Origin of the sequence: Solidesulfovibrio alcoholivorans DSM 5433, from assembly GCF_000702665.1 — a bacterium.
Lineage (GTDB): Bacteria > Desulfobacterota > Desulfovibrionia > Desulfovibrionales > Desulfovibrionaceae > Solidesulfovibrio > Solidesulfovibrio alcoholivorans.
The window spans coordinates 1-57,293 of record NZ_JNJA01000018.1; the positions used below are offsets into that span (position 1 = coordinate 1).

46 protein-coding genes and 4 tRNA genes (1 of these 50 running past the window's edge) are annotated in these 57,293 nt (G+C 66.8%); 19 read left to right on the forward strand and 31 right to left on the reverse strand.

Features of this window, described 5'->3' with window-relative positions:
• From Q368_RS24975 to Q368_RS0119785, 5 genes are all read right to left on the reverse strand, one after another.
• A partial coding sequence (locus tag Q368_RS24975) for a GTP-binding protein (RefSeq protein ID WP_029460773.1) occupies positions 1–345 on the reverse strand: 345 nt, incomplete at its 3' end.
• 52 nt (positions 346–397) lie between these two features.
• Positions 398–473 (reverse strand) — tRNA-Thr (locus Q368_RS0119770).
• Positions 474–502: 29 nt separating this feature from the next.
• Positions 503–579: transfer RNA gene (locus tag Q368_RS0119775), tRNA-Gly, on the reverse strand.
• A gap of 58 nt (positions 580–637) precedes the next feature.
• Positions 638–723 (reverse strand) — tRNA-Tyr (locus Q368_RS0119780).
• 4 nt (positions 724–727) lie between these two features.
• A tRNA-Thr gene (locus tag Q368_RS0119785) sits at positions 728–803 on the reverse strand.
• 247 nt (positions 804–1,050) lie between these two features.
• Here Q368_RS0119785 and ftsH point away from each other — a divergent pair.
• Both ftsH and Q368_RS0119795 read left to right on the forward strand, forming a co-directional pair.
• Positions 1,051–2,883, forward strand: coding sequence for an ATP-dependent zinc metalloprotease FtsH (gene ftsH, locus Q368_RS0119790; protein WP_029460774.1), 1,833 nt, complete (start codon positions 1,051–1,053; stop codon positions 2,881–2,883).
• A 55-nt stretch (positions 2,884–2,938) separates the two neighbouring features.
• Positions 2,939–4,120, forward strand: coding sequence for a TolB family protein (locus Q368_RS0119795; protein WP_029460775.1), 1,182 nt, complete (start codon positions 2,939–2,941; stop codon positions 4,118–4,120).
• Positions 4,121–4,126: 6 nt separating this feature from the next.
• Here Q368_RS0119795 and prmC read toward each other — a convergent pair whose 3' ends face one another.
• The 4 genes from prmC to rpmE all read right to left on the reverse strand — a co-directional run bounded on the left by prmC (position 4,127) and on the right by rpmE (position 7,655).
• On the reverse strand, positions 4,127–5,008 hold the full coding sequence (gene prmC, locus Q368_RS0119800) for a peptide chain release factor N(5)-glutamine methyltransferase (protein WP_156955794.1): 882 nt from the start codon (positions 5,006–5,008) through the stop codon (positions 4,127–4,129).
• A 151-nt stretch (positions 5,009–5,159) separates the two neighbouring features.
• A complete protein-coding gene (gene prfA / locus Q368_RS0119805; protein WP_029460777.1) occupies positions 5,160–6,233 on the reverse strand; it encodes a peptide chain release factor 1 in 1,074 nt (357 codons plus the stop codon).
• A 188-nt stretch (positions 6,234–6,421) separates the two neighbouring features.
• Positions 6,422–7,378, reverse strand: coding sequence for a DUF1385 domain-containing protein (locus tag Q368_RS0119810; RefSeq protein WP_029460778.1), 957 nt, complete (start codon positions 7,376–7,378; stop codon positions 6,422–6,424).
• Positions 7,379–7,439: 61 nt separating this feature from the next.
• Positions 7,440–7,655, reverse strand: a complete 216-nt coding sequence (gene rpmE, locus Q368_RS0119815) for a 50S ribosomal protein L31 (protein WP_029460779.1) — start codon at positions 7,653–7,655, stop codon at positions 7,440–7,442.
• 189 nt (positions 7,656–7,844) lie between these two features.
• Between rpmE and thiC the strand changes: the two genes are divergently transcribed.
• Complete coding sequence (thiC, locus tag Q368_RS0119820) at positions 7,845–9,155, forward strand: phosphomethylpyrimidine synthase ThiC (RefSeq protein WP_029460780.1); 1,311 nt, start codon at positions 7,845–7,847, stop codon at positions 9,153–9,155.
• A 29-nt stretch (positions 9,156–9,184) separates the two neighbouring features.
• Positions 9,185–9,931 (forward strand): 2,3-diphosphoglycerate-dependent phosphoglycerate mutase, encoded by a 747-nt coding sequence (gene gpmA, locus Q368_RS0119825; RefSeq protein WP_029460781.1) that lies wholly within the window; start codon positions 9,185–9,187, stop codon positions 9,929–9,931.
• Positions 9,932–10,043: 112 nt separating this feature from the next.
• Here gpmA and Q368_RS0119830 read toward each other — a convergent pair whose 3' ends face one another.
• Complete coding sequence (locus Q368_RS0119830; RefSeq protein ID WP_052360302.1) at positions 10,044–11,093, reverse strand: helix-turn-helix domain-containing protein; 1,050 nt, start codon at positions 11,091–11,093, stop codon at positions 10,044–10,046.
• A 137-nt stretch (positions 11,094–11,230) separates the two neighbouring features.
• Positions 11,231–11,623 carry a cupin domain-containing protein gene (locus Q368_RS0119835; RefSeq protein WP_029460783.1) on the reverse strand — a complete coding sequence of 131 codons (393 nt, stop codon included), beginning with the start codon at positions 11,621–11,623 and terminating at the stop codon, positions 11,231–11,233.
• Positions 11,624–11,779: 156 nt separating this feature from the next.
• On the opposite strand from Q368_RS0119835, the gene Q368_RS0119840 reads away from it, so the two are divergent.
• Entirely contained in the window at positions 11,780–12,235 is a 456-nt protein-coding gene (locus tag Q368_RS0119840) for a CBS domain-containing protein (protein WP_029460784.1), read from the forward strand.
• 11 nt (positions 12,236–12,246) lie between these two features.
• On the forward strand, positions 12,247–12,420 hold the full coding sequence (locus tag Q368_RS26705) for a hypothetical protein (protein WP_169740611.1): 174 nt from the start codon (positions 12,247–12,249) through the stop codon (positions 12,418–12,420).
• 135 nt (positions 12,421–12,555) lie between these two features.
• On the opposite strand, the gene Q368_RS0119850 is transcribed toward Q368_RS26705, so the two are convergent.
• The 4 genes from Q368_RS0119850 to Q368_RS0119865 all read right to left on the reverse strand — a co-directional run bounded on the left by Q368_RS0119850 (position 12,556) and on the right by Q368_RS0119865 (position 15,989).
• Positions 12,556–13,284, reverse strand: a complete 729-nt coding sequence (locus tag Q368_RS0119850) for a hypothetical protein (protein ID WP_029460785.1) — start codon at positions 13,282–13,284, stop codon at positions 12,556–12,558.
• An 89-nt stretch (positions 13,285–13,373) separates the two neighbouring features.
• Complete coding sequence (locus tag Q368_RS0119855) at positions 13,374–13,697, reverse strand: hypothetical protein (protein ID WP_029460786.1); 324 nt, start codon at positions 13,695–13,697, stop codon at positions 13,374–13,376.
• Positions 13,681–14,631: a metallophosphoesterase family protein gene (locus Q368_RS0119860; RefSeq protein WP_029460787.1), complete on the reverse strand. Its 951-nt coding sequence runs from the start codon at positions 14,629–14,631 to the stop codon at positions 13,681–13,683. The genes Q368_RS0119855 and Q368_RS0119860 overlap by 17 nt, the downstream gene beginning before the upstream one ends.
• The gene (locus Q368_RS0119865; RefSeq protein ID WP_245611415.1) at positions 14,628–15,989 is read right to left on the reverse strand and encodes an AAA family ATPase; all 1,362 of its coding nucleotides are present in this window, start codon (positions 15,987–15,989) and stop codon (positions 14,628–14,630) included. Before Q368_RS0119865 ends, Q368_RS0119860 begins: the two co-directional genes overlap by 4 nt.
• Before the next feature lie 112 nt (positions 15,990–16,101).
• Here Q368_RS0119865 and Q368_RS0119870 point away from each other — a divergent pair, with 112 nt between their 5' ends.
• Complete coding sequence (locus Q368_RS0119870; RefSeq protein ID WP_052360303.1) at positions 16,102–17,280, forward strand: sensor histidine kinase; 1,179 nt, start codon at positions 16,102–16,104, stop codon at positions 17,278–17,280.
• A gap of 40 nt (positions 17,281–17,320) precedes the next feature.
• Here the strand turns inward: Q368_RS0119870 and treS are convergent, their stop codons facing one another.
• The 4 genes from treS to Q368_RS0119890 all read right to left on the reverse strand — a co-directional run bounded on the left by treS (position 17,321) and on the right by Q368_RS0119890 (position 22,804).
• Entirely contained in the window at positions 17,321–20,629 is a 3,309-nt protein-coding gene (gene treS, locus Q368_RS0119875) for a maltose alpha-D-glucosyltransferase (protein ID WP_029460790.1), read from the reverse strand.
• A gap of 56 nt (positions 20,630–20,685) precedes the next feature.
• Positions 20,686–21,420 carry an amidophosphoribosyltransferase gene (locus Q368_RS0119880; protein ID WP_029460791.1) on the reverse strand — a complete coding sequence of 245 codons (735 nt, stop codon included), beginning with the start codon at positions 21,418–21,420 and terminating at the stop codon, positions 20,686–20,688.
• A 152-nt stretch (positions 21,421–21,572) separates the two neighbouring features.
• Positions 21,573–22,181 (reverse strand): NAD(P)H-dependent oxidoreductase, encoded by a 609-nt coding sequence (locus Q368_RS0119885; RefSeq protein WP_029460792.1) that lies wholly within the window; start codon positions 22,179–22,181, stop codon positions 21,573–21,575.
• Complete coding sequence (locus Q368_RS0119890; protein ID WP_029460793.1) at positions 22,178–22,804, reverse strand: MBL fold metallo-hydrolase; 627 nt, start codon at positions 22,802–22,804, stop codon at positions 22,178–22,180. The genes Q368_RS0119885 and Q368_RS0119890 overlap by 4 nt, the downstream gene beginning before the upstream one ends.
• 193 nt (positions 22,805–22,997) lie before the next feature.
• On the opposite strand from Q368_RS0119890, the gene Q368_RS0119895 reads away from it, so the two are divergent.
• The 3 genes from Q368_RS0119895 to Q368_RS0119905 all read left to right on the forward strand — a co-directional run bounded on the left by Q368_RS0119895 (position 22,998) and on the right by Q368_RS0119905 (position 27,703).
• Positions 22,998–25,430, forward strand: a complete 2,433-nt coding sequence (locus Q368_RS0119895; RefSeq protein ID WP_052360305.1) for a tetratricopeptide repeat-containing diguanylate cyclase — start codon at positions 22,998–23,000, stop codon at positions 25,428–25,430.
• Positions 25,431–25,566: 136 nt separating this feature from the next.
• Positions 25,567–26,580, forward strand: coding sequence for an acyltransferase family protein (locus tag Q368_RS0119900; protein ID WP_029460795.1), 1,014 nt, complete (start codon positions 25,567–25,569; stop codon positions 26,578–26,580).
• Positions 26,581–26,623: 43 nt separating this feature from the next.
• Positions 26,624–27,703, forward strand: a complete 1,080-nt coding sequence (locus Q368_RS0119905; protein ID WP_029460796.1) for an SGNH/GDSL hydrolase family protein — start codon at positions 26,624–26,626, stop codon at positions 27,701–27,703.
• Between the two features lie 105 nt (positions 27,704–27,808).
• Here the strand turns inward: Q368_RS0119905 and Q368_RS0119910 are convergent, their stop codons facing one another.
• Complete coding sequence (locus tag Q368_RS0119910) at positions 27,809–28,168, reverse strand: hypothetical protein (protein WP_029460797.1); 360 nt, start codon at positions 28,166–28,168, stop codon at positions 27,809–27,811.
• Positions 28,169–28,437: 269 nt separating this feature from the next.
• Here Q368_RS0119910 and Q368_RS0119915 point away from each other — a divergent pair, with 269 nt between their 5' ends.
• Both Q368_RS0119915 and Q368_RS24980 read left to right on the forward strand, forming a co-directional pair.
• Complete coding sequence (locus Q368_RS0119915; RefSeq protein ID WP_029460798.1) at positions 28,438–28,656, forward strand: hypothetical protein; 219 nt, start codon at positions 28,438–28,440, stop codon at positions 28,654–28,656.
• A 279-nt stretch (positions 28,657–28,935) separates the two neighbouring features.
• A complete protein-coding gene (locus Q368_RS24980) occupies positions 28,936–30,978 on the forward strand; it encodes a diguanylate cyclase (protein WP_029460799.1) in 2,043 nt (680 codons plus the stop codon).
• Between the two features lie 176 nt (positions 30,979–31,154).
• Here the strand turns inward: Q368_RS24980 and Q368_RS0119925 are convergent, their stop codons facing one another.
• Positions 31,155–31,952 carry a DUF169 domain-containing protein gene (locus tag Q368_RS0119925; protein ID WP_029460800.1) on the reverse strand — a complete coding sequence of 266 codons (798 nt, stop codon included), beginning with the start codon at positions 31,950–31,952 and terminating at the stop codon, positions 31,155–31,157.
• A 318-nt stretch (positions 31,953–32,270) separates the two neighbouring features.
• A complete protein-coding gene (locus Q368_RS0119930; RefSeq protein ID WP_029460801.1) occupies positions 32,271–32,921 on the reverse strand; it encodes a SagB/ThcOx family dehydrogenase in 651 nt (216 codons plus the stop codon).
• Positions 32,922–33,082: 161 nt separating this feature from the next.
• Here Q368_RS0119930 and Q368_RS0119935 point away from each other — a divergent pair, with 161 nt between their 5' ends.
• Both Q368_RS0119935 and Q368_RS24145 read left to right on the forward strand, forming a co-directional pair.
• A complete protein-coding gene (locus tag Q368_RS0119935; protein WP_052360308.1) occupies positions 33,083–35,614 on the forward strand; it encodes a PAS domain S-box protein in 2,532 nt (843 codons plus the stop codon).
• Between the two features lie 132 nt (positions 35,615–35,746).
• Positions 35,747–36,205 (forward strand): hypothetical protein, encoded by a 459-nt coding sequence (locus tag Q368_RS24145; protein WP_052360309.1) that lies wholly within the window; start codon positions 35,747–35,749, stop codon positions 36,203–36,205.
• 139 nt (positions 36,206–36,344) lie between these two features.
• On the opposite strand, the gene Q368_RS0119945 is transcribed toward Q368_RS24145, so the two are convergent.
• A complete protein-coding gene (locus Q368_RS0119945) occupies positions 36,345–39,455 on the reverse strand; it encodes an efflux RND transporter permease subunit (protein ID WP_029460804.1) in 3,111 nt (1,036 codons plus the stop codon).
• 9 nt (positions 39,456–39,464) lie between these two features.
• Entirely contained in the window at positions 39,465–40,670 is a 1,206-nt protein-coding gene (locus Q368_RS0119950; protein ID WP_029460805.1) for an efflux RND transporter periplasmic adaptor subunit, read from the reverse strand.
• A gap of 377 nt (positions 40,671–41,047) precedes the next feature.
• Between Q368_RS0119950 and Q368_RS0119955 the strand changes: the two genes are divergently transcribed.
• The 4 genes from Q368_RS0119955 to Q368_RS0119970 all read left to right on the forward strand — a co-directional run bounded on the left by Q368_RS0119955 (position 41,048) and on the right by Q368_RS0119970 (position 46,111).
• Positions 41,048–43,108, forward strand: coding sequence for a methyl-accepting chemotaxis protein (locus Q368_RS0119955; protein WP_052360310.1), 2,061 nt, complete (start codon positions 41,048–41,050; stop codon positions 43,106–43,108).
• Between the two features lie 106 nt (positions 43,109–43,214).
• The gene (locus Q368_RS0119960; protein WP_029460807.1) at positions 43,215–43,889 is read left to right on the forward strand and encodes a DUF47 domain-containing protein; all 675 of its coding nucleotides are present in this window, start codon (positions 43,215–43,217) and stop codon (positions 43,887–43,889) included.
• A gap of 76 nt (positions 43,890–43,965) precedes the next feature.
• On the forward strand, positions 43,966–44,421 hold the full coding sequence (locus tag Q368_RS0119965; RefSeq protein ID WP_029460808.1) for a Fur family transcriptional regulator: 456 nt from the start codon (positions 43,966–43,968) through the stop codon (positions 44,419–44,421).
• A gap of 181 nt (positions 44,422–44,602) precedes the next feature.
• Positions 44,603–46,111, forward strand: a complete 1,509-nt coding sequence (locus tag Q368_RS0119970; RefSeq protein WP_029460809.1) for a catalase — start codon at positions 44,603–44,605, stop codon at positions 46,109–46,111.
• 273 nt (positions 46,112–46,384) lie between these two features.
• Here the strand turns inward: Q368_RS0119970 and Q368_RS0119975 are convergent, their stop codons facing one another.
• The 7 genes from Q368_RS0119975 to Q368_RS0120005 all read right to left on the reverse strand — a co-directional run bounded on the left by Q368_RS0119975 (position 46,385) and on the right by Q368_RS0120005 (position 56,817).
• Positions 46,385–47,962 carry an amino acid permease gene (locus tag Q368_RS0119975; protein WP_029460810.1) on the reverse strand — a complete coding sequence of 526 codons (1,578 nt, stop codon included), beginning with the start codon at positions 47,960–47,962 and terminating at the stop codon, positions 46,385–46,387.
• A 369-nt stretch (positions 47,963–48,331) separates the two neighbouring features.
• Entirely contained in the window at positions 48,332–49,444 is a 1,113-nt protein-coding gene (gene ald, locus Q368_RS0119980) for an alanine dehydrogenase (RefSeq protein WP_029460811.1), read from the reverse strand.
• A gap of 345 nt (positions 49,445–49,789) precedes the next feature.
• Positions 49,790–51,358, reverse strand: a complete 1,569-nt coding sequence (locus tag Q368_RS0119985) for a sigma 54-interacting transcriptional regulator (RefSeq protein WP_029460812.1) — start codon at positions 51,356–51,358, stop codon at positions 49,790–49,792.
• 43 nt (positions 51,359–51,401) lie between these two features.
• Positions 51,402–52,409, reverse strand: a complete 1,008-nt coding sequence (locus tag Q368_RS0119990) for an inorganic phosphate transporter (RefSeq protein WP_029460813.1) — start codon at positions 52,407–52,409, stop codon at positions 51,402–51,404.
• Entirely contained in the window at positions 52,402–53,037 is a 636-nt protein-coding gene (locus tag Q368_RS0119995; protein ID WP_029460814.1) for a DUF47 domain-containing protein, read from the reverse strand. The genes Q368_RS0119990 and Q368_RS0119995 overlap by 8 nt, the downstream gene beginning before the upstream one ends.
• Positions 53,038–53,114: 77 nt before the next feature.
• Positions 53,115–54,806: a histidine kinase dimerization/phospho-acceptor domain-containing protein gene (locus tag Q368_RS0120000; RefSeq protein ID WP_029460815.1), complete on the reverse strand. Its 1,692-nt coding sequence runs from the start codon at positions 54,804–54,806 to the stop codon at positions 53,115–53,117.
• Between the two features lie 118 nt (positions 54,807–54,924).
• Entirely contained in the window at positions 54,925–56,817 is a 1,893-nt protein-coding gene (locus Q368_RS0120005; protein WP_029460816.1) for an esterase/lipase family protein, read from the reverse strand.
• 113 nt (positions 56,818–56,930) lie between these two features.
• On the opposite strand from Q368_RS0120005, the gene Q368_RS0120010 reads away from it, so the two are divergent.
• Positions 56,931–57,293 carry the 5' portion of a hypothetical protein gene (locus tag Q368_RS0120010; protein ID WP_029460817.1) on the forward strand. 54 nt of this gene lie beyond the right edge of the window, so only the first 363 of its 417 coding nucleotides appear in the window; its start codon is at positions 56,931–56,933; its stop codon lies beyond the right edge, outside the window.

Here is a 57,293-nt window from a genome sequence, read left to right on the forward strand (position 1 = left end):
CTGGGGCATGGGGCCGTCGGTGGCGGCGACGACGAGAATGCCGCCGTCCATCTGGGCCGCGCCGGTGATCATGTTCTTGATGTAGTCGGCGTGGCCGGGGCAGTCGACGTGGGCGTAGTGACGCTTGTCGGTCTGGTACTCGACGTGGGCCGTGGCGATGGTGATGCCGCGCTCTTTTTCTTCCGGAGCCTTGTCGATCTGGTCGAAGGGAATGTATTCGCCAAAGCCCTTCATGCTGGCCAGACGCGTGATGGCCGCGGTCAGCGTGGTCTTGCCGTGGTCGATGTGACCGATGGTACCGATGTTTACGTGCGGCTTGCTCCGCTCGAATTTCGCCTTGCCCATGTCGTCCCCCTGCTCAAGCGGTTTGACTTCTGGATTTGAGATGATTTTGATATGGAGCCCACGACCGGATTCGAACCGGTGACCTCTTCCTTACCAAGGAAGTGCTCTACCGACTGAGCTACGTGGGCCTATAATCATGCGTAGGACACGGGAGGCATGGAGCGGGAAACGAGACTCGAACTCGCAACCCTCAGCTTGGAAGGCTGATGCTCTAGCCAATTGAGCTATTCCCGCGTATGTCACACGTAGTTCATGCGACAGGGCTTCCTGTCTCCTACAGCATTCGCGCTTATGGTGGAGGGGGGTGGATTTGAACCACCGAAGGCATACGCCGACAGATTTACAGTCTGTTCCCTTTGGCCACTCGGGAACCCCTCCGCTTTGGAGCTGGCGATGGGAATCGAACCCGCAACCTGCTGATTACAAATCAGCTGCTCTGCCAGTTGAGCTACGCCAGCGCAAGAGGCAATGCGTTAGCCCAACTGCGGGTGCGTGTCAATCCCTTTCTCCTCGCTCCCGGCCACGTCCGTTTCACCCGGACGCGAAGAGGGGTATTTACGCACTTCCCCTCCCCTTGGCAACTCCTTTTTTCATTTCCCGTGTTTTTTCTTTCCCCGGCCGGGCGTTGTCATCGCGCCCGAAACGTCGTATCTTTTTGCAATCGGGTCCTTACCCTCAACTAACCGCGAGAACCCTTTGAAAAAAATGGAAAAGCACCACAGATTCTCTCTCTGGTACGTGCTCATCGCCATCTGGGGCGTGCTGCTGCTCAACAACTTCATCGTCACCACCTACGGCCCCAAAAACCTGCCCTACTCCGAATTCCTCCAGAAACTGCAAGCCGGCGACGTGGAGGAAGTGTCCATTACCGGTGACGTCATCGCCGGCACCATGAAGGACAAGGCGGACGGCGAAGCCAAGACGACGGAGTTCGTCACCCGGCGCGTGGACCAGGATCTGTCCACCGAACTCTCCAAGTACAACGTGCACTTCCGGGCCCAGCCCGAGTCCACGTTCCTGCGCGACATCCTCTCCTGGGTCATCCCCATCCTGCTCTTTTTCGGCATCTGGTACTTCCTTATGCAACGCCTCAATCCCGGCCAGGGCGTCATGGCCTTCGGCAAGAACAAGGCCCGGGTCTACGCCGAAAAGGACCTGGAGACGCGCTTTTCCGACGTCGCCGGCTGCGACGAGGCCAAGGCGGAGCTGGTCGAAATCATCGACTACCTGAAGACCCCGGAGCGTTTCCAGCGCCTGGGCGGGCAGATGCCCAAGGGCGTGCTGCTGATCGGCCCGCCGGGCACGGGCAAGACGCTTCTCGCCCGCGCCGTGGCCGGCGAGGCCGGGGTGCCGTTTTTCTCCATCTCCGGCTCGGAATTCGTGGAAATGTTCGTGGGCGTGGGCGCGGCCCGGGTGCGTGAGCTTTTCATCCAGGCCAAGGAAAAGGCCCCGTGCATCATCTTCATCGACGAGCTCGACGCCATCGGCAAATCCCGCGCCGGCAACGTCATCGGCGGCCATGACGAGCGCGAGCAGACGCTCAACCAGCTGCTTGTCGAGATGGACGGCTTCGACCCGCGCGTGGGAGTCATCATCATGGCCGCGACCAACCGGCCCGAGACCCTCGACCCGGCGCTTTTGCGCGCCGGGCGCTTCGACCGGCAGGTGCTCGTGGACAAACCCGACGTGGCCGGCCGCGAGGCCATCCTGCGCGTGCACGCGGCCAAGGTCGTGCTGTCCAAGGACGCGGACCTCGCGGTCATCGCCCGCAAGACTCCGGGATTCTCCGGAGCGGACCTGGCCAACGCCATCAACGAAGCGGCGCTTCTCGCCGCGCGCAAGGACAAGGACGCCGTGGAGATGGCCGACCTGGAGGAGGCCGTGGACCGCATCATGGGCGGCCTGGAAAAGAAAAACCGCGTCATCAACCCCAAGGAAAAGCGGATCGTGGCCTACCACGAATCAGGCCACGCCGTGGTCGCGAGCTTCACCCAGGGCGCGGACGCGGTGCACAAGATCTCCATCGTGCCGCGCGGCATCGGGGCGCTCGGCTGGACGCAGCAACTGCCGACCGAAGACCGCTACCTCATGACGCAGACGGAGCTGCTCGGCAAGATCGACGTGCTGCTCGGCGGTCGCGGGGCCGAGCGGCTGATCTTCGGCGACATCTCGACCGGCGCGCACAACGACCTGCAACGCGCCTCGGACATCGCCCGGGCCATGGTGGCGGAATACGGCATGGGCCGGACGCTCGGGCCGGCCACCTACCCGCGCCAGAACCGGCCGGTCTTCCTCGGCACGGAGCAAGGCGGCCTGGCCGGCCGGGAATACTCCGAAGCCACGGCGGCCAAGCTGGACCTCGAGGTCAAGGAAATCCTGGAGGCCTCCCAGGAACGGGTCGGCGCGCTGCTCGGACAAAAGCGGGAACTGCTCGAAAACATCGCCAAGGCGCTCCTGGACAAGGAAACCCTGGACGAGGCGGCCTTCACGGCCCTGCTCGACGCTGCCAAGGCCCCGTCCGCGCCGCCAGCCGCGTAAGTCCGCCGGGGGCGGTCCGGCCGCCCCCGGCTCCGCGCCCGTGGGAGGAGACGCCATGCCCCGATCGTTTCGCGCCGCCGCCCTGCTCGCCGTCATGGCCATGCTCCTGCCGGTCCTGGCCCAGGGCCAGGTCCTGACCAAGGACGGCGATCCGGTCGTGGCCGTGACCGATCCGGCCCAGGCCGTGCCGGCGGGCAAGACGCGGGCCAAGGCTCCGGCGCTCAAAACCGGACAACAGGTGCTCGTGCTCGAGGAAAAAGACGGCATGGTCCTGGTGGCCGCGGATGCCCCGGGACCGGGGGCGGGCCTGTTCGACGCGTATCGCTATCGCCTGCCCCTGGCCGCCGTCACCCCGCTGCCCGGCAAGACCCACCGCGACCGCCCGGCCTGGCTGCCGGCCCCGGGGACGGTCGCATCCGCCCGGCGCGACGTGGTCGCCTACGAACAGGGCGACGCGATTTTTGTCCGCTCGGGGGAAGGCCCGCCCAGGCGCATCGCCAAGGGCACGCAGCCGGCACTGTCGCCGGACGGCGCGCGCTTGGCCTACACCCCGGAAAAGGGCGCGGGCCTCGTGCTCGTCTCCCTTTACGGCGGGGACAAGCCGCAGCGGCTGGGGGGCGGGAAGGAACCGGTGCGGCAGAAGGCGTTTTGCCCGGACGGATCGAAGCTCGCCTGGCTTGTGGACAGGCATGTCGAAATACTTGACCTCGCCCGGCCGGGGGCCACGCCGACGACGGCGGGAAGCGGCCTCGAACCGGGAGCGGCCTTGCAGGGCTTCACCAAGGCGTGCGACGCGTTGGTGCTCCACAACGGTGATGCGGTGCAATGGCTGGGGCTAAACGGCACGCTGTTGCGCAGCGTCCCGGCCGGTTCGTTCACGAACGGCGAGGAAGGGTCCAGTTCGGACCAGTACGTCCCGAGCCCGGCCGACGCGAACCTGCTCCTCGTCGCCGGCACGACGCGCGGCACGGACGCCTACCACCGCTGGGCCAACGACACGTCCGGCGCGCTCTACCTGTACGATGCGGCATCGGGCACCAACTACCGCCTCACGCCCCGGAACCTCGCGGCTGTCACGCCTGCGTGGAGCCCCGACGGGAAACGCGTCTCTTTTTCCGCCCTGCCCGACGCACCGCCAAACGGGCCGCACCACCTCTACCGGATCAACGCCGACGGCACGGGCCTGACCGACCTCGGGCCGGGGTTCGCCCCGAGCGTGGGCACGCGGCCGCAATAATCCTGGTCAGGCGGGTTTTCGCCCCTCGACCACCCGGTCGAGGCCGGCGAGGTCGCGGCGCACGGCGACGTCCGCAAATCCCGCTTCGGCCAGGAGCGCCGCGGCTTCGGGACCCTGCTTCCAGCCGATCTCGACGAGAAGCACCCCTCCCGGGGCCAGCCGCGCCATGGCCGCGCGGGCGACCACGGGCACGGCCTCGAGGCCGGTTTCGCCGGGCACGAGCGCGCCTTGCGGCTCGAAATCGCGCACTTCCCTCGAGCACTCGCGGTATTCGGCGGCCGTCACGTAGGGCGGATTGGACACGACCAGGGCGTAGCCCCCGGCCGTCTCGGGCAAATCCGCGAAATCGGCTTCCAGAAATTCCAACCGTGCGGCCACGCCGTGCGTTACGGCGTTTTCCCGGGCAACGGCCAGCGCGCCGGGGCTTTTGTCCAGGGCCAGGCCTTGCGCCTGGGGGAATTTGACGGCGAGCGTGACGGCCAGGCAGCCCGAGCCCGTGCCCAGGTCCGCGAAACGCGAAAGCGCGCCTTGGAGAAAAAGCTCCAGGGCGCGCTCGACGATCAGTTCGGTCTCGGGCCGGGGAATGAGCGTCTCCGGCGTCACCGTGAAATCGAGCCCGAAAAATTCCCGCTCGCCGAGCAGATAGGCCACGGGCTCGCCCTTGCCCCGCCGGGCGACCAGGGGACGATAGCCATCAAGCTCTTCCACCGACAGCGGCCTGTCCATGGCCAGCACGAGTCCCAGCCGGTCGAGCCCCAGCACCTTGGCCAAAAGCAACTGCGCGGACAACCGCGGCGCATCCACGCCCTTTTCTTGCAGATACCCCTCGGTCTTACCCAGAATTTCCCGCACCGTGGGCGCGCGCCCCCGTCCCTCCATTTCTTTCATCTCCCTTCTCTTCCCGGTTCCCTTACTTTTTGGGGGGCGATCCTCCCCCGGCCGGGCTTTGACGGCCGGGGGAGGATCGCCCCCAGGAAAGGAGGGTCCGGGAGGGGGTTACCCCCTCCCGGCCGCCGGAGGCATTCATTCTTCTTCTTTCCTAGGCCGCGTCCGCCTGCGCCTTGAGGGCCTCGGCCTGGTAGTGGGCGGTGAGGCCGTCGAAGAGTTCGTCGCAATCGCCTTCGAGCACGGCTTCGAGCTTGTAGAGCGTCAGGTTGATGCGGTGGTCGGTGACACGGCTTTGGGGGAAGTTATAGGTGCGGATACGCTCGGAGCGGTCGCCGGAGCCGACCTGGGAGCGGCGGTTGGCTTCCTGCTCCAGGCGCTGCTTCTCCTGCTCGATCTGGAGCAGGCGCGAACGCAGCACCTTGAGGGCCTTGGCCTTGTTCTTGTGCTGGGATTTTTCGTCCTGGCAGATGACGACCAGCCCCGAGGGAATGTGCGTCACACGCACGGCGGAGTCCGTGGTGTTGACGCTCTGGCCGCCGGGGCCGCTCGAGCGGTAGACGTCGATGCGCAGGTCATTGGGGTCGATGGCCACGTCCACCTCCTCGGCCTCGGGCATGATGGCGACCGTGACGGCGGAGGTGTGGATGCGTCCCTGGGATTCCGTGGCCGGCACGCGCTGCACGCGGTGCGCGCCGGACTCGTACTTGAGCCGGCTGTAGACCTTGTCCCCGGCGATGGAAGCGATGACTTCCTTGTAGCCGCCGGAGCCGGTTTCGGACTGGCTCATGATCTCGACCTTCCAGCGCTTGGTTTCGGCGTAGCGGCAGTACATGCGAAAGAGGTCGCCGGCGAAAAGCGCCGCCTCCTCGCCCCCGGTGCCGGCCCGGATTTCGAGAAGGATGTTCTTCTCGTCCATGGGGTCCTTGGGCAGAAGCAGCACCTTGAGCCGAGCCTCGAGTTCGGGCAGCGCTTCCTTGATGGTCTTGACCTCGGCCAGGGCCAGTTCGCGCATTTCCGGGTCCGGGTCCTGCGCCATCTCCTGGTTTTCCTCCAGGTCGCTCGCGAGCTTTTTGTACTCGCGGAAAACACGCACCATATCGGCGAGGTCGGCGTGGGCTTTGGACAGCTTGCGGAAACGCTCCTGGTCCGTGACCACGTCGGGTTCGGACAGTTGCTTCTCCAGTTCCTCGTACTTGCGTTCGATGCTTTCGAGCTTGGCGAACATGCAGCGACTCCGAAGCCGGGCGTGACGCGCGGGCGGGTCCCCCGGCCGGGCTTTGACAGGTATCGCGTCCCCGGAATCCGCGCGGCGCGATTTTGGGGGCAGCGGAATGAAATATCTATATCGTCTTAAAAAATATCACCATATTTTTTAAGAGACGCCACGGCAAGCCGGTCGGGGCGGCGCAGGGATCAGGAGGCGGGCTCGCGCTCCACCGCGCCGCGAAGCGCGGCCAGGGCCACCTCGAGCTGCCGGTCGTCCGGCTCCTTGGTGGTGAGCATCTGCATGAAAAGCCCGGGCGCGGAGATCAGGCGGCAGACCACGTTGGTGTGGAACTTGCCGGCGATCTTGATGACTTCGTAGGCCAGGGCGCTGACCGGCACCATGAGCCCGAGCTTGAGCGTCACGATATAGGCCTGCTTGATCCAGCCCGTGGCGGGCGCGTAGAGCGTGAGCAGCCAGGGCACGAGAAAGGCGTAGAGCACTATGGAGATGGCCAGGACGAAGAGCAGGAAGGCCGTGCCGCAACGGGGATGCAGGCGCGAATAGCCCCGCGCGCCTGCCGGGGACAGCGGCGCGCCCTGCTCGTAGGCCCAGATGACCTTGTGCTCGGCCCCATGGTACTCGAAGACCCGGCGCACGTCCGGCAGATAGGAAATGGCCACGATGTAGCCGATGAAAAGCGCCACCTTGAACAGGCCGTCCCAGATGTGGAAGCTCAAGGCCTCCACGCCGCCGGAGAGCCCCGCCGCCTTCATGCCGAGCGAAAACAGGTGCGGCGTGACCACGAACAGCAGCAGCGCGAAACCGATGGACGCGGCAAGCGTGAGCCCCATGGCCCACGGCCCGAGCTCGCCCTCCTCCTCGTCCTCGGCCACGGCCACCTGGGCCGAATAATTGAGTGCCTTGATGCCGTTGACGAGGGTTTCGAGCAGAATGGGGAACCCACGCAGAAACGGCTTCTTGAGGAGCCTCGCGGCGGTCAGGGAATACCACGGGCGCACGTCGAGCAGGATGTCGCCGCCGGGCTTGCGCACGGCGATGGCGAGCCTGTCGCGGTCGCGCATCATGACGCCTTCCATGACAGCCTGACCGCCCACCGTAGGGTTGGCGGCGAGAAGCGGCAAGAGAAGGGCGGAGCGTTTCATGGACGAAGTTCCCGGCCCGCCGCCGGGCGCATGCGCCCGGCGGTCGCGGGTCGCGGCCAGACTAGGCCTTTTTCTCGAATTTGGCGTACTTTTTGCGGAAACGGTCGATGCGGCCGGCGGTGTCGAGGAAACGCTGCTTGCCGGTGTAGAACGGATGGCACTGGGAGCAGACTTCCACGAGCACGAGCTCACCCTTGGTGGAGATGGCCTGCTCTTCGAAACCGCAGTTGCAGCGGATGGTCGCCTTGTAGGTTTTGGGATGGATATCTTTTTTCATCTCGCGACTCCTTGGATGTCCCCAACGGGAAAGCGAGATCAACTAACGCCTTTTCCCGGCGTTGGCAAGTCTTCCGTCGCGGATTTTCCAGGCCCCCACGAAGTCCCCGGCCGCGACGTTCGCACGCTTTGAGCTTTTCCCCCCTTCGTGGTAGGCGTCTTCAACCCAAAACCACCCCAAGGATGACCCATGTCCATCTGTAGCAAGAATCCGACCTGCTCAAGCATCCTGCGCACGCACCTCGCCGCCCTGGCCGAAGCCGAGGGGCTCCCCCCCCGCACCATAGAAGACGCCGTGAACGCCGGGACCATGGTGCTCCTGGCCAATCCCGCCCACAAGAACGTCATCCCGACCCTCATCGGCCAGCCCGCCTCGGTGAAGGTCAACGCCAACATCGGCACCTCCATGTTCGTCACCGACGTGGCCATGGAACTGCAAAAGGCCAGCCTGGCCAAAAAGGCCGGCGCCCACGCCCTGATGGACCTGTCCACGGCCGGCGACTTGCCCGCCATCCGCCGCGACATCCTGGACGCCGTGGACCTGCCGCTCGGCACGGTGCCGCTCTACGCAGTGGCCCAGCGCCACCTGGCCAAAGGCAAGGACCCCAGCGACTTCACCGAAGAGGAGATCATCGCCGAGATCGCCCAACAGGCCGCAGCCGGCGTCGATTTCATGACCCTGCACTGCGGCGTCACCCGGCGGGGCGCGCAACTCGCCGCGGAGTCCGGGCGTGTCACCGGCATCGTTTCGCGCGGCGGCTCCATCCTCGGCCGCTGGATGCGCCGCCACGACGCGGAAAACCCCTTTTTGACGCACTACGACGACATTCTCGACATCTGCCTCGCCCATAACGTCACCATCAGCCTCGGCGACGGTCTGCGCCCCGGTTGCGGGGCCGACGCCGGCGACGGCGCGCAGTGGGAGGAAGTCATCAACCTCGGCGCACTGGCCCGGCGCGCCAAGGAGTGCGGCGTGCAAACCATGATCGAAGGCCCCGGACACGTGCCGCTGCATCTGGTCCAAAGCCAGATCCAGGGCATCAAGCGCCTGACCGACGGCGCGCCGCTCTACGTCCTCGGGCCCCTGACCACGGACTGCGCACCGGGCTACGACCACATCGCCGGAGCCATCGGCGGCGCGCTCGCCGCCTTCTTCGGCGCGGATTTCCTGTGCTACCTCACCCCGGCCGAGCACCTCACCCTGCCCGGCCCCGAGGACGTCTGGGCCGGCATCAAGGCCAGCCTCGTCGCCGCCCAGAGCGCCGAAACCGCGCTCGGCCGCCCGGCCGCCGTGGCCCGCAACCTCGGCATGTCCAAGGCCCGCGCCGACCTCGACTGGGAAGCCATGACCGGCTTCGCCCTGGACCCGGACCTCGTGCGCAAACGCCGGGCCATGCACAGCCAGGAAAAGGAATGCGCCATGTGCGGCGCGCTGTGCGCCATGCGCATGATGACCGGCGACAACTTCGCCTGCCCCACCAAGCCCGAAACAAAGGAATAACCCGGCCGACCGCCTCCCGGAGGACCCCCATGCACACCCTGGTCTTGCTGCGGCACGGACAAAGCGCCTGGAACCTGGAAAACCGCTTCACCGGCTGGACCGACGTGGGCCTGACCGATCAGGGCAAGGCCGAAGCCGCCTCCGCCGCCACACTGCTCAACGGGGCCGGCTACGACTTCGACGCCTGCCTGACCTCCGTGCTCTCCCGCGCCATCATGACCCTCGATATCGTGCTGGCCGGCATGGACCGCCTCTGGCTGCCCGTGACCAAATCCTGGAGGCTCAACGAACGGCACTACGGCGCGCTGCAAGGCCTCAACAAGGCGGAAATGGCCGCCAAATACGGCGAGGAACAGGTCTTTGTCTGGCGCAGGAGCTTCGACACCAGGCCCCCGGCGCTCACCCCCGAAGACCCGCGCTTCCCCGGCCACGACCGCCGCTACGCCGGCCTCACGCCTGACGAACTGCCCACCACCGAATGCCTCAGGGACACCGTGGCGCGCGTGCTCCCCTTCTGGCACGACGTCATGGCCCCGGCCATCGCCGACGGCGCGCGCCTGCTCGTGGCCGCCCACGGCAACTCCCTGCGCGCGCTCGTCAAATACCTCGACGGCGTCAGCGACGACGCCATCAGCGAACTCAATATCCCCACAGGCGTCCCGCTCGTCTACGAACTCGACGACAGCCTCAAACCCACCCGCCACTTCTACCTCGGCGACCCCGAGGCCATCGCCAAAAGCGTTGCCGCCGTGGCCGCCCAAGGGAAGGCGAAGTGACGGAGGGAGAAGAGAAAGATGCCTCCGGCGGCCGGGGGGGGGGGGGATCCCCCCCGGCCCCCTGGGCGGGAGTCCGTCGGTGGTGCCCCTTCGGGGCGAGTCTGAAGGAATTCTACTGACCTGATTTCTTAAAATGCGGCGCTTCGCCGCTGACGCCCGTGGTCGCGGGAATGGGGCTGCCGTGCTGGCCGGCTTTGCGGCCTGCGGGGCAGCCCCATTCCCGCGACCACAGCCCCCGACGCCTCGCCCAATGACCGTCCTCCCACCCGCTTGCCACTCCTCCCCCGTCGGGGAGGTCCAGGAGGGGATCATCCCCTCCTGACCGCCGGAGGCATTCTTCCTCTCTTCTCCTCTCCCCCTCCCCGCTCTTCTCCAACTCCCCTTCCACGCCGTATTTCCCCGGCGGCACGCCCATGCGGCGGCGAAAGTGGCGGGTCAGGTGGCTCTGGTCGCAGAAGCCGGAGGCCAGGGCGGCGTCGGCCAGCCCTTCACCGGCCTCGATGCGTGCGGCCGCGCCGGCGACACGCCGCGACAGGATGTACTCGCCGGGCGGCACGCCGAGGTCGCGCGTGAAAAGCCGTTCCAGGCGAAAGGGCGATACCCCCGCCGCAATGGCGAGGTCCGCCAGTGCCACGGGCGCATCCGGTGCTGCATCGACCACAGCCATGGCGGCGCGCACGGCCGGGTCGAGCGGCGGCAGGGGCGCGGCGCGCAGATGCAGGAGACGGCACAGGGCGGCGAAATGGACGCACGCCGCGGCCTGCCCATCGGCCAGGGCCTCGACGGCGCGAAGAAGCAGCGCGGCCGCTTTCCTGTCCTCCCAGACGCTCGGCCAGACCCCGGGCGCACCTGGCATGCCGGGCCCCTCGGAGCAGGCGGGGAAACACTGCGGCGCGGCGGCCAGCACCACATAGGCATGGTCGGACGCGCCCCAGGGCGCGCAGGCGTGGGCCACGCCGCCCGGGATGACGAAGCCCTGCCCCGGGGCGAGGCACCAGCGGCCGCCGCCGGCCTCGATGCGCCGCCCCCCGGACAGGCACAAGCCCACCACGGTCTTGGCGTGGGTGTGGCGGACGATGTCCGTGGCCACGCCCTCGCCCCGCACGGCCGCAAGCCCCGGCACGGCCGGGTGGCGTATCACCCAAAGACGCGGTTGGCCCATGCGCTGCCTTCCAGTGTGAAAAATTCAAGAGGGATGCCTCCGGCGGCCAGGAGGGGCGGCGGCCCCTCCTGGACCTCCCGAATAGGGGGGACATCCCCTGCGCCAGACGGAGACATCGTCGCCTACGGGATGCGATATTACAACAGCGCCGGGAAGAACTTGGCAAAAAGCGTGAGCCCCTCGTCCCCGGCCGTGACCTCGTGGACCACGCCTTTGGGGATGACGGCGGACACGCCCGGCAGGTAGGCGACGCGCGCCTCGCCCACGCCGGCCTCGCCCGAACCGGCCACCACTTCGTGCAGCTCCCACTGGCCGTCGTGGATGTGGCTTTTGAGGCTTTTGCCGGGCGCAACGCGCACCAGATGGCAGCTGAGGGCCCCTTGCGTATCCGCGCCGCGCACCAGATGCTTGAGCGCCACGCCAGCAAAGGCGGGGTGGGCGTTCCAGGGAAGTTCGGCGGCGTCGCGCGCGCCGGCCGGCACATAGACCGTGCGACCGCAGGCCAGGATCATTTCGGCATCGTTTTCCATGACGCACCTCCTTGCGTTGCGGCCGACCCTGCCACGGGCCGTGGCGAAGTTCTTGGACGATCTTGCAGCCTTGGCGCGAATTCCCTTTACGCCGCCGCGGGCAGCTGGTAAATTGGAAGTACTTTTTTTCACAAACGACAAGCCACAGGGTCCGTCATGCTCATCTCCGACATCATGCGCACCACGCTCATCAAGGTCCGCCCGGAAGCGCCGATCGGCAACGTGCTCATCTGGTACGGCGGCATGAGCCACGTCTTCCGCAACACCTACGTGGTGGACCATTGCGACCGGCTGCTCGGCGTCGTCACCATCCACACCCTGCTTTCGATCATCGTGCCGCCGAGCGTGACCTCGCTGGCCGGCGACCTCTCCGGCCGCGAAGAACTTCTGGTTGTGCTGCGCCGCAACATCGCCACCATCTCGGACACGCCCGTCGGCGACCTCATGGACTCGGACTACCCTTTCGCGCATCCCGAGGACCTGTTCATCATGGCCAGCGAACTGATCGTGGAAAAGGGCATCACGGCCCTGCCGGTCATCGACCCCAACGGCGTGCTGGTCGGCGAGATCACGCGCCGCATGATCCTGCATTTTCTCGTGCAAAACCTGTGAGGAATCCCGCAATGCGCAGTCTGCCGTATCTGGCCGCCCTGGCCCTGGTCCTGGTCTGTTCGCTTTTCGTCCTGGCCAAGACCGCGCCGGCCGACGCCCTGTCCGCCTACAGCGACCGCGTCCAGGCCGCGCCGCAAAGCTGCCTGGGTTGCGAATGCAAGGTCCTCGGCTGCGGCTGCGGCTGATGCCCCCTCGCCACCTTCCCACGACTCCGCGATAAGCAACGAAGAGCAACTCCCCCCTTTAAGGGGTGGTCCAGGAGGGGCCCCCGGCCCCTCCTGGCCGCCGGAGGCATTCTCCCCTCCCCCTACTCCCTCTCCCTACTCCTCCGTCTCCGCTGCGGCGGTGACGGCGAAGCCGGGCAGATCGAGGACGGCGGCCGGGCGTTCGGAGAGGATATCCAGGCGCGGGCCGTTTTCGCGGCCCGGGCGCAGGGCGAAGACGCGCCGGGCATGGCCTGCGAAATGGTCCACGGGGTGGTGGCTGATGTAGAGCACCTGCAGGTCCAGGCGTTCGGCGATGGCGGCGATCAGGCGCACGAAGCCGGGCACGAGGTCGGGCCGCAGCCAGCAGTCCTGTTCGTCGAGGACGAGGAACGGCCGGTGCGCGGCCGGGTCGAGCTGGGACAGCGCGATCAGGCGCAGGCCCACGGACAGGATATTGCAGACCGATCCGCCCTGGCCCGTGAGGATGTCCTCGGCGCGGCCGTCCTGCTCCATCTCGAATTCGATGTGCAGCCGGTTGTTCTTGACGTCCCGGCGCGAGACGACCTTGCGGTCCTGGCCGAGGATTTCGCGCACGGCGTGGGTAAGGTCGGTTTCGATCTCGTCGAGGACCGCGCCGAAGAGTTCGCGCGTGAGTTCCTCCAGGCGCGCGGCCACGCGCGGGGACATATCCAGGAATTCCGTCACCGTAGCCAGGGTATCGCGCGCGTTTAGAAACTCGCGCACGCGGCCCTCGGCCACGCCCGAGAGCCGGTCCAGGCGGCGCGTCAGTTCCTGCCGCTCCCGCGCCAGCGCCCGCCAGTCTTCCTGTTCCGTCAGTTCCATCCCCGCTCCTGTCTCCCCCCTCCCGGGAGGTCCAGGAGGGGCCGTCGCCCCTCCTGGCCGCCGGAGGCATTTCTTCCCCCGCCCCGGTCCTAGTCCCCTTCGAATTCCCGCTCCACGGCCGCCAGGTCGCGGCGCACGCCGTCGATGTGTTCCTTGTAGGCGGCCACGAGGCGGGCGTTTTCCGTGCGCATGCGCTCAAGCAGCGCCGCGAGCTCCTGGGGGTCGGCGGTGCCGTATTCGGCTTGCGCGCGCGCTTCCAGGTCGGCGAGCTGGCGCGTCAAGTTGGCGAGGTCCTGTTCGGCGCGGACCTTGTCGTCGCGCAGCCGTTCGTAGGCGGCCCGCAGCGCGGCCAGTTCGCGCTGGGGGCCGGCGTCGGCCTCGGCGGCGCGGGGATTGTTATTTATCGGCGGCATGGGTGACCTCGCTGTAGAGCTCCCAGATGACGTCCGTCTCGGGGCTTTCGGGGTTCAGGTTCGCGCGCAGGAATTCGCCGAGCCCCGCGCCTTCGCGGGTGCGCCGCCAGGCAAGGCGGGCAAGGCCTTCCAGGAAGCGCGATTCGCCGGCCGGCGCGGCATCCTCCTCAGGCGGGAATTCCTGGTCCGGGAACACTTCTTCAAAGGGGCGGAAGGGCACGGGCCACGCTTCGAGCGCCGCCGCGCCGGGCCGCCACACGGCGGCGGCGGGCACGCGATCCTTGGCGCGGCGGTTAAATTGCAGGCGCGTGATGTTGCCGGGGTTGGCCCAGCGGGTGCATCCGGCGACCACGGTCGGCTGCGGCCGGTGGATGTGGCCGTTGACGACCCAGTCAAGTCCCGGGATTTCCCGGATTTTCACGTGCTTGTCCAGAAAGTCCGGAAACCCGACGTTGTGGTGGGTGAACCAGATGCTCTCCTCGCCCGGGTCCTTGTCCACGCTCGCGGGCAGGGGCGCGCCGTCGGGCGAGGCTCCGAGCACGGCCGTGCCCGTGGGCGAAACGAGCCTGGCGAAAAGCCCGGGCGCGTCGAGCACATGGACCACGCCCGCGGCGGCGAGCACGGCCAGGGAGGTGTCGGCCGTGAAGCGGGCCTGGTACTTGTCGTGGTTGCCGACCAGGACGTAGGGCGTGTGCGGCCGAAAAAGGTCGATCAGGGCCACGATCAGGGCGTTGGGGTTCTCGCGCGGCCAGTGGAAGAGGTCGCCGAGCACGATGGGCACGAGGTTCTCGGCGACGGCGTGGGCCAGACACGCGGCGAGCTTGGCCAGCACGTCCTCCATGTAGGAATCCAGGCGCTGCATGGGCGGCGTCGCGGCTACGTGGGGATCGGGCACGAGAAGCAGGCCGTTGGCCGAAAGCTGCGGCAGGCTCATGAGGCGTCCTTTTCGGGGGCATGGACGTGGCCGCCGCCGAGGAAATCCCCGGCCGAAAGCGCGCCGCCGCACAGCGGACAGCTGCCGAGCGCCTGAAGGCGCGCGGCCACGCGCACGGCCATGTCGGCAAGCGAGCGCGCGCGGCGATCCAGGGTCGCGGACGCGGCGGCCACGGTCTGCCGCGCGGCGGCGAGCTGCGCCGCCAGGGCGGCCAGGGGCCCCGGGTCCGCGGTCTCCGGCGGCGGAGACAGGCGGGCCAGGGCCTGCGCCCTGGAGGCGAGCCGCGCGGCGGCGGCGCGCCCGGCCGTCAGGCGGTCGCGCGTCGCCTCCAGGGAAACCGCGTCGCCCAGGTCCGGCGGCGGGGAAAGCCGCGCCAGGGCGGCGCTTTTTTTCCGGGCGTGGGCAAGCGCCTGGCGCAGGCGCGAAAGTTCCGCCCTGCGGCGGTCGCACAGGGCCGAGTCGGCAAGTGGCGGCGGCGCGGCAAGGGCCGCAAGCGCCGCCTGCTGCGACGCGGCAAGCGCCTTGCGCCGGACCAGTGCCTCCGCCGTGGCCACGGTCGCGGCAAGGGGGGCCGTTTGCGCCAGGGCCGGCGGCGCGCCAAGCGCGGCAAGCGCACTGCCCGCCGCGCCGCAGGCGGCCGCCTGGCGCGAAAGGCGCTCCCGCGCGGCCAGGAGCCCGGCCAGAGCCTCGGCCCGATGCTCGCCCGCGCCAAGTTCCGCCTCCAGGGCCTCTCCCGCCTCCAGGCGCAGCTCCAGGCCCGGCAGCGGGGCCAGACGGTCGATTTCCGCGACCAGGCCGGCCATGCGCTTTTCCTGGCGGCTTTTTTCGGATTTCGCCCGCCGGATCCGGTCCGTGAGCAGGTTTTGCATGGCGATCAGGTGCGCCGCTTCCGTGGACGCGGCGAAAAAGCCGGACAGGACCGTGCCGGGCCGGTTGAGCAGGAAAACCGGTTCGCGCTGGTTGCCGATGTGCACGTCCACGGGTTCGCCGCCCTCGATGGGCACAGGCGACAGGCGCAGCACGCGGCTTATTTCCTCGGGCGGGGTGCGGCCGAACTTGGCGAAGACCTCGGGTTCGGCCGCGCCGGGGCGGGTCAGCTCGTAGAGGGCGTACTTGGGCCGGCGCACCCAGGTCACGGCCGTGCCGTCGTCGAGCTCCAGCGTGACGCGGGCCTCGGACGCGCCGTGGCGGATGACGTGGCGCGGCGCGGGATTGGCGGCCAGGCAGCGCAGGGCCTCGACCACGGCGGATTTTCCGGTGTTGTTGGGTCCGGTGAGGACGTTGAGTCCCGGAGCCAGCGCGAACTCGGTCCGGGCATGGGCCATGAAATTTTCGAGTATCAGACGGGTGATCGCCACGCCGTGATGACACCAGAAGCGGCCCGAGATTTCAAGGCCAAAGCCGCGACGCTTTACTTTCCGCCGCTTCTCCTTAAAATGAATGAGAATGGAAAACGCTCAGGAGCGCCGCATGCCCCAAGCATCCGATCAGACGTGTTTCGCCCCGGCCGCACGAGCCCCGCAAGACGACGTCGAACGCCAGTTCGCCATCCTCTCCTGCCACGAACTGCCGGCGGTTTTAAACGCCATCCCGGTCATCGCCATGGTCCTCAACGACTGCCGCCAGGTGGTGTTCGGCAACCGCAAGTTCGCCGACGCCATCGGCGTGGACGACATCCGCGAGGCCCTGGGGAAACGCCCGGGCGAGGCCTTCCGCTGCGTGCACGCGGCCAAGGCCCCGGGCGGCTGCGGCACCGGGGAGTTCTGCGCCCACTGCGGCGCGGTGCGCTCCATCCTGTTCGGACTGGCCGGGCGGCAGAACATCCAGGAGTGCAACATCAACCGGGAGGACGGCGGCAAGGTCGAGGCCCTCGACCTGCTCGTGTCCTCGTCGCCGTTTTCCTTAGACAACGAGCGCTTCCTCATCTTCTCCATCACCGACGTGAGCCACGAAAAACGCCGGCGCGCCCTGGAACGCATCTTCTTCCACGACATGCTCAACACCGTGGGCGGCCTGCAGGGGCTCATGGAATTTTTGGCCGAGGAGGTCCAGGAGGACCTGCGCCCCGACGCCCGGTTCATCCACTCGGCCATGGCCCGGCTCACGGACGAGATCACGAGCCAGAAGCAGTTGCTGGCCGCCGAGACCAACGAGCTGGAGACCCATTTCGTCCCGCTAGCATCCTCCGACGTGCTGGAACTGACCGAAGTCACCTTCCAGAACAGCGAACAGGCCAGGGACAAGCGCATCGTCGTACGAAACGACTGTCGGCACGTGCCGTTTCGATCCGATCCGGCGCTGTTGCGCCGGGTGCTCGGCAACATGGTGAAAAACGCCCTGGAAGCAACCGAACCCGGCGGCACAGTGACGCTTTTCTGCGACCGCGACGGGGATTTCCTGCGCTTTTGCGTGCACAACGATGGCGTGATCCCCAAGCGCGTGCGCATGCGCATCTTCAACCGCTCGTTTTCCACCAAGGGCGCGGGACGGGGGCTCGGCACCTACAGCATCAAGCTCCTCACGGAACGCTACCTCGGGGGCACGGCGGATTTCCTCTCCACCCCCGAGACGGGCACCGTTTTCCGGGTGCGCCTGCCGCTTGATCCCGAGGCCGGCGCGGCCCCCGCCGTGGCGAGCCCCGAAGCGTAGGCTGCCGCGCCCCTGTGCTCCGGCGACAGGCGGGGCGGCCCTACTTGAGCGCCAGCACCAGCCGGATGCAGGACAGCGGCGCGCCGATGCGCTCGGGGCGGGCGTCGAGGGACGTGGCCAGGGCGTCGTAGGCCCGCTCGAGCAGGAAGCACTTGAGCAGCAGCAGACGGTCACGGCGCGGCGGCAGCACGGGCGCATCGCCCATGGCCGTGGCGTAGGCCCCGAAAAAGGCCCGGGACGCGGCTTCGGCCCAGGTCCAGGCCCAGCCGTCCAGGCGGCGCGCCTCCTCGGGATGGGCCTGCGCGTGGCGGCGCACGCCCTCTTCGCCCGCGGCGTAGAACGAATAGAACATGCCGGCCACGTCGCGCAGCGCGCAGCGCATGAGCCGCCGTTCGCCGAGCGTGCGCCTCGGGTCGCCCTCGAAATCCACGATCACGAAGTCCTTGCCCGTAAACAGCAGTTGCTCCAGGCGGTAGTCGCCGTGGATGCGGATTTTCACCGTGTTCACGGCCCGGCCGAGCAGGCCGGCAAGGGCGTCCAGGGACTGCTTTTCCGCGGCCACGATGGCCGCGGACTCCTCGCGAAGAGGCTCGTCGGGCAGACTGCGCACGCTTTTGGCAAGCAGGGCCGTGGCCCGGCGCACGCCGTTGCGGATGGCCTGGTAGACCGAGCGCTGATAGAGCTTGGTGAAGGGTTCGGGCGCAAACGCGCCGCCGCCCCTGGCCAGGGCGAGATGCATCTCAGCCGTGCGCCGGCCCAGCAGCCGGGCCATCTCCAGGTAGAACTCGTCGGCCATGCCGGCCATGGATTGCGCCATCTCCCGTTCCAGGGATTCGCTGCCGCCCTCGGAGACGGCAGCGGCGGGCATGGCCCGGCGCTGTTCGAAATAGCGCTCCAGATGCTCCAGAGTGTAGTCGTAGGCGTCCCGGCCGCCAACCACGTATTCCTGCACCGTGGCCACGGTCACGGCGTCGCCGCGGCCCTTGGACCGGTATTCGATCACGCCGGCGAGGCGCGGCGCGTGGGGGAATTCCCCCGGTCCGGCCAGCTGGGTCAGCAGTTCCGCCTCGGGATGCGGCCCGGCGTCGAGGCCGGCGTAGAACTTGAAAAAGAGCTTGGCGTCATAGGTCATGACCACGTTGCTCTGGTTGTCCGTGAACATGTTCGTGGCGTCGCAGCCCGCCGTGTCGCACACGCCCGCGGGATAGCCTGGCAGGGCCCGCAGCGCGAGCGTACCGTCCGCGCCGCGAAGGCGCATGTTTCGCGACACGGCCCGGGGCCACCAGTCGCGCAGCGCGGCCAGGGCGAAGCCGTTGACGAGCACGCCCTCGCGACCGCCGTGATGCACGTGGCCGACCACCGCGCCGGGGTCGTCGCGAAGGACGGCTTCGGCCGCCCCGCCCGCGGCCAGGGCCAGGAGAAAGGGAAAGAGCCGGGTTTCGCCACTGGCGAAATGGCATTCGACGAAGAGCAGCCACGCCGTCAACCCCCTGGGGCCGACGGGCACGGCGTCGAGGATGTCGGCGCGAAGCGTTCCCGGGAGCGGCGCGCCGGCCAGACCCGAACGCCGGGCGTGCTCGGGCAAAAGCTCGTCGCCGATGCGCTTGCGCACGCCCTGCCCAAGCACGCTGCGCAGCTCCTGGGCGAGGTACAGATGGGGCGCGCCCCGGGGCGGAAGCGCGCGGGCGGCGTCCTCGCGGGCCAGGCGGAACCAGTAGTAGTCGTGCTGGGCCAGGGGCAGCACGTAGGGCTCCTCGGTCACGGCCGGAAAGCGCGTGCCCGAGGCCACGTCCACGGGCGCCGTCCCGGCGTAGGCGGCCAGATCGATGCGCGCGACCTGGGAAAAACGCGACAGGTTGACGACCACCAGGATGACCTCGTCGCCGTAAGTACGGGTGAACGCCAGGACCTTGGCGTTGTCCTGGGACACGAAGGCCATCTGGCCGCGGCCCATGGCCGGGAGCCTGCGGCGCAGCGCGATGACCCGGCGCATCCACCACAGGAAGGAGGAAAGGTTGGCCTCCTGGTTCTCCACGTTGACGGCTTCGTAGTGGTACTGCGGGTCGATGACCACCGGGAGATAGAGGTTTTGCGGATTGGCCCTGGAAAAGCCGGCATTCTTGTCCGGGCTCCACTGCATGGGCGTGCGCACGCCGTCACGGTCGCCGAGGTGGAAGTTGTCGCCCATGCCGATCTCGTCGCCGTAGTAGATGATGGGCGTGCCGGGGAAGGAAAAGAGGATGAAGTTGATAAGCTCCATGCGGCGGCGGCTGCCCTGCATGAGCGGCGCGAGGCGGCGGCGGATGCCCAGGTTGATGCGCGCCTTGCGGTCCTTGGCGTAGACCCGGTACATGTAGTCGCGCTCCTCGTCGGAGACCATTTCGAGCGTCAGCTCGTCGTGGTTGCGCAGGAACATGGCCCACTGGCAGGAGGCCGGGATGGGCGGGGTCTGTTCCATGATGTCGAGGATGGGAAAGCGGTCCTCCATCATCAGCGCCATGAAGATGCGCGGCATGATGGGGAAGTGGTAGGCCATGTGGCATTCGTCGCCGTCGCCGAAATAGGCCACGGCGTCCTCGGGCCACTGGTTGGCCTCGGCCAGGAACAGGCGGTTCTTGAACTTCCCGTCCACGTGGGCGCGGAGTTTTTTGAGGAACGCATGGGTCTCGGGCAGGTTTTCGCAGTTGGTGCCCCGGCGCTCGAAGAGATAAGGCACGGCGTCCAGGCGCAGGCCGTCCACGCCAAGCGACAGCCAGAAATCCATGACGCGCGTGATTTCGCGGCATACGCGCGGATTGTCGTAGTTGAGGTCCGGCTGGTGTGAATAGAAGCGGTGCCAGTAGTAGGCCCCGGCCTCGCGGTCGTAGGTCCAGTTGGAATGCTCGAAATCCTTGAAGATGATGCGCGCCTGCCGGTACTTCTCCGGGGTGTCGCTCCAGACGTAGTAGTCGCGCCAGGGCGAGCCCGGGCCGGCCGCGCGGGAACGCTGGAACCAGGGGTGCTCCTTGGACGTGTGGTTGACCACGAGCTCGGTGATGACCTTGAGGCCCCGGGCATGGGCCTGACGCAGGAATTCCTTGAAATCCTTGAGCGTGCCGTAGTCGGGATGGATGCCGTAATAATCCGCGATGTCGTAACCGTCGTCACGAAGCGGCGAGGGATAAAACGGCAGCAGCCACAGGGTGTCGACGCCAAGCCCCGCCAGGTAGTCCAGGCGGCTGGTCAGGCCCGGGAAATCGCCGATGCCGTCGCCGTTGCCGTCCATGAACGCCTTGACGTGCACTTCGTAAATGACGGCGTCCTTGTACCACAGGGGATCGTCGGCGCCGGAAAACCGCATGGGTGACATACACGCTCCTTGTCGTTAACCCCCATATACAGTTTTTTCCGGCTTTTTCCAGAAGGCTAGCGCGCGATCACCAGCACGTCCACGCGGGCGGCCCCGGCGGCGCGCAGGGCGTTGACCGCGGTGTCGATGGTCGCCCCGGTGGTCATGACGTCGTCGACGAGGAGCACGCCACGCCCGGCGACCAGCGCGGGATCGGCGACGAAGGCCCCGGCGATGTTGGCGCGCCGACGGGCTCCGGGCAGCTGGCTTTGCGGCGTGGTGTCGCGGATGCGGCGCAGCGCCCCGGGCAGGACGGGCCGGCCGAGGTCCGCAGCCAGCAGCCGGGCGAGCTCCAGGCTCTGGTTGAAGCCCCGCCAGGCCAGCCGCCGGGGATGCAGGGGCACGGGCACGATGCCGCCCGGGCCGGCGGGGTCCATGGCCCCCTCCCCGGTCCGGGCCACGGCGCGACGGTAGGCGTCGCGGGCAAGCCCGGCCAGAACCCGGCCCTGGCCCAGGCGGCCGTGGAACTTGAACCCGAGGATCAGGTCGCGCAGCAGGCCGTCGTAGGGGCCATGGAAGGCGAAGCCCTCCCAGGGGCGGCCCGACAGGCGGCAGGCGTTGCACAGAAACGGCGGCGCGTCCGGGTCGGCGGCAAGCTCGCCGCAGCGCGGGCAATACCCGCCCAGGCGCGGGCGCAGCAGGGCGGCGCAGTCCGGGCACACCGGGCCGCACGTGCCCGGAGGCAGCAGCCCGGCGCAAGCCTGGCAGCGGTCGCACAGGGCCAGAAGCGCCCGGCAACAGCACCGGGCCAACCCCGCAAGCCTCCCCTCAGCCACCATAGACCGTACCATCCACCCGCGAACACCATCCCTTCACCGCCCCCCCCTTTCGGGAGGTCCAGGAGGGGCCGCCGCCCCTCCTGGCCGCCGGAGGCGATTTTCCCTCCCTCCCTCGCGCCCCCCCCTCATCGGCCATACGCCGCCCGGGCGGCCGCGCGCCCGAGCGCGGCCACGTCCGCCAGGGCCGCGGCGTCGGCGGCCAGGTCGCCCGGGGCGTCCATGCCGCGCAGCAGGCACGGCGCGGCGAGCTCCCGGGACAAGGGCCAAAGGAAATACTTGAGCGTCAGCAGCGCTCCGTCGAAGAGCTTCTCCCCGCGCTGGCGACCGGCCACGAGCAGGACATGGGCCGCCAGGGCCGCCGGCGGGGCGGCGCGGGGCGCGGCGGCCAGACGCGCGGCGTAGCGGCGCTGGGCGCGGTCGATGAAGGCCTTGAAAAGCGCGGGCACGTGGTAGAAGTAGATGGGCGCGGCAAAGGCCACGACCGGCGCGGCCTCGATCAGGTCGAAAAGCGCCTCGGCCGCGTCGCCGTCCCTGTCCAGGGGACAGCGGTTGCCGGGCCCGGCGCAGGCCCCGCAACCCCGGCAGGGTTCGAGGCGCTGCTCGCGCAGCTTCACCACGCGCACGGGCGCGGCCGCCGCGGCCAGGGCCCCGGCAAAGGCGAGACCGGCCGTGTCGGAGTTGCCGCCCGCCCGGGGGCCGCACAAAAAGACGGCGGACTCCCCCGCCGGCGTCACCGGGCGAACTCCGAAAAAAACGGATTGTGGCGCATCTCGTCGCCCACGGTCGTGGCCGGGCCGTGACCGCTGTAGACCGCCGTGTCCGGGGGCAGCGTGAAAATGGACTCGCGCACGGAAGCGATGAGCGCGTCGTAGTCGCCGCCCTCGAAATCCGTACGGCCGATGGAGCGGTAGAAGAGCAGGTCGCCGACGAAGACCGCACCGGCCTTCGGGAAATAAAACGAGAGGCTGCCCGGCGAATGGCCGGGCGTGGCCAGGACGCGGCAGGGCTGTCCCAGAAGGAGCAGTTCGCCCGGCCCGAGCGGTTCCCAGTCGAAGGGCGGCACGAGCGGCAGGCCCATGAGCCCGCCCTTGCCCAGTTCCGTATCCAGAAGCGGCGCGTCCGCGGCCCCGGCGAAGACCGTCGCGCCGCAAGTCCGGGCCAGTTCGCCGACGCCGTAGAGATGGTCGCAGTGCAGGTGCGTGACGAGCACCGCTTCCAGGGAACAGCCTTTTTCCTTGAGATAATGTGCAACCGCCTCGGGCGGTCCGCCGACATCCACGGCAATGGCCGCATTGCCGGCCGTGGCCACATAGCAATTGGTCTCCAGGGGACCAAGCGGAAACGTCCTGATGTCCATGGCTCACCTCCCGTACGCATCACCCCGGCCTGTCCCGGCCGCGCCTCACCTACCTGCCGGCTTCCGGAGAAAACCCGGACAAGGGTATGCCGCCACAGGGGTGCCGCGTCCCCTGCCCCGCTGTCAAGTCCCGGACATGGGCGCTTCCCGGCGCGCTTGTTTTCCCGCCGCGACGACGGTAGAGCAAAGCCCCATGCAGCCATCATCCGCGCCATCCGTCGCTGCGGGCTCTCCGCTCGCCCAAAGCGACCTCATCGCCTGCGAGCAGTTCCTGCGGGACGTTTTTTCCCGGTTCCTCACCTTCAAGACGCACAGCCTCTATTTCCCCCGCGCCGGCGACGACCCCGCGGCCGAGGGCTTCGGCCCGGGTTTTTCCCTGGCGACGCATCTGCCGGCGGAGCGCAAGGTGCTCATTCCGCTTTGCGCCGACGGCCGCTTGCTCGGGGTGTTCATCGCCCGGGGAGCGAGCCTTGGCGCGCCGCGCACCTTGCTGCCCCTTTTGCCGCGCGTCGCGGCCATGGCCCTTCGCGAGGCGAGCCTGACCAAGGCCCTGGCCACGGACGCGCTCACGGGCCTGGCCACAGGCGAGACGCTTCTGGCCAACATGGCCGACGAAATCGAGCGGGTCCAGGAGCGCATCCTGCCGGGTTCGGGCGGCCTTGCCGATCCCGGGCTTTCCGGGCCGCGCGGCGGCTTCGGGCTGGTCGCGCTGGACCTCGACTTCTTCAGCCGGGTGGCCGCGCGGCACGGTTTTCTCGCGGCCGAGGCGACCCTTGCCGCCGTGGGCAGGCTCTTTGCGCGCCTGTGCCCGCAACAGGGGCTGGCGGCGCGGCTGCACGACGACCTGTTCGGCTTCTTCCTGCCCGGGGCCTCGGCCGCGCGCTGCCGGGAAGCGGCCGATACTTTTGTGCGCGAACTGTCCCGCCTCACCTTTCCCGTGCCGGCCACGGGCGAATCCTTCAGCCTCACGGCCAGCGCCGGCGCGGCGGCCTATCCGCAGGACATGCGCGGCGGCCAGTTCGCGGCCCCGCCCGCCGAGCAGGCGCGGGTGCTGTGGCGCAAGGCGAAAAAAGCCCTGGCCGTGGCCAAGGACCTCGGCCGCGACCAGGCCATGGCCTGGAGCCGCATCCTGGCCGAGGGCGGGGTGGTGCTCGAAACGCTCCCCCTGTCGCGCCTGGCGGTGAGCCTCGGACGCTACGCCGAGGCCGAGGCCGGGCAGCGTTTCCTGGTCTGGTCGCCCAAAAACGAACGCCCGCGCGACATCCGCAAATCCGACGGCGAACGCGTGTCCGGCCGCTCGCCCACGACCATCAAGGGCGAGGTCGCGCTGCTGGAGGTGGGCGAGGACATGGCCTTCGCCGAGGTGCTCCAGCTCGCCGACCCGGATCTGCCCCTGGAGCCCGGCGACCGGCTGCTGCTCGCCCCCGAAGCCGGCGATGCGGCCCCCCTCGCCCCGGCGTGCGACACCTCGCCCCGGCGCGACAAGGTCACGGGACTCTACGACCGCCGCGATTTCCTGCGCCAGGCCGCGCAGGACCGGGAGAAGCGGCAGACATTTTCCATGGTGCTCGCGCTGTTGCCCGACGCCGCCCGCGAGCGCAAACCCGACCGCCCGGCCGAGGCGGACATGGCCGAAGCTGTCGCGATCTGCCGTGCGCATTTCGGACAGGACGCCCTCAGTGGGCGCTTCAGTTCAGGAAAAATCGTCTTCTACCTGCCCGGGCGCGAGCCGGAAAGCCTGCGCGAGCCGGCCGAGGCGTGCCTGGCCGCCCTGACCGAGCGCCTGGGCAAGGCCGCCGTCGGCATCGCCGGCTATCCGTTCCTGGACTATTCCCGCGCCGACGTGGCGGACAACTGCCGCAAGGCGCTGGACCACGCGCTGCTTTTGCCGGAAGGCCCCAAACTCGCCGTGTTCGATTCCCTCTCGCTCACGGTCAGCGGCGACCGCCTGTTCGCCATGGGCGACGTGTACGCGGCCATGGAGGAGTTCAAGCAGGCGCTGCTCGCCGACGAGGACAACATCCTGGCGCGCAATTCGCTCGGCATCTGCCTGGCGCGCCTCGGCCGCCTGGAAGCGGCGCGCACGGAATTCACGCGGGTCATCGGCCGCGACGCGAAAAACACCATGGCCCTTTACAACCTCGGCTGCGTCTGCCGGCGGCTCTCGGAAGCCAAGGCGGCGCGCACGGCCTTCCAGAAATGCCTGCGCGCCGACCCGCAGCACGTCTTCAGCCTGTTGCGCCTGGGGCGCATGGCCGAGGAGGACCGGCGCTTCGAAACGGCGCGCAAGTACTACCGCCGCGCCATGGAGACGCAAAACGGCCCGGCCCTGACCCTGCGCCATCTGGCGCGCCTCGCCTTCGCCCAGGGCAGGCTCGAGGAGGCGCGCGAGCACCTGCACCAGGCCCTGCTCCACGACCCCAAGGACGCCTTCTCCCTGCACCTCATGGCCCGGCTCTACCTGGAAGAAGGCCAGGATCCCGCCATCGCCGAGGCCATGGCCCGCCAGGCCGCCGCCCTGCGCCCGGACCGTGGCGAATTCTGGCGCGAACTGGCCCGGGCGCTCGCCGCGCAAGGCAAGGACGACGCGGCCCGCGAAGCCCTGGCCAGGGCCGATGGGGTGTGAAAACCAAGACAAGCGCCGCAAGAGAAGGTGGACCTGCGCAAAGAAGTCTTCTAAGCAGTAGCTACCGTCGCGTCGGTGCGTATCTTCCCGACGATATTTTTCGAAACGTAACAATCCAAGGGATCCATCCGACACCGTGCGATATTATTCCATTCAATTTCTGCGTCTCGTTTTCATGGCCATGGTCCTTTATCTGCACATGCGGGCCTACCTGATCATCTACGGACAACCGGACGGCACGGTCTTCCACTTCATCCCGGCCGCCTTCATGGCCGCGGCACTGCCGTTTTTCAGCATTTCCGGCTTCATCATGGCCTTCCTCATCGACATCGGCTACCGCAATTTCCTGCCCCGCCGCCTGCTGCGCGTCTACCCCACCTATTTCTGCGGCGTGGCCATCGCCCTTCTCGTCAGCTACCTCGTCTGGCACAAGGCACCGCCCTCCAACCTGTTCGCCGCGGCCTCCCTGCTGCCGCTCGGGCCGGTGGACCTGCCCCTGCACGTGGAATGGACGCTCATTTACGAAATCGCCTACTACGTCATCATTTCGCCGTTCGCCTTGCCTAGGTTGCGCCGTTATTTCGTGCCGTTCCTGTTCACGTGGGCGGCGGCGATCTTCTTCGCCTACTATGTCCTCGGCATGCAGGACGCCTACATCTTCACCACCTGGCGCACCGTGCTGCTTTCCGGCTTCAACCTCTATTTCATCACCGGCGCGCTGGTCTATTACCTCCAGAAGAAGATGCCGGACTGGCACTGGAGCATCTCCGTCGTCACCATCTGCGCCTGTTCGGCCTACTGCGTGCTGAGTTCCTGGGACCGTCCGGCGGGGCTGATCAAGGACATGCGCGAGATCCTGCCCTGGAGCCTGTGCACCGCGGCGAGCCTCTACGCCGTGGTCAAGCTCGAGGACAAGTGGCGCCACCCGCTCATCGAGGCCCTCTCCAACTTCGGCGACTACGCCTACGCCTACTACCTCATCCACGCCGTCATCCTGTCGGCCTTCTTCTCCCTCGCCGTCTACAGCTTCGGCTGGCCGCTCAACAACGCCACCGCTTTCCTGGGCCTGTTCACTGTGGCCGTACTCGGCTACGGTTTCGGCAGGCTGGACATGACCCTGCACAACTTCTTCAAGAAGCGGTTGCGCTAGCGTGCGATGCGCCATGCCAACCCAAGCCGCCGGGAGCTCTTTCATGTCCCTACGCCTTGCGCCCGCCCTGCTGTTTCTCTTGTTGGCCGCCCTGCCCGCCTCCGCCGAGCAGCCGGCAGAGTTTCCACCCGACCGCATCTTCGGGCAAATCCAGGCCAACCGCGACGCCTACGGGCGGGCGGTCTTCATCTTCGGCGACTCCGTCTCCATGATGTGCACCCTGGAGACCATCGATTTCTCGGCCCTGCAGGCCAAGCTCAACGACACCGCGTACATGGTGTCGGCCATGGCCGACATGATGCGCCAGGCCAACGATCCGGGTGAGAAGACCAAGGATCCGCTGTGGTGCATGCACTCCCTGGCTTCGGTCCTAAACGTCCTGTTCGCGGACTCGGGGCTCCTGACGTCGCAAAACCACGGTCTGACCATTCCCTCGGCCAAACTCGTCGCCGCCTACGCCGGGGCGCTGGGCTTGCCGCAAGCGGCGGACGTGGCAGGCAAGGCCGGCGAAATCTCCGGCCTCATAGACGCGGGCGTGATCCGCGACGGCGACGTGGTGATCATGGAGGACGCGGGCTACAACGGGCAGAACCCCGACGCCTACGAGGAGAACTGGCTGACGCTTGGCCGGGCCGTGCTGCCGAAAGCCGCCGTGACCCTGGTGCTCTACGACATGTTCGACGATATTCCGGAAAAGCCGGTCATGGGCATCCCGCCGGACGGCTTCCGCTTCGAGGCCCCTTTCCCGAGCCCCAAGACCGGAGGTCTGCGCAGCCACAACCAGGCCCTGCGCGACGCCGCCGCGACGCTCGCCAAGGATCCGGGCAACAAGGGCAAGCTCGTCTTCCTCGACATGCGCCGGCGCATGGACGCCTTTCGCGCCGCGCTCAGGGCGCAATGCGGCGTGGCCGCGCTGACCCCGGAAGGCATCCACCCCAACATCTGGGGCGAGGCCTTCCTGGCCCGGGAGCTGCTGCGCGGCGCGGGACTTGCGCCCCTTGTCGCCAATCCCGGCCCCTACCTCGATCTGCTCGCGGCCAACGCCTCGCGCCTGTCGCTGACCGGCAAACCCCTCGATGCGGACAAGACGCGGGCATTCATCCGGACCTGGCTTGCGCCCTGACGCCCTTTTCACGCCACGCCACACAAAAGGCCGCGACCGGGAACATCCCGATCGCGGCCTCGTTTTTGGCCGCCGCGTCAGGCAGCACCCGACGCGGTCACGGACCTACCTGGGGCGCGGTCCCATGGGGACGGGCGCGAACCCGGGCCGCGGCCCGACGGGGACGGGCGCGACCACCGGGTGCGGCCCGATGGGAACCGGCGCGGCCCAGGCCACCGGACGCGGACGCGGGGCGCCCCAGACCGGCGGCGGCACGTAGGCCGGGCCGACATAGACCGGAGGCGGCACGTAGACCGCCGGCGGCGGCACATAGGCCGGCGCGACGTAGACCGGCGGCGGGCCCACCGTGGCATAGACGGGCAGGCTCACGGCGAATCCCGGTCCGGCCACGGTCAGGGCTCGGGCCGAATCGGCCGCGGCGACAAGGGCCAGACTCAGGACAGTGATGGCGATCAAACGTCTCATGGTACACCTCCCGGTGACGATCCAAGCCAACGCCTTCATTGATGCCAGAAGCGTGCCAGCAGCCTCCGTCTCCGGCAATGCGATCAACCGTGCGCCAGCCCAAGCGATTTCGTTTGAGCGTCCGTTGTGGCCCCGCACGCCTTTCTCCGGCGGTTACACTTTTTTCACCACAGGATTACGTCCGTTGCCCACATCGCCGAGATATCGGCGTCCCCCTTGCCGGTCGTCGCGGACGGCGTTACTTTCAAAACACCGTCTGGAGGCGTGCCATGAGCATTTCGGATCGCATGTGGGAGCGCGCGGCATCCCTGACCCGCTTCGACCCTTCCTCCACCGCCGACATGGTGGCCGCGCTCGCCGCCGGCCATTTCGCGGCCGAACGCCTGGGCCCGAGCATGGGCAGCAACGTCCCGGACGACACCCCCCGCGCCATCACCACGCACATGCTCGACACGGGTCTCGGGGCCATCGTGCGCGAGAAAATCTGACCCCGGCAGCACGTGTCCCGCCGATGCTCTGCGCTTTTTCCTGTGCCCGGCCTTTTGCACGGCAGTGTGCCGTGTGAAGCGGGAGACCCTTCCAAGCGCACCTGTGCAGCGCAAACGGGGGAATCGAAACAGGACAATAAGCATTCCCAAAGGGACTTTTCAATTTATTGTTTACTTGTCCACATCCCTATGGCATGAGTATGCACGCTAGGGATTTTTATAAAGTAGCAACCGACAATTTTTCCTTCACTTCTTCACCCCCCTTCGTATCATCCAAGCATGCTGGAAAATCTTGACATAAGAACACTTGCAGTCTGTTACGGCATTTTTTGTTGCACTCAATTTGTTGCATTTTTTTTGCAGCACAAGATCAGCAAACAGGGAGAAGGATTAGGGTGGTGGACCCTTGGAAGCGGCTGTACCGTTTTTGGTTTTTTCCTTTTCTTTCTTCGCGACATACCCACATTCCATTCATTTATTGTATTTATTTATAATTTTACTTTTATACTATGCTTTTCATTTATCTACATTGGTTGTGCCAAGTATAACGACTCAAAAATATTAAAAAAATATCTTTACATTACACTTTCATTGGCCGCCTTCTGCCTGCTGTATTTCACTTATGTAAATTCCAGCATTCCCCTACGCAGGACTATCACGTCATTCGCTTGCGCCATATTTTCCATTTTTTCTGCGACAACTTTAAGGCAAAATTCTCCGAACGAACGCAACATCGTCATTGATTTTCTCAAGGTTATATTCATAGTCGACGCTTTTTGGTTGTCAGCATTTGCGGTCATCCCTCTCCTCACAGCGTCGGTCCCGCTGTTATTTGAAAAACCATCGCCCTTGATCCTTTCATATCTTCTCCTCATCACCACGAGTACGCTTTGGACTTTCGGTCTGATCATCCTCGTCAATCAAAAACTCTCGAGCCAATTGCAGACTTCCAAGCTGTTCTTGCAATCCACGTTGGACGGACTTTCGGCCAGCATCGCGCTCATTGAAGAACATGGCGAAATAATCCTTACCAACAAGGCGTGGCGGGATTTTGCTTCTGCGAACGGGGTCGCCCCGGAACGGGTTTCCGAAGGAGTGAATTATTTGACCACGTGCGAAAGCAACGCAACCAGTTGCTGCAGCGACGCCTTTTTGTTTTCGGAAGGATTGAAAAGCGTTTTGAGCGGTGCCAGATCGCTCTTCACCATGGAATACCCCTGCCACTCCCCCGGCAAGCGACGGTGGTTCCTGGCCCGAGTCACCCGGTTTCCGTGCCAAGGCCCGACACGAGCCGTCATTGCCCATGAAGACATAACGGAAAGAAAACTTATGGAAATCGCGTTGGAGGAGTCAAACAAGCAGCTCGAAGCGATCACCAACGAGGACGGGCTTACAAAAATCTCAAACCGCCGCCATTTCGACAAGATGCTGTCCTACGAATGCAGCAGGCACTCGCGCTCCGGAACCACACTTTCGATTGCGATGCTCGATATCGATTATTTCAAATATTATAACGACACGTACGGCCATGTCAAAGGCGACGAATGCCTGCAACGGGTTGCCCGGGCAATCGCCCGAAGCCTCAATCGGCCGACGGACCTTGCGGCCAGATACGGAGGAGAGGAATTCGTTTGCCTCATGCCGGACACCAACCTCCTTGGCGCAGTCGGCGTGGCTGAAAACATCAGAAAAACCATTGCCAATTTAGCCATTCCACACGCCGGGTCAGAAGTGTCCGATACAGTCACTGTCAGCATTGGAACACTTTCCCTTACGTGCACAAAAGATACAACACCGGATTCTATTATCCGGAAAACAGACGAACTCCTCTACCAGGCAAAACATGAAGGGCGCAATCGCATCAAATTTGCATCAATAGATGAAACATACCGCCTTGACCAGGCAAATGGCGGCATTGGGACATTAAAAATTTTATTCAGCGATACATACACTTCGGGAAATTCCACCATCGACACACAACATGCGCAGCTAATCAGCCTTGCAAATGACCTTCTGCAACACACCTTTACAAACAATACACCGCAAGAGACACAAAGACTTCTCGTCGATATCTTCGTCCACGTAAAAAAACACTTTGAAGACGAAGAAGCGATACTTCACGCAAACAACTACCCAGAGATCGACAACCACGCGGCCGAACATGCCCGCCTTGTACGACAGTACAGTAAACTCATACAAACAGATACGTCAAAAGATATACAGACAATAGACATACTACAATACATAATACACGACATCATCATGGAACATATGATCAAAGAAGACTCAAAATATCATTATATTTTTAACGACATACACTGATGCGCACAACGCCCGAGGGATGCAGCCACAACAAGAAAGCGGCCCCGCAGGGCCGCTTTCTTACCGCCGTCGCGCCTCGTGTCGCGCCCTCGAAGAAAGCAAATGCTTTTCCTGGGACAACACGTGCGACGGGCCGTTTTTCAACCCGACTACCGTATGCGCGAAGGGTCGCGGCGTTAGTCCGCGACGGCCGGGGCCTCGACCTTCTTGAACACGATCAGCGGGCAGTTCTTGCAGATGTCCGCGCCGGGGAAGGGATGGCCGACGCGCGTCACCGACGCGCCGCCCGTGGCCGCCTTGCGCTCCAGCAGCCGCGCGACCACGAGGCCGATATCCGCGCCGGGAATGGACACGTTGATCTCGCCGCGCTCGGTCTTGCCGGCGTTGTAGCTGCCGCTGCAGGCCAGGAACACGTTGGCCTCGCCGCTGTTGAACGCGAACACGTTGCCGGCGCAGGCCGCCGAATTCATGGTCATGTTGGGACGCAGCGGATGGATGTCGCGCGCCGCCATCCAGTCCACCACCAGGTGGTAGGCCTGCATGTTGTCGCAGTAGAAGTGCACCGTGTCCGGGGAAAACGGCGCATCGGCCAGGGGCGAGACCACCACGGACAGCAGCGGCTGCTTCAGGCGCGGCTTGCTGCGCACGAACCGCTCGGCCTGCTCCATGTCGCGCACGTACTTGAGGTGGCCCTTGATCTCGGCCTCGTCGATCTCCTTCCAGCCGAACACGCACTTGGCATTGCCGCAGCCGAGCTGCTCCTTGCCCATGAGCACCGTGATCCCTTCCATGCGCGCGCCGATTTCGGCCTGGCAGAAGGTCAGGGCCTTGGCCGGCAGGTAGTAGTTCCCCTTGGCCTTGAAGGCGTCGAGCTCGGCCTGGTCGAAGAAGTATTTGATGGCGATGGGATAGTGCATAAGGCGCAGTTCCTCCATGAGGATGCGCTGCATTTCCGGATAGGTGAGCGTTTCCATGCTGACTCCTTTTGTATGGCGATGCGGAAAAATGCGCCCGGGTGTCCGGACTGACGCCGGCGGCGGCGCGCCGCCTGACGACCGTATCGGCTTTATGATGGTAGTGGAGGTAGCGATTTGGGCAAGGCAATGTCAACAACAAAGCGCTTTTGCCTGATTTATCACGTGCGGCGCGACGGTTGCGGGCCGAGGGAGCAGCAAGATTGTGCTTTTTTGCACAAGCTTGCTGCGATTACAGCGTTCCCAGAATGCGGACAACGACTGTTATCTTGCGCTGATCCTACATACACGGACACCATTTATAAGTAAAGCGTGATGTCAGACCTTGGGATAGCCCACGCTCTGCGAAAGCGTGATCCGCCGCCCGTCCGGCAGGCCCATGGCCTTGGCCAGGGCCGCGCCGTCGAAGTTCGCCCGCACCACCGTGGCCAGGCCCATGGCCGCGCAGTAGAGATAGACGTTCTGACTGATGAACCCCGTGTCGGCCCCGGCGTAAAAGGCCTTCTCCTCGGGCGTCGCGCCCGCCACCTTGCCCATGTCGGCCACGTAGACGAGATCGACCGGGACCGTGGCCGCAAACGCCTGTTTGCCCGTGGCGGCGCGCAGGTCCTCGGTGGAGACCCGTTCCAGCCGGTGGTCCCTGGGTTCGTAGCGGAAAAGGCCGTCCGCCTTGGCCACGTAGACGTCGATCTCCTGGCGGTTCATGGCCGTCGGGGCCGTATGCTTGCCGGCCTCGGGCCGATTGATGCCGTTGGCCGCCCACAACAGCCCGGGAAGAATCTCGTCCGGCAGGGGGCGCGCGTCGAAGCTACGCTGGGTCTGCCTGGCGCGCAGCGCCGCTTCCAGGCTTTTGTCCCCGGGCAACGCCGGCGTGGGCAACGCCGCCCCCTGCGCCGCGACACCCGCGCGCGGCGCGGCCAGGCCCGCGGCGACGACGCCCGCGGCCAGCAGAAAATGCCTTCTGTCCATGCGGAAACCTCCTCGAACGCTCGGCGTTCGCGGTCCCCTCATACTTTCGGCGCATGACGCGGGCAAGAGAGGCACCTTCTGGAAACCAACCCTTGCCGGCACTGTGGAAAAAGACCATAACGCTCACAAGAAACGATATTTCAACTTCGCGAAGCACTGCCATGCCCGACGCCGTGGACAACCCTTCCACCCCGCCATCCACTGCCTGCGCCCCTCTCCCCGCCGCCCTGTGGGAGGCGGCCGGGGACATCGCCGTAGTCCTGGACGCCTCCGGGCGCGTCGTCCATTTAAGCGACGCCGGCTTGGCACTGCTCGGCCTGGACCGGGAAACGACGTTGGGGCGCGAGTGGCTTTCCTTTGCCGTGGCCCAAAACGACGTCCCGCGCCTGCGCCCGCTCCTCGAGGCCCTGGCCGCAGGCGGCGAGGCAGCTTGGCCGGAGCATGGCGTCATCACCCAGCGCGGCGTGCGGCGCATCCGCTGGAAAACGGTCCCGCTGCCGGCAGGGGGCCCGGAAACGGGCCGGGTCGTGGCCTGCGGCAACGATATCACGGACTGCCTCGAAGCCACGCAAACCGCCAGGGAAAACGAAGCCACTTACCGCCGCATTTTCGATGCCGTCAACGACGCCATTTTCGTCCACGACCCGGACACGGGCCGATTCCTCCAGGCCAACGAACGCGCGACCACGCTGCTCGGCTACGGCCCGGAGGAGCTGCGCCGCCTGTCGCCGGCCGAGACCAGCGCCGGCTACCCGCCCTACTCCACGGCCGAGATCCAGGAGGAACTGCGCCGCGCCCGTGAAGGCCAACCCCGACTGTTCGAGTGGCTTGCCCGGGACAAATCCGGCAGGTTGTTCTGGGTGGAGGTCAACCTGCGCCGCGCCGTCCTCGACGGCCGGGAACGAATCATCGCCGTGGTGCGCGACATCACCGAGCGCAAAGCGGCCGAGCGGGCGTTGCGCGAGAGCGAAAAGAAATTCCGCCAGTTGGCCGAGGCCATCGGCGAGGTCTTCTGGCTCGGCTCCGCGGACTGGAAGCGGGTCTTCTACATCAGCCCGGCCTATGAACGGCTGTGGGGCCGCAGCACCAAAAGCCTCTACGAAGCCCCGCTCTCCTGGATCGACGGCGTCCATCCCGACGATCGCGACGCGGTCCTCGGCGCGCTGGGCACCGTGGCCGGCAAGCGGCCCGGCGCCGGCTCCTTCCCCGAATACCGGATCGTGCGCCCGGACGGCCAGGTGCGCTGGGTTCAGGCCCGCTATTTCCCCGTGGCCGACGACGCCGGCGTGGTCACCCGAGTGGCCGGCATCGTGGAGGACGTCACCGACAGCCATGCCGCCGGTGAAGGCCTCAAGCGCCTCAACGAACGGCTGGAAGTGATGGTGCGGGAGCGGACCATGACGCTCAACCGCATGAACCAGGAACTCATCCGCGAAGTGGCCGAACGCCGCGAAGCCGAGGCGGCCATGGCCGCGGCCAAGGAGGCGGCCGAAGCGGCAAGCCAGGCCAAATCCGTGTTCCTGGCCAACATGAGCCACGAAATCCGCACGCCCTTAAACGGCATCCTCGGGATGGCGCAGGTCCTGGCCGCGACCGAACTGGACGAGGCGCAGCGCGGATTCCTCAAGGACATCGAGGACAGCGCCGGGGCGCTGTTGCGGATCATCAACGACATCCTTGATTTCTCCAAGATCGAGGCCGACCGCCTGGAAATTTCCAAGGAACCCATGAGCTTGCGCGGGGTCCTGGCATCGGTTGCGGCGGCCCTTGGCGTACTCGCCGCGGACAAGGGCCTGGGACTCGCCACGGAAGTGGCCGAGGACGTGCCCGACCTGCTGCTCGGCGACGCCGACCGCCTGCGCCAGGTACTGCTCAACCTCGTCGGCAACGCCATCAAGTTCACCAAGCGTGGGGGTGTCGTCATCGGCGTGCAGTGCGTGGAAACCTGCCTGCCGCCTGAAGCCGCCGCGCAGCACCCCCTCCAGGGGCTGCTCTTCACCGTCAGCGACACCGGCATCGGCATCGCGCAGCAAGACCTCGAGCGCATTTTCGAACCCTTCATCCAGGCAGACGGCGCCTATACCCGCCGTTTCGGCGGCACGGGCCTGGGGCTCGCCATCACTAAGCGCCTCGTCACCCTGATGGGCGGAGACATCACCGTGGAGAGCGTCCCGGGAGAGGGCTCGGAGTTCACGTTCACGGCCGTCTTCGACCTGGAGTCCGACGTTCCGGAAACGGCCGCACCGGCGCACGACGCCGCGCCAACGCCCCTGCCGCCGCTGAGGGTGCTCGTGGCCGACGACAACCGCGTGAGCCGCGACATCATCGAAAAGTGGCTCTGGCAACGGGGCCATGTCGTCAGCGCGGCGGGCGACGGCAAGCAGGCCCTGGACGCCGCGACCATGGCCACCTTCGACCTCGTGCTCATGGACATCCAGATGCCCGGCTTAAACGGCCTGGAAGCCGCGCGGGCCATCCGCGCCCTGCCCGACCCGGACAAGGCCTCGGTCTACATCGCCGCGGTCACGGCCCATGCCATGCCCGGCGACCGCGAACGCTTCCTGGCCGACGGCCTCGACGACTACCTGTCCAAGCCTCTGGCCCAGGCCGAACTGGACCGCGTACTGGCCGCCGCCGCCCGGCGCGCCCGGCCGGAGGACTTCCCCCCGGAAGACGGCGCGACGCCGGCCTGACGCCCGCCTGCGCGCCGCGCACAACGTCCGCCGGGGCCACCGAACGCACGGCCCGCCGCTTCGCCGCGCGGGGTGCATTCTTTTTGCATGGCTTCCTGCGATCCTTCGCCGTGCGAAGGACGGGAGCGCCCAGTGCCACATTCCCGCCTGGAAAAAACCGCCGCGTTCGCCTCGGGCCTGCTCTTCGTGGCCTGGATCGGCGGCAGTTGCGGCGCGGCGGCCTACAAGGCCGTGTACTGGCTCATTTTCAGCGTCTGGCCGGAGACCGCCCTCTACGGCCTCGTGCCTGCCGCCGTTATCCGTTTCGTCCTCACGCTGCCGCGCGGGGAACTCCTTACGCGCACGCTCCTGGCGCTGCTCACCACCGACCTGCTGACCTACATCCTCGTCGTGCCGCCGCTCTTGCTGGCCCCCTGCCTGGCCTATCTGCTGTCCGGCCGCCGGCCGGGGCAGGCCTGGCGCATGGCCGCGCGGCCCTTTGCGCCTGCCGGCCGCCGGGCCGGGAGCGACAGCGCCGCACGGGATTTCTTCCGGCGCAATCGTGGATTTTCCGGTCCGGAGCGCGGCAAGAAATCCACGGATTGTGGATAACGTCTTGCCCCCGCAACGCATGAACGGCCCGGACGCATCGCGCACCCGGGCCGTTCGTTTCTCCCCCCTATCGGGGAGGTCCAGGAGGGGGTCACCCCCTCCTGGCCGCCGGAGGCATTCTTCCCCGTCTTCCCCCCGCTCAGCGCCGCAGGCGCTCCACGGCGCGCTGGATGTAGCAGTAGAGAGCCGGCACGAAGTAGACGCCGAGGATGGTGGCCGCGATCATGCCGCCGAAGACCGCCGTGCCCAGGGCGTGGCGGCTGGCCGCGCCCGCGCCCGAGGCCACGAGCATGGGCACGACGCCGAGGATGAAGGCAAACGACGTCATGAGGATGGGCCGGAAGCGCAACGTGGAGGCGGCCACGGCCGCGTCGGCCGGGGCGTCGCCGGCCTCGCGCCGCATCTTGGCGAATTCCACGATGAGGATGGCGTTTTTCGCCGCAAGCCCGATGAGCATGACGAGGCCGATCTGCGCGTAGACGTTGTTGTCGAGCCCGCGCAGCATCTGCGCGGCCATGGCTCCGAACACGGCCAACGGCACGGCCAGGATGACCGCGAAGGGCACGGCCCAGGACTCGTACTGGGCGGCGAGCACCAGGAAGACCATGACCAGGGCCAGGGCGAAGATGTAGATCGACTGGCTGCCCGAGCGCACCTCCTGGTAGGCGATGCCGGTCCAGTCGTAGCCGAAGCCCTGAGGCAGGGTCTTTTTCGCCAGGTCGGCCAGGGCCGTCAGCGACTGGCCCGAGGAGAAGCCGGGAGGCGTGCCGCCGGAAATCTCCACGGCGCGGAACAGGTTGAAGCGGCGGATGTATTCCGGCCCGCGGATGTCCGTGGTCTGGCCCAGGGTGCTGAGGGGCACCATGTCGCCGCTGGCGCTGCGCGCGTAGAAGCGCTCGATGTCGGCCGGCGAGCGGCGGAAACGCGGCTCGGCCTGGAGCATGACCCGGTAGGTGCGGCCGAACTTGTTGAAGTCGTTGACGTAGAGCCCGCCGAGGTACGTCTGGAGCGCGCCGAACACGTCGCTTGGCGGAATGCCGAGCGTCTGCACCTTGTCGCGGTCCAGGGCGTAGAAGAGTTGCGGCACGTCCACGCTGAAGTCGGTGAAAAGCCCGGTCACGGACGGCAGCGTCCGCGCTTCGGCCATGAAGCCGTAGGCCGTGCGGGCAAGATCGGCCACCGGGCCGCCCGAGCGGTCCTGGAGTTCGAACTGGAAGCCGCCCGTGGTGCCAAGGCCGGGAATCGGCGACGGGTTGAACGCCATGACCATGGCCTCCTGCATCCCGGCGAAATGCGTCCTGGCCCGGTCCATGACGGCATCCAGGCTCAGTTGCGGCGTCGCGCGCTCCTCCCAGGGCTTTAAGATGACGAACATGGCGCTGGCGTAGGAGCTGTAGGTGCTGGTCATCAGGTTGTAGCCGCCGAGGGCCAGCACGTCGGCCACGGCCGGATCGGCGGCGAGATGCTCTTCCAGGCGCTTGATCACGGCGTCGTTGCGTTCGAGCGACGCGCCCTCGGGCAGCAGCGCATTGACGATGAAATAGCCCTGGTCCTCGTCCGGGACGAAGCCCGTGGGCAGGGTCGTCAGCAGCCAGTAGGAGCCGGCGAGCACCGCGCCAAGCAGGGCGAGCGTCAGCACGAAATAGCGGATGGCCCCGCGCACGCCCGCGGCGTAGCCGCTCGTGGTGCGCTCGAAAAGCGTGTTAAAACCCCGGAAAAACGCGCCCAACGGTCCGCGGGGCAGGCTGGCGGGGCGCAAAATCAGCGCGCACAGCGCCGGGGAAAGCGTCAGGGCGCAGATGGCCGAAAGGGCCACGGACACGGCGAGCGTCAGGGCGAACTGCTGGTACATCCGCCCCGTCACCCCGCCCATGAAGGCAACGGGCACGAACACGGAGATGAGCACGAGCGAAATGGCGATGACCGGGCCCGCCACCTCGGCCATGGCCGCCTTGGTGGCCTCCTTGGGCGGCAGCTTCCCGTGGTCGATCTTGTGCTGCACGGCCTCGACCACGACGATGGCGTCGTCGACCACGATGCCGATGGCGAGCACCAGCCCGAACAGCGTGAGCGTGTTGATGGAGAAGCCGAAGACCTGCATGAAGGCGAAGGTGCCGACCAGCGACACCGGCACGGTGAGCATGGGGATGAGCGTGGCCCGGCCGTTTTGCAGGAAGATGTAGACCACGACGAGCACGAGGAGCACGGCCTCGAACAGCGTCTTGACCACCTCGTGGATGGAGGCGGTGACGAAGCGCGTGGTGTCGTAGGGGATGGTGTAGGCCACGCCCGGCGGGAAATAGCCGGCCTGCTCGGCCATGATCGCCCGGATCTTGGCCACGACGTCGAGGGCGTTGGCCCCGGGCAGCTGGAAGACCTGGATGGTGCAGGTGGGCTTGCCGTTTAAGCGCGTGAACGCACTGTAGCTCTGGCTGCCGAGTTCCACGCGGCCGACGTCGCGCACGCGCACGATCTCCGCGCCCTTGCCCGTACGCACGATGATGTCCGCGAATTCCTCGGGATCGGCGAGCCTGCCCTTGACCTGCACCGTGAGCTGGAACTCCTGGCCCGGGGGCGCGGGCGGCATGCCGATCTGGCCGGCCGGGGCCTGGACGTTTTGCTGGGTGATGGCGTTGGCCACATCCGTGGCCGTGAGCCCCAGGCGCGCGAGCTTGTCCGGGTCGAGCCAGACGCGCATGCCGTAGTCGCGCTCGCCGAAGACGGCCACGTTGCCGACGCCGGGCACGCGCGCGAGCGCGTCCGTGATGTTGATCTTGGCGTAGTTGTTGAGGAAAAGCGTGTCGCGGCTGCCGTCGGGAGAGTTGAGGTTGATCACGAGCAGCATGTCCGGGGACTGCTTTTTGACCGAGATGCCGCGCCGGGTCACTTCCGGGGGCAGGCGCGAGTTGGCCAGGGCCACGCGGTTTTGCACGTCCACGGTCGCGAGGTCCAGGTCGCGGGCGATGTCGAAGGTGACGTTGAGGACCATGCGCCCGTCGTTGGAACTCACGGAATTCATGTAGAGCATGTCCTGGGCGCCGTTGACCTCCTGCTCGATGGGCGTGGCCACGGACTCTTCCACGACCTGGGCGCTGGCGCCGTCGTAGGTGGCCGAAACCTGCACCGTGGGCGGCACGATCTGCGGATACTGGGCCACGGGCAGGGTCAGGATGCAGATGGCCCCGACCAGGGTGATGACGATGGAGATGACCGTGGAAAAGACCGGCCGCTCGATGAAGAAGTCGACCATGGCCGTTCCTTACGGTTTGACGGGCGCGGCGGCCGGCGCGGTTGCGGCGGTGGCGGGCTCCGGCGCGATCTTGACCGTGACGCCGGGCCGCACCTTGGACACGCCCTCGACAACCACCAGATCGCTCGGGGTCAGGCCGGAATCGATGACGAACGAGCCGTCCTTGCTGCCGCCGAGCGTCACGGCCTTGGCCTCGATCACGTCGCCCGGGCCGACCACGTACACGGACTTGCTGCCCTGGATGTCGACAATGGCCCGCTGCGGCACGAGCAGCGCGCCCTGGCGGGTGTCGAGCAGGGCGCGGACCTTGGCGTACTGGCCGGGCTTGAGGAGGCCCTTGGGGTTGGGGAAGACGCCGCGCACGCCAAGGGTCGCGGTCTTGGCGTCCACGGCCCGCTCGGCCATGTCCGCCTCGCCCTTCTGCGGATAGACCGAGTCGTCGGCAAGCACCAGGGTCAGGGGGAATTCCTGTTCCTTGCCGTCGCGTTCCTGCATGGCCGCGACGAAGCCCAGGTAGTCGCGCTCGCTGATGGAGAAATCCACATAGATGGGGTCGATGGAGGAAATTTCGGCGAGCAGGGTGTTGTCGCCCTTGCCGACGAGGTTGCCGACGTTGACCAGGGCCTTGCCGATGCGCCCGGTGATGGGCGCGGTGACCTTCGTGTAGCCCAGGTCGCGTTCGGCCGTCTCCACCGCCGCCTTGGCGCTTTCGACGTTGGCCGCAAGCTCCCGCTGGTTGGTGAACTTGGTGTCGTATTCGTCGCGGCTGACGGCGCGCTGCTTGTAGAGCTGCTCGAAGCGGCCGAAGTCGACCTGCGCCTTGGACAGGAGCGCCTGCTGGCGGGAGAGTTCCGCCTGGGCCTTGCGCAGGCTCTCCTGGTACTGGCGCGGCTCGATGACGAAAAGCAGGTCGCCCCTCTTGACGATCGCGCCTTCGGTGAAGAGCCGCTCCTTCAAATAGCCCTCGACCCGGGCCCGCACTTCGATGTTTTCCTTCGCCGCAAGCCGCCCCACGAATTCCGCCGTGACCGGCACGTCGGCGACCACGGGTTTTTTGGCGGCCACCATCACCGCCGGCGCGGCCGGGGCTTTGGCGGTGGCCTTCTCTTTGTCGGCGTCGCCCTGGCCACAACCCGAAACGGCGAGGCACACGAGCATGGCAACGAGCAGGAAGATGCGGGAGGGGTACGGCGAACGTCTGCGGGAACGCGACATGGGGGGCTCCTTGTCCGAGCGGTGCTTTTTCTAATTGCGTAAAGAGAGTTACACAGGCGGATGGAAAATGTCATCCCCCATGGCGCGTAAGCGTTCGTTCACCTGGGAACCATCCGCAATGCCACAGGACGAATGCATGCAATACATCACAAAGAGCAGCGAAGCCGTCAGGATAACGACGTTTCGCCGACGCAGCAATGCGATCGGAAAACCAACATATCCCAAAATTTCATAATATTGCAATAAAATTTGTAATTTACTTCCGCTTCTTCCGTCATTTTTGTTCAATTTAGGCCGCAACCATGGTACTTGCCCAAAAATCCCCCTCTCACTCGGTCCGGAAGGGGACGGAAACCGCATCCGCCAACGGAGTCGCCATGTCGCTTCGCATCAAAGTCCTTGCCCCCACAGTGGCCCTGGTCCTGCTCGTCGCCGCCCTGTTCACCGCCACCTGGCTCGTCTCGCGCGGGCAGCGCCATGACGGCCTGGTTGTCAACATCGCCGGCCGCCAGCGCATGCTGTCCCAGAAGATGGCCAAGGAAGCGCTGCTCGCGGAACTCGCGGCCGCCGCGGGCAAAGGCGACCCCGCGCTGCTGCAAAAGCTCGACGCCACCATAAGCGTTTTCGCGGTCAGCCTCGAAGCCCTGCGCGTGGGCGGCCAGGCCCCGACGACCCTGGCCCCTGACGGCCCCCGGGCCACCCTGCCCGTGCCCTCCGGGGAGGTGGCCGCGCAGCTTGCGACCGTGGCCGGGCTGTGGCGCGACTACGAGGGCCTGATCCGGGACGCGGCGACGCAAACGGGCAACCGCGACGCCACGGGGCTGCTTGCGGCCAGCGAACGCGTGAACGCGGCCATGGACAAGGCCGTGGGCATGCTCCAGGCCGAATCCGCGGCCCGCGTGGACACGTTGCTGCTGGTGCAGGGCCTGTTCCTGGCCCTGGCCGTGCTGCTCGGGCTGTATGCTTTCCTGGCCTTGCGCCGCACGGTCCTTGCGCCGCTTCGCCGGTGCATCGCCTTTGCGGAGGAAATTGCCGCCGGCAACTACCGGGCGCGTTTTCCGGGCGAGATCACGGGCGAGCTCGGCCGGCTCAAGGACTCGCTTACGCGCATGCTCGCCGGCATCAAGGACAAATTCTGCTTCATCGAGGGCGTCATCGCCGCCATCGCCGACACCTCGCCGTTCCTCATCCTCGACGCCGACGGCAGGATCACCCACGTGAACCAGCTGCTGCTCGACCAGCTGGAACGGACGGAAAAGCCCGCGGACATCGTCGGCATGACGCCCGGCCAGCTCTTTTTCGGCGACCCCACGCGCGAAACCCGCACGGAACGGGCGGCCCGCACCCGCCAGTCCTTCCACGGCGAAATCGACATCAGCCTTCCCTCCGGAGACGTCAAAACCATCAGCATTTCGGCCACGCCCATCGCCGATGATGATGGCCGGCCGCTCGGGCTGTTCGGTTTCTACACGGACCTCACGAGCGCCAGGAAAATGCGGGAAAAACTCGACCGGCAGCGCGACAACCTGCTCACCCTCGGCCGCCAGGCCGAGGACGTGGCCAAGGCCGTGGCCGAAGCCACGAGCGAACTCTCCGGGCTCGTCACCAAGGCCTCGCGCGGAGCCCAGTTCCAGACCGGCAAGCTCGCGGCCTCGGGCGACGCCATGGCCGACATGGACGCCCGGGCCCGGGACATGTCCGGCCAGGCCAGGGAGGTGGCCGACGACGCCGCCACCGCCCTGGACAAGGCCCGCCAGGGCGACGCCGCCGTGTCCGAGGTCGCCTCCTCCATCGCCCGCATCAACGCCCTGTCCCAGGAAATGCGCCAGGGCATGGACGCGCTTGGCGGCCAGGCGCGGGAAATCGGGGCCATCACCACGGTCATCTCCGACATCGCCGACCAGACGAACCTGCTCGCGCTCAATGCCGCCATCGAGGCCGCGCGCGCCGGCGAGGCCGGGCGCGGTTTCGCCGTGGTCGCCGACGAGGTCAGAAAACTCGCGGAAAAGACCATGAACGCCACTCGCGACGTGACCGACGCGGTCACGGCCATCCAGCAGGGCATCGGCCGCAACATCGCCTCCACCCAGGAATCCGGCCAGGCCGTGGAGGCCTGCACGGGACTGGCCGCCAATTCCGGCCAGTCCCTGGCCGCCATCGTGGAGATCGTCTCCCGCACCGCCGCGCGCGTGTCCGGCATGGCCGCACTGGCCGACGCCCTGGCCGCGCAGGGTGTGGGCATCACGCAAAACCTCGCGAGCATCCGCGGCGTGTCCGACGAGACCGTCTCTGGCATGCGCCAGGCGGCCGACGCCGTCTCGGACCTGGCCCAGCGCACGGGCGAGCTCGAGGCCCTCATCGAATGCCTGCGCGGCGAGCACGAGGCCGAATGCGTCACGGACCGGGGCGCGCCTAAGGCGCTTGCGGCCCGCAACTGACCTCCCCGCCGCCTGCCCGGTTGACAGGGGCGGCGGGTTTGCAGCATGCCTGTTGTCCGGCTTTCCGCATCCGCCATCGCGGCCGCCCGACGCCAAGGAGTTTCGTATGCTGCCCGCCTCGCTGCGCTTTTTCGGCCCCCGCCGCCAGGACTACCTGCCGGGGCTGCTCGACCACTACCGCCCCGTGGCCCGGGGCATGGCGCTTTTAAACGAAGCCCTCAAGCACGTCCTGGAAAAACGGCCGGACAAGGGCTTCCGCGTGCTCGTCAGCGAAACCGACATCCTGGAGGCCGAGGCCGACAAGGTCAAACGCCGCATCCGCAACCACCTGCCCCCGGGCTTTCTCATGGTCGTGGACAAGACGCTGTTCCTCGACTACACGCGCCGCCAGGACGACATCCTCAACGCCGTGCAGGAGGCCGTCACCTGGCTCTACCTCGCGCCGTTCGACGTGCCGCCGCCCCTGGCCGAGGCCACGCGCCTGTGCGTCGAGGAAGCGGCCACGACCGTGGCCCTGCTGCAAGCGGCCCTGACCGAAGCGGTGAACTTCATCCTGCGCGGCAAAGGCGAGCGCGGCACGGTCAAGGCGCGAATGCAGGACATCCGCACCCAGCACCTCAAGGTGGTCAAGGCCAAACGCGGGCTCATCGCCGCCGCCTACGCCTCGGACATGGAGTTCGCCCGCGTCTACCAGGTCATCCGGTTCGTGGAATACGTCTACCGGGCCAGCCACAGCGCCGAGAACTGCGCCGACCTCCTGCGGGCCATGCTCGCCCGCTGAGCCCGCCGCCGAGGAACCCCATGGCCATTGGCGTCCCCCTCCCCCCAGCCTCCGCAATTTCGGAAAGCCCGCGCCCATGAACGCCGCTCCTTCGCGCCTCGACGCCGTGGTCAGCCGCCTGCGCCGGATGGGACGCCGCATTTCCCCCCAGCGCCTGGCCATCCTGCGCGTGCTCGTGGAAAGCCCGCTCCATCCCACGGCCGAGGCCGTCCACCGCCTGCTTTTGCCCAACCATCCCGACATGAGCCTGGCCACGGTCTACAAGACCATCGCCGTGCTCAAGGAATGCGGCGAAATCCTGGAACTCCAGTTCAGCGGCCAGGACAACCGCTACGACGCCAGGCGCCCCGCACCCCATCCGCACTGCATCTGCCTCGCCTGCGGGGCCATCGCCGACCCGCCGGCGGACGGCCTGACCGAACTGACCGAGGCCCTGGCCCGGGCCAGCGGCTACGCCATCACTTCCCATCGCCTGGATTTCTACGGCCTGTGCCCGAAATGCCAGGCCGGCAAGAGCGAAGACCCGGCCTAGCTTTCCACGAAAAGTCTTTTTTCCCGGCCTCCCGCCAGCATTCCGCCGCTCCTTGCGCCAGGACGCTGCGGCTTTTTTTCATTTTCCCGTTGCCATGTTTGCCTGCCTCTTGTAGAAAATGACTATCCATAAAACCGGCCGCCCCCGGCGGCAAGAGGCCCATCGGCCAGGGAGACGGAACATGCCGGAAAAAAAGACCATGACCACGGGATTCGGCGCGCCTGTCGGCAACGACCTTAACACGGCAACAGCCGGCCCGCGCGGTCCCGCGCTCATGCAGGACGTGCACCTGTTGGAAAAGATGGCCCACTTCGACCGTGAACGCATCCCCGAACGCGTGGTCCATGCCAAGGGCGCGGGCGCGTACGGCTTCTTCGAGGTCACGGCCGACGTGACCCGCTACACCAAGGCGAAATTCCTTTCCGCCGTGGGCAAGCGCACGGAGGTCTTCGCGCGCTTTTCCACCGTGGGCGGCGAGCGCGGCTCGGCGGACAGCGCCCGCGACCCGCGCGGGTTCGCGCTCAAGTTCTACACCGAGGACGGCAACTACGACATGGTCGGCAACAACACGCCGGTCTTCTTCATCCGCGACCCGCTCAAGTTCCCGGATTTCATCCACACGCAAAAGCGCAATCCGCAGACCAACCTCAAAGACGCCAACATGTTCTGGGACTTCCTGTCGCTCACCCCGGAGTCCCTGCACCAGGTGACCGTGCTCTTCTCCGACCGCGGCACCCCGGACGGCTACCGCCACATGAACGGCTACAGCAGCCACACCTACAAATGGTACAACGCCGCCGGCGAATACTTCTGGGTGAAATACCACTTCAAGACCGACCAGGGCATCAAGAACCTGACCCGCCAGGAGTCCGAGGCGCTGGCTGGCGGCAATCCCGACCACGCGACCGAAGACCTCCACAACGCCATCGCATCGGGCAACCCGCCCTCCTGGACCCTGGAAATGCAGATCATGACCCCGGAGCAGGCCAAGGACTACCGCTTCGACATTTTCGACGTGACCAAGGTCTGGCCCCACGCCGACGTGCCGCCCCTGGTCGTCGGCAGGCTCACCCTCGACCGCAACCCGGTCAACTACTTCGCCGAGGTGGAACAGGCGGCGTTCAATCCGAGCAACCTCGTGCCCGGCATCTCCGTTTCGCCGGACAAGATGCTGCAAGGCCGGCTCTTCTCCTACCACGACACCCACCTGCACCGCCTGGGCCCCAACTACCAGCTGATCCCGGTCAACGCGCCCAAGGCGGCCACGGTCGCCAACTACCAGCGCGACGGCTTCATGCGCACCGACGACGGCGGCGGCGCGGGCCCCAACTACTGGCCCAACAGCTTCGGCGGCCCGTCTCCCGATCCCGCCGCCCTGGAGCCGCACTTCCCCCTCGAGGGCGAGGCCGGCCGCGACGTCTACACGCACCCCAACGACGACTTCTCCCAGCCCGGCGAGCTCTACCGCAAAGCCATGAATGCCATGGACCGCGAGCATCTGGTCGGCAACATCGTGGAGCACCTGAAAAACGCCCTGCCCCGCATCCAGAAACGCCAATGCGCGCTGTTCTACAAGGCGGACGCGACCTGGGGCGAACGTGTGGCCGCGGGCCTCGGCCTGGACATGGCCGAGGTGCGAAATCTCGCGGCCATGAGCCAGGAAGACCGCGTCGCCGCTACGGCATCGTAGGAGGAGAAGGAGAGAGAAGAGGGAAGAGGAAGAGAAGATGCCTCCGGCGGCCAGGAGGGGATGATCCCCTCCCGGACCCTCCCCGACGGCAAGCCTCCGGTCCCTACCGGACACATGGCCTTCCCGCCCGGCATGGCAGTCATTGCGACGCGTTCTCGGGGAGAAATCCCATTCCCCGAGCGAACAGGAAATATGCCGTGAAGAACTACGCGGGGGGCGCGCTTGCAGGCGCGCCCCCCCGTTTTTCCAGACAGCGTGCGGGCAGGCCGAGTCCTAGGACTCGGCCTCAAACGCCACAGCTTCGGCGGGTTCGGCCACACGCAGCTTGCTGTGCTTGATGCCGTACATGAAGTAGACGACCATGCCGATGACCATCCAGATAATCAGCCGCAACCAGGTGTCCAGCGGCAGGCCGGCGGCCAGATACAGACAGCTGAGACAGCCGAGGATGGGGGTGACGGGCATGAACGGCGTTTTGAAGGGCCGCGCCAGTCCGGGCTGCTTGTAGCGCAGCACCAGCACACCGGCGCAGACGATGGCGAAGGCGAACAGGGTGCCGATGGAAACCAGCTCGCCCAGGATGCCGATGGGGAAAAAGCCCGACACGAGGGCCACGGTCACGCCCGTGACGAGCGTGGTCATAAACGGCGTGCCGAACCGGGGATGGATCTTGGAAAACCCGGGCGGCAGCAGGCCGTCCCGGGACATGCTGAAGAAGATCCTGGGCTGGCCCAGCAGAAAGACCAGGATCACGGAGGTCAGGCCGGCGATGGCCCCCAGCTTCACCAGAATGGACAGCCAGGGCATGCCCATGACGTCGATGGCCACGGCCACGGGGTCGGACACGTTGAGCTTGGTGTAGGGGGCGACGCCCGTCAGCACCAGCGACACCAGCACGTAGAGGATGGTGCAGATGACCAGGGAGCCGAGGATGCCGATGGGCATGTCCCGTTGAGGGTTTCGCGCTTCCTGGGCCGTCGTGGAGACGGCGTCGAAGCCGATGTAGGCGAAAAAGACCACTCCCGCCGCCCGGACGATGCCCGAGACGCCGAAGTGGCCGAAGTCGCCGGTGTTTTGCGGAATAAATGGCAGCCAGTTGGCCGGGACGACATAGAAGAAGCCGACCCCGATCACCAGCAGCACGACGACGATCTTCAGCGCCACGATGCAGGCGTTGACCGTGGCCGATTCCTTGATGCCCCGGATCAGCACGCCCGTGAGCAGCAGCACGATCAGGCAGGCCGGCAGGTTGAACAGGGTGACGGCCTGGGGAAGCCCGGCCGCGTCGATCCCCGCCAGTTTCAGGTCCTTGGCGTAAGCCGCCAGCTGGTACCAGCCCTCGGGCGTGGACACGTGCATCTTCTCGAACAGGGTCTGGGTCACGTAGACCAGATGCGTGCCGGGCGCGTCCATGAGCTGGGGCGGGATGTGGATGCCGAGGCTTTTGAGGAAGCTGACCATGTACCCCGACCAGCCCACGGCGACCGTGGCGGCGCAGACGGAGTATTCGAGGATGAGGTCCCAGCCGATAAACCAGGCCAGGAGTTCGCCGAGGGTGGCGTAGGCATAGGTGTAGGCACTGCCGGCGATGGGGATCATCGACGCGAATTCCGCGTAGCACAGGCCGGCGAAGCCGCAGCACACCGCCGCCAGGAAGAACGAGAGCACGACGCTGGGGCCGGCGTATTCCGCCGCCGCCTTGCCCGTGAGCACGAAGATGCCCGCTCCTATGACCGCGCCGATGCCGATGGCGGTCAGGTTGACGGGGCCGAGGGTTTTCTTGAAGCCGCTATTGGCCTTTGCCTCTTGTTGCAGAGCCGTGACGCTTTTTCTTCTCCACAGAGTGTCCATCGGATTTCCTTCGGGCTTTTAGAGGATATGCCTGAATTGGATTTCACAGGGGACCGACGCTGCCTGGCGATACCTCCTCGCTTTCCGTTGCGCGCCGCCGGCAGGGCGGCTGGGCGGTTGTGGTGTCCTTGCCTTCCATGGCGCATCCCCGGGCTTTTATGAAATGCCGCGATAGGAAGCGCATGGTTTCCGATATATGCTGGGGACGGGCGGCGGGCCGCCGGAGCCCCTTCGCGGTCCTTGCCGGAACGGCGCGGGACGGTCCGCGGGCGCGCCCGGAGACGGCCGCCACGGCCGGGGAACCTCCCCGGCCGCGGCGGCCGCGTCCGTTGGCGAGGCGCGCGCGGGCATCCCGCCGGGCCGTGGGTCCTACAGCAGGGATTCCACCGAAGTGTATTCGAGGCCGAAGGCGTCGGAGACGCCCTTGAAGGTGACCTTGCCGCCGACGACGTTGGCCCCGTTCTTGATCTCCAGGGTGTCGCGCATGGCCTGCTTCCAGCCCTTGGAGGCGATCTCCAGGGCATAGGGCAGCGTGGCGTTGGTCAGGGCCAGGGTCGAGGTTTTGGCCACCGCGCCGGGCATGTTGGCCACGCAGTAGTGGATCACGCCGTCCACGGTGTAGATGGGGTCGCCATGGGTCGTGGGCTTGGAGGTCTCGAAGCAGCCGCCCTGGTCGATGGCCACGTCCACGAGCACGGAGCCCTTCTTCATGGTCTTGAGCATATCGCGGGTGACGAGCTTGGGCGCTTTGGCGCCGGGGATGAGCACCGCGCCGATGACGACGTCCGCGCGGGCGACGAGGTCGCGGATGACGGCCGGGCTCGACATCAGGGGAATGCAGTTTTTGGGCATGATGTCGCTCAGGTAGCGCAGGCGGTCCAGGTCGAGGTCCAGGATGTAGACCTTCGCGCCCAGGCCGCAGGCCATCTTGGCCGCGTTGGCGCCCACTTCGCCGCCGCCGATGACCACCACCGTGCCGGGATCGACGCCGGGCACGCCGCCGAGCAGGATGCCCAGGCCCCCGTGCTCCATCTCCAGATATTTCGCGCCCTGCTGGATGGCCATGCGGCCGGCCACTTCGCTCATGGGCGTGAGCAGCGGCAGCGAGCCGTCGGCCTTCTGCATGGTTTCGTAGGCGATGCCCACGCACTTGCTCTTGATCAGCGCCATGGTCTGGCGCTCGTCGGCGGCCAGGTGCAGGTAGGTGAACACGATCTGCCCCTCGCGGATCAGGTCGTACTCGGCGGGCATGGGCTCCTTGACGTGCATGACCATGTCGGCGCGCGCGTAGATGTCCTTGGCCGCGGCCACGATCTCGGCCCCGGCGGCCTTGTACGCGGCGTCCTCGAAGCCGCTGCCGGCCCCGGCGTTCTGTTCGACGAGGAGGGTATGGCCGTTTTGGCACATCACTTCCACGCCAGAGGGGGTCATGCAGACGCGATTTTCTTCGGATTTGATTTCCTTGAGGATGCCAACGATCATGATCTTGCTCCGGTTTGATTTTGAGGTTGCGTGCGCCGCGCCCATGCGCGTTTCAGGCAGTTAAGCAAGTCCCTTGCCAACATCCCCTTCCGGGTGCGGGCGCTGCCGCGGGAGCGTGCCTCCCGGATTCCCGGGAAAAACTCCCGGGAACAATCTCCATATTTACAGGAAATTAGCTGAGCTGCGCGGGAAAGCGACGCAAGACCGCTTGCGAACGTGTGCCGCCGCAATCGCCTTGGTCCCAAAGGCCAACGGAATTATTTCGTTCCAGCAGCCCCAAGGATTCAGATATCACGTTGAAATAAAAACAAAGACAAGTGGAAACATATCATTCCACATGGAATTTTATGTTTCCAATCCGTGTTTGCGCAGCTTGTTGCGCAGGGCCGTATGGGAGATGCCGAGCTCGCGGGCGACGCGGCGCATGCTCTTGCGCCCGGCAAGCGCCCCCTCCAGGAGGCCGCGCTCGTAGCGGGCAAGCGCCTCGCGCAGGGAACCCGCCGCCTCCCCGGCCATGGCGGCAGGGTACGCGACGCCGCGCCCGGATTCCTGAAAGAGCAGGATGGCGTCCGCATCGATCACGCTCGCGTCGCAGAGGATGGCCGAACGCTCGACCACGTTTTTGAGCTCGCGCACATTGCCCGGCCAGTGGTGGCGCGTCAGCTTGTGCCGCGCGCCCTCGTCGAAGGCGCGCAGTTCCTTGCCCAGGCGCGCGGTGAGCAGAAAGAGGAAATGCTCGGCCAGGGGCAGGATGTCGTCCCGGCGTTCCCGCAGGGGGGGGATGGTCAGGGGCAGGACGTTGATGCGGTAATAGAGGTCCTCGCGGAACTGGCGTTTTGCCACGAGTTCCTCGAGGTTGCGATTGGTGGCCGTGACGATGCGGGCCGCGACGGGCAGTTCCCGGCCGTCGCCGAGGCGGCGCACACGCCGGCTCTGGATCACGCGCAGGATCTTGGCCTGCGCCCCGAGCGGCATCTCGCCTATTTCGTCGAGAAAGACCGTGCCCTCCCCGGCCAGCTCGAAGAGCCCGGGCCGCCCTTCCTTGCGCGCCCCGGAAAACGCGCCGCCCACGTAGCCGAACAGTTCGCTTTCGAGCAGCGCCTCGGGCACGGCGGCGCAGTTGATGGCCACGAACGCCCCTTCACGGCCGCTGCCGGCATGGATGGCCTGGGCGAACAGTTCCTTGCCCGTGCCGGATTCGCCCCGGATGGTGATGATGGCGTCCGTGGCGGCGATCTTTTCGGCCATGGCCAGGGCCTGGCGCAGGGCCGGGCTCGAGCCCACGATGTCGTTGAAGCTCACGGCCCCGAAGCCGGTCATGGACCGGGCGAGGTCCTGGATGTCCTCGGCGTCGCGGGCGATCTCCACGGCCCCGAGCACCGCGCCCGAGGCGTCGAGGATGGGCCGGCCGGTGGCGAAGTAGCGCAGGCGCTTGCGGCCCTGCGCCAGGTTCTTCTTGACGTTGTTGTAGCGGCCGCCGCGCAGGCACTCGAGAATGGCGTAGTCGGGCAGGGGCAGGTCACGGACGTGGCGGCCGACGACGTCCGCGCCCTCGCAGCGGAAATTGGCCTTGGCCACGCTGTTGACGAGGGTCACGCGGCCCTCGGCATCCACGGCCAGGATGGATTCGTCGATGTTGTCGAGCACGATGCGCAGCAAATTGGCCTGCTTCTCGTGGGGCAGCGCCTCGATGAAGCGGATCTGGGCGAGGTCCGGGAACGTGGCCAGCATGGCGAGGATGTCCTCGCGCGGGCACTTCGGCCGGCCGGGGTCGATCTCCAGGAAGACGTGGGCGCTGCCCTCCTTCTGCACCACTTCCATGGCCACGATGTTGTAGCCGTGGCTGGCGAGCTGGGAGGAGATGTCGGCCACGATGCCGATGCGGTCGGCGAACGTCAGGTGCAGTTTGCTCATGGGCGTCCCCGGCCGCCGGCCGCCGCGGGGCCGGGAACGGCAATCAGGATGCCACGCCTGTAACGCGCAGGACGAAGTAGCACAAGGCCGCGACCACGGCGGCGGCGGGGATGGTCATGACCCAGGCCACGACCAGCCGGCCGGCGATGCCCCAGCGCACGGCCGAAAGCCGCTTGGACGCGCCAACGCCAATGACCGTGGTCGAGATGGTGTGCGTGGTGGAGATCGGCGCGCCCAGGGCCGACGCGCCGCAAATGACCGCCGCCGCCGCCGTCTCGGCCGCGAAACCGTGGATGGGCTCGAGCTTGAAGATCTTGTGTCCCATGGTCTTGACGATCTTCCAGCCGCCGGACGCCGTGCCGAGGCCCATGGCCAGGGCGCAGGCGAGCTTGACCCAAAAGGGCACGGTCATTTCCGGGATTTCGCCGGAGAGCACCAGGGCCAGGGTGATGATGCCCATGGTCTTCTGGGCGTCGTTGAGGCCGTGACTCGTGGCCATGAAGGCCGAGGACAGGATTTGCAGCTTCTTGAACAGGAAATTGACCCGGTGCGGGGAGCTCGTGCGCACGAGCCAGGAGAGCAGGACCATGAGCAGGTAGCCGGAGGCGAAGCCGGCCAGGGGGGACAGCACCAGGGGCAGCAGGATCTTGTGCGCGATGGAGCCGTAGCTCGGGGCGTCCCAGCCGCCGTAGGCGACGGCCGCGCCGATGAGCCCGCCGACCAGGGCGTGGGAGGACGAGGACGGCAGGCCCCAGTACCAGGTGAGCAGGTTCCAGACGATGGCCCCGAGCAGCGCGGCCAGGACCACGCCGTGGCTGCCGGCCACCACTTCCGGGCGCACGATGCCGCTGCCGATGGTGTGCGCCACGGCCGTGCCCAGAAACGCGCCGAGAAGGTTGAGCGCGCCGGCCATGCACACAGCGGCCAGGGGCGAGAGGACCTTGGTCGAGACGATGGTGGCGATGGCGTTGGCGCTGTCGTGGGCCCCGTTGGTGAAGTCAAACAGCAGGGCGATGACCACGATGGCCATAAGCAGCGCGAAATCAGGCATTTTTGAGCACCACGCCTTCCAGTACGTCGGAGAGCGCCTCGGTGCGCTCGACGGCCGCTTCGATGCGGTCGAACAGGTGCTTCCATTTGACGATGTCGAGGATGGCGGCATAGTCGCCCCTCTCGTCCCCGCCGTCGTAAAGCTCGCCGATGCCGACCATGAGCAGGGTCTCGCACTCGTGCTTGAGGCCCTCGATCCGGGCGAAGTGGTCCTCGGCCTGCTTGTTTTGCCGCATGCGACCGAGGATCAGGCCGACCTCCTCGATCATGGCCCGCAGGTTGGAGATGATGCGCCGGGCCGGATAGCGGATGCGGTCGAAGCCGAAAAGCCCCACCCGCGAGGCGATGGCCTTGATGAGGTTCAGGATGTCTTCCTGGGTAAGGTTGATCTCGTGGATGTCCTCGCGGTCGATGGGCGTGATGAAGGTGAGGGAGAGCTCCTTGGCGATGCGCCGGCTGATGGCGTTGCCTTCGGATTCGATGATGGTGATGCGCTTGCAGCGCTCCTCCAGGTCGTCGAAATTGGTGAAAAGCTCGTCGAGGATGATGGCCGCCTTGACCAGCTTGCGGTGTTGTTCGGCAAAAAGGTCGTAGAATTTCACCGACCTGGGGAACAGGCTGAAACCCATGGCTTCTCCGCTTTCGTTGTGTGCATGCAGGGAAGCCGCAGGTCCGGACGACTTCCCGAAATCGTCGGCGTCCGTCCTCAGGCCACGCTCCCGGCCAGGGGCAGGCGCACCACCCGGGTCGCGCCGTCGAGGAACGCCTCCCCGCCGCCGTCGGCCAGCTCGGCCTGGGGCAGGGCGATGTCCAGATTGGCCGGCCCCTCGAAGCGCAACTCCGCGTGCCCGTCGCCCGTGGTCACGGTGACGGCCAGGGACACGGCGTCCGGGGTCTGGGACAGGATCGCGCAAAAGGCCCGCACCATGTCGTCGTAGTCCGCACGCACGGGGTACTGGCCTTCGGGCGCGCCCACGAGCCTCGCCGTCACGCCCTTGGCGCGCAGAAGCGGCGCGGAAAGGAGCAGCGCCTGCTTGAGCGCGGACAGGGCGTCGCCGCCCGGCGCGGCGGCGCGGGCCGCGGCGAAGCGCTCCCGGGCGGCGGCGAGCAGTTCCTCGATCAGCGCCTTCATGTCGTCGGCGGCGCGGATGACCGCGTCCAGGGACTTGGCCGGACCGGGCCCCGCGCCCTCCTCCCCCGTCGCGGCGGGGAGCATGCCCCGGGCGGTCTCGGCAAAGCCGCGCACCTTGGTCAGGGGCGTGCGCAGGTTGTGCGAGACGTCGATGACGAAATCCCGGAAAATGCGGTCCATGGTCACGGCCTCGGTGACGTCGTGGAAGGTGGCGACCCGCGACGCCCCGGCCGCGTCGCCGGCCAGGCGCGCGACCACCACTTCGACCACCCGGCCGCTTACGAGCTCGAACCGGCCCACACGCTCCCACGGCCCGGACGCGGGGTCGTAGGCGCCAAGCGCCCGTTCCACGCAAAGGGGCATGCCGGCCTCGATGGGCGTGCGGCCCGTGGGGTCGGGGAGCTTTTGAAACATCTCGCGCAGCGCCCGGTTGGCGGCCAGGATGCGGCCGGCCCCGTCCAGGATGGCCACACCCTCGGCCATGCTCTCGAGGGTGGCCTCCTGCAGGGCGCGGCGCTCTTCGATCTCGCGCACGTGCGCGCCGATGCGCTCGGCCAGGTGGTTGATGGCCGACGCCAGCGGCGTGAAGTCCCGGGCAGGCACGATGTGGATGCGCCGGTCGTAGTGGCCCTGGCCCACGGCCGTGACCACGCCCGCGATCTCCTTGATCGAACGGGACATGCTGCGGGCCAGGCCGTAGGCGGCCACGCCCCCGGCCGCGAACACGAGCGCCAAAACGGCGAGGATCGCGCCCCGGATGCGCGACAGCTCCCCGGACAGCGCGGACATGGGCAGCGCCAGGCGCAGCACGCCCGCCGGCACCCCCTCCCTGCCCGACCAGGAACGCGCCACGTAGAGCATGTCCCGTCCGAGCGTATGGCTCGTGCGCACGTCCTGGCCGTAGCCCCCGGCCAGGGCCTGGCGCACTTCGGGCCGGCCGGCGTGGTCTTCCATCTCCGGCACTTCGGCGGCGCGGACCGCGGAATCGGCCACCACCCGGCCGTCGACGATGTAGGTCAGACGAAATCCCAGGTGCGGGCCCAAGGCGTCGGCGAAGGCGGCAAGGGCCTGTTCGCTGTCGAGGCCCGGCTCCCTGGTGAGGAGAAACCCGGCGAGGTCCAGTGAGGTTTTGGCCCGTTCCTCGGCCTCGGCCAGCACGGCCCGCTCGGCGCGGCCGGTGGCGAAGACGAAGACGGCGCTTAGGACCAGAAGGAAGAACCCCCAGGTCCAAAGCAGGAACTGCAACGTGATCGAACGCTTGGGCATAGCTTCTCCCCGTGTGACGAAACCGTCGCGTTCCCGTGACGGTTTCGTGGCGCACAGAGGTATAGGCGGCCCAGGCTTCGGGGGCAAGAGGCTGGGGCGACCGGATGCCCGGGCGGGCTCAGGGGGCTGCGGGCGACGCGGCGCCTTCCTGCAAATGCAGGAGCAGGATGCGGCGCATCTCGCGGATGGCCAGGGGATGTTCGTGGGCGCTGTGGCCGGAATGGACGACCAGTTCCGATTGCGCGCCGTCGAGGTGGGAGCTCGCGTACGGGACCACGCCGTCCGTGCCGCCGGTGCGGCCGCCCTGCTTCTCGTCGCCGATGATCGAATGGTAGGGCACGACGATGGGCGCTTCGGCCAACCCCTGGAGCATGGCATTTTTCGGAGACAGGCTGTCGATGCCGGTGATCCCGGGCATGTCCTTGTCCTTGGCCCTCGGCCCCATGGCCCGCAGCAGGGCCGCGCCCACGCTGGTGACCGGCTTGAGCACCGTGACCGGCAAGGTGATGAGCGCGCGCCCGATCTTGCCGACCACGCCCAGGGCAAGGTCCGAGCCGCGGTGCGGCACGGACACGAAGATGATCCGGGAGACGTAGGGCCTGGGGGTGAAGTAGAAGGCCTCGCGCACGAGGGCCTTGTCCCTGGCCGGCACGGCCAGGGCGTCGAGCGGTGTCTTGGACACCTTCGCCCAGAGCGCGTCGCCGCCCTCCTCGGCCAGGGTCTTGGCAAGCAGCCCGCCCATGCTGTGCCCGACGACCACCATGCGCGCGAAATTGGGATTGGTCCCGTCCGGGTCCACGGTATGGCGCACCTCGTCGAGGGACCGGCGCAGGGTCATGGCGGAATAGAGCACGGGATTGCCCGTGGGGTAGCGAAAAAACCAGAACTGGTAACGCTCGCGCAGTTCGGGGTCGCCCATGAGGCCGTTGAAGACGTTGGCCCAGGTGGTCGGGCTCGACATCAGGCCGTGGACGAAGACCACGGGGATCTTGCCCGGGTCGTAGGGCTGCAACATGTAGAGCCCGGAGAGCTTTTCCCAGGCCGCCGGGTTCATCATGCCTTCCAGGCCGTTCGGCTCCGGGGACTGCTGCATCATGAGCGCCAGCGGCGTGGTCAGGTCGTATTCCATGGACACGCGCCGGCCCTCGACCGTGAGGGACGTGCCGCGCATAGGGTCGTGCACCTCCAGGGTGGCATCGTAGACGAGGGCCCCGGAGGTTTTGGCCTCGGGGCGCGGGGAAAAGCGCAGGAAGAGCGTGGCGGCATAGGTCTGGCGCAGCTTGGGCGTGAAACGGTCCGCGGCCGTGCGCGAGGCCTCGGGCGGCGGCCGGCGCACCACGGCCATGGGCACGCCAAGCCCCAGGCGCACCTGCTGCGGCGTGAGGCCGACGACCTCGAATTCGTAGGCAAGGTGGTAGCTTTCGAGCTCGTCCGGGGCGAAGGCGAGCTGGGAGGAGCGCCCGGTCAGGCGCACCTTGCCACGCAGCCACGGCAGTTCGCGGCCGTCGGCGTAGACCAGTCCGGCCTCGCGGGCGTAGAGCGCGTAGTTGGCCAGGGAGCGGTTGTAGAACTCCATGGCCTGACGCGAATAGGGATGGTAGATATCCAGTTCCGGGGCAAGGGCGTCGTCGAACAGGTAGGCGTAGGCGTAAAGGGCGCTCGACAGATAGCAGGAAGCGGCGCGCTCCTTGTCGGCGTGCGCTTTCTTCCCTTCGTAATAACACAATTCCGAGAGCACGAAAAAGGCTTCGCGGTCCTTAAGCGCGCGCGCCTCCCGGTCCAGGGCCAGAAGCATGGATTCGGCGTCGGCCTTCCAGGCCGTTTCCAGATCGCGCTGGCGCACGAAGACAAGGGAGCGCTCCGAGGGGCGGGAGGAATTGAGCGCCGTGCGATCGAACTCCCGGGTCCGCGTATCCATGGACACGGGCTTGACGCCGATGCGGGCGCAGCCGGCAAGAAGCGCCAGCGCCAGGCACCAGCCAAGGACCGTGAAAATCCTGCGTGTCGTCATAAAACGCGCTCCACCCGCCGCCAGAAGCGACCAAACGGCGCAGCGGCTTTACAGCAATGAGGAAAAGGAATAAAAATGAGAACCCTCATTTTCCTTAAAAAGGAGCCTCCGCCATGCGCAGCCTGCTGACCGCCGTCTGTCTCGCCTGTGCGTCCCTGGCCCTTTGCGCCTGCAACGGCCTGTACGCCATCAGCTCCAAGGACGCTTCCGGCAAGCCCGGCGTCTACGCCTCCGTGAACAAGGCCCCCGATCCGCTGCTCGTCGGCTGCTACATCCGCAGCAGTCCAAGCGAGTACAATCGCCCCAACAAGTACGAGTTCTGCCTCGTGCGCGAGGGCGACCGCTACGCCATGTTCTATTATGTGATGGACGGCAAAACCCTGGCCACGTTCAAGGACTGGACCGGGGCGGTCATAGACGGCGAATCCGTAACCGCCAATTATGACGGCTCGCGCTATTTCGTCAAGGACGGCACA

What these genes read in the sequence shown, in the direction of transcription:
- prmC (WP_156955794.1), bottom strand. Translation starts at nt 5,008, where the DNA reads ATGAAAGAAATGGAGGGACGGGGGCGCGCGCCCACGGTGCGGGAAATT.
- Q368_RS0119945 (WP_029460804.1), bottom strand. Translation starts at nt 39,455, where the DNA reads ATGGTCGACTTCTTCATCGAGCGGCCGGTCTTTTCCACGGTCATCTCC.
- Q368_RS0119925 (WP_029460800.1), bottom strand. Translation starts at nt 31,952, where the DNA reads ATGGAAACGCTCACCTATCCGGAAATGCAGCGCATCCTCATGGAGGAA.
- Q368_RS0119975 (WP_029460810.1), bottom strand. Translation starts at nt 47,962, where the DNA reads ATGGACACTCTGTGGAGAAGAAAAAGCGTCACGGCTCTGCAACAAGAG.
- Q368_RS0119795 (WP_029460775.1), top strand. Translation starts at nt 2,939, where the DNA reads ATGCCCCGATCGTTTCGCGCCGCCGCCCTGCTCGCCGTCATGGCCATG.
- Q368_RS0119830 (WP_052360302.1), bottom strand. Translation starts at nt 11,093, where the DNA reads ATGGGCCAACCGCGTCTTTGGGTGATACGCCACCCGGCCGTGCCGGGG.
- ftsH (WP_029460774.1), top strand. Translation starts at nt 1,051, where the DNA reads ATGGAAAAGCACCACAGATTCTCTCTCTGGTACGTGCTCATCGCCATC.
- Q368_RS0119995 (WP_029460814.1), bottom strand. Translation starts at nt 53,037, where the DNA reads ATGGGTTTCAGCCTGTTCCCCAGGTCGGTGAAATTCTACGACCTTTTT.
- Q368_RS0119850 (WP_029460785.1), bottom strand. Translation starts at nt 13,284, where the DNA reads ATGGAACTGACGGAACAGGAAGACTGGCGGGCGCTGGCGCGGGAGCGG.
- Q368_RS0119890 (WP_029460793.1), bottom strand. Translation starts at nt 22,804, where the DNA reads ATGGACATCAGGACGTTTCCGCTTGGTCCCCTGGAGACCAATTGCTAT.
- Q368_RS0119860 (WP_029460787.1), bottom strand. Translation starts at nt 14,631, where the DNA reads ATGAGCCTGCCGCAGCTTTCGGCCAACGGCCTGCTTCTCGTGCCCGAT.
- Q368_RS0119950 (WP_029460805.1), bottom strand. Translation starts at nt 40,670, where the DNA reads ATGTCGCGTTCCCGCAGACGTTCGCCGTACCCCTCCCGCATCTTCCTG.
- Q368_RS26705 (WP_169740611.1), top strand. Translation starts at nt 12,247, where the DNA reads ATGCGCAGTCTGCCGTATCTGGCCGCCCTGGCCCTGGTCCTGGTCTGT.
- Q368_RS0119985 (WP_029460812.1), bottom strand. Translation starts at nt 51,358, where the DNA reads ATGAGCAAACTGCACCTGACGTTCGCCGACCGCATCGGCATCGTGGCC.
- Q368_RS0120000 (WP_029460815.1), bottom strand. Translation starts at nt 54,806, where the DNA reads ATGCCCAAGCGTTCGATCACGTTGCAGTTCCTGCTTTGGACCTGGGGG.
- Q368_RS0119835 (WP_029460783.1), bottom strand. Translation starts at nt 11,623, where the DNA reads ATGGAAAACGATGCCGAAATGATCCTGGCCTGCGGTCGCACGGTCTAT.
- Q368_RS0119855 (WP_029460786.1), bottom strand. Translation starts at nt 13,697, where the DNA reads ATGCCGCCGATAAATAACAATCCCCGCGCCGCCGAGGCCGACGCCGGC.
- Q368_RS0119935 (WP_052360308.1), top strand. Translation starts at nt 33,083, where the DNA reads ATGCCCGACGCCGTGGACAACCCTTCCACCCCGCCATCCACTGCCTGC.
- Q368_RS0119955 (WP_052360310.1), top strand. Translation starts at nt 41,048, where the DNA reads ATGTCGCTTCGCATCAAAGTCCTTGCCCCCACAGTGGCCCTGGTCCTG.
- Q368_RS0119930 (WP_029460801.1), bottom strand. Translation starts at nt 32,921, where the DNA reads ATGGACAGAAGGCATTTTCTGCTGGCCGCGGGCGTCGTCGCCGCGGGC.
- thiC (WP_029460780.1), top strand. Translation starts at nt 7,845, where the DNA reads ATGTCCATCTGTAGCAAGAATCCGACCTGCTCAAGCATCCTGCGCACG.
- Q368_RS0119990 (WP_029460813.1), bottom strand. Translation starts at nt 52,409, where the DNA reads ATGCCTGATTTCGCGCTGCTTATGGCCATCGTGGTCATCGCCCTGCTG.
- prfA (WP_029460777.1), bottom strand. Translation starts at nt 6,233, where the DNA reads ATGTTCGCCAAGCTCGAAAGCATCGAACGCAAGTACGAGGAACTGGAG.
- Q368_RS0119965 (WP_029460808.1), top strand. Translation starts at nt 43,966, where the DNA reads ATGAACGCCGCTCCTTCGCGCCTCGACGCCGTGGTCAGCCGCCTGCGC.
- Q368_RS0119810 (WP_029460778.1), bottom strand. Translation starts at nt 7,378, where the DNA reads ATGAAACGCTCCGCCCTTCTCTTGCCGCTTCTCGCCGCCAACCCTACG.
- gpmA (WP_029460781.1), top strand. Translation starts at nt 9,185, where the DNA reads ATGCACACCCTGGTCTTGCTGCGGCACGGACAAAGCGCCTGGAACCTG.
- Q368_RS0119960 (WP_029460807.1), top strand. Translation starts at nt 43,215, where the DNA reads ATGCTGCCCGCCTCGCTGCGCTTTTTCGGCCCCCGCCGCCAGGACTAC.
- Q368_RS0119915 (WP_029460798.1), top strand. Translation starts at nt 28,438, where the DNA reads ATGAGCATTTCGGATCGCATGTGGGAGCGCGCGGCATCCCTGACCCGC.
- Q368_RS0120005 (WP_029460816.1), bottom strand. Translation starts at nt 56,817, where the DNA reads ATGACGACACGCAGGATTTTCACGGTCCTTGGCTGGTGCCTGGCGCTG.
- treS (WP_029460790.1), bottom strand. Translation starts at nt 20,629, where the DNA reads ATGTCACCCATGCGGTTTTCCGGCGCCGACGATCCCCTGTGGTACAAG.
- Q368_RS0119905 (WP_029460796.1), top strand. Translation starts at nt 26,624, where the DNA reads ATGTCCCTACGCCTTGCGCCCGCCCTGCTGTTTCTCTTGTTGGCCGCC.
- Q368_RS0119970 (WP_029460809.1), top strand. Translation starts at nt 44,603, where the DNA reads ATGCCGGAAAAAAAGACCATGACCACGGGATTCGGCGCGCCTGTCGGC.
- rpmE (WP_029460779.1), bottom strand. Translation starts at nt 7,655, where the DNA reads ATGAAAAAAGATATCCATCCCAAAACCTACAAGGCGACCATCCGCTGC.
- Q368_RS0119910 (WP_029460797.1), bottom strand. Translation starts at nt 28,168, where the DNA reads ATGAGACGTTTGATCGCCATCACTGTCCTGAGTCTGGCCCTTGTCGCC.
- Q368_RS0119895 (WP_052360305.1), top strand. Translation starts at nt 22,998, where the DNA reads ATGCAGCCATCATCCGCGCCATCCGTCGCTGCGGGCTCTCCGCTCGCC.
- Q368_RS0119840 (WP_029460784.1), top strand. Translation starts at nt 11,780, where the DNA reads ATGCTCATCTCCGACATCATGCGCACCACGCTCATCAAGGTCCGCCCG.
- ald (WP_029460811.1), bottom strand. Translation starts at nt 49,444, where the DNA reads ATGATCGTTGGCATCCTCAAGGAAATCAAATCCGAAGAAAATCGCGTC.
- Q368_RS24980 (WP_029460799.1), top strand. Translation starts at nt 28,936, where the DNA reads ATGCTGGAAAATCTTGACATAAGAACACTTGCAGTCTGTTACGGCATT.
- Q368_RS0119870 (WP_052360303.1), top strand. Translation starts at nt 16,102, where the DNA reads ATGCCCCAAGCATCCGATCAGACGTGTTTCGCCCCGGCCGCACGAGCC.